57 protein-coding genes (2 of these 57 running past the window's edge) are annotated in these 56225 nt (G+C 45.6%); 39 read left to right on the forward strand and 18 right to left on the reverse strand.

Going from position 1 to position 56225, the window contains the following annotated elements:
• From SPIGRAPES_RS09860 to SPIGRAPES_RS09920, 13 genes are all read left to right on the forward strand, one after another.
• Positions 1–428: the 3' end of an ABC transporter permease gene (locus SPIGRAPES_RS09860; RefSeq protein WP_014270612.1), read on the forward strand. It extends 505 nt beyond the left edge of the window; only the last 428 of its 933 coding nucleotides appear in the window; the start codon falls outside the window, past its left edge; it ends in the stop codon at positions 426–428.
• A gap of 10 nt (positions 429–438) precedes the next feature.
• The gene (locus SPIGRAPES_RS09865) at positions 439–1374 is read left to right on the forward strand and encodes a carbohydrate ABC transporter permease (protein ID WP_014270613.1); all 936 of its coding nucleotides are present in this window, start codon (positions 439–441) and stop codon (positions 1372–1374) included.
• 78 nt (positions 1375–1452) lie between these two features.
• Entirely contained in the window at positions 1453–3030 is a 1578-nt protein-coding gene (locus SPIGRAPES_RS09870; protein WP_014270614.1) for an extracellular solute-binding protein, read from the forward strand.
• A gap of 80 nt (positions 3031–3110) precedes the next feature.
• Positions 3111–4223 (forward strand): glycoside hydrolase family 88/105 protein, encoded by a 1113-nt coding sequence (locus SPIGRAPES_RS09875; protein ID WP_014270615.1) that lies wholly within the window; start codon positions 3111–3113, stop codon positions 4221–4223.
• A 289-nt stretch (positions 4224–4512) separates the two neighbouring features.
• The gene (locus tag SPIGRAPES_RS09880) at positions 4513–5595 is read left to right on the forward strand and encodes a BMP family lipoprotein (RefSeq protein ID WP_014270616.1); all 1083 of its coding nucleotides are present in this window, start codon (positions 4513–4515) and stop codon (positions 5593–5595) included.
• A gap of 116 nt (positions 5596–5711) precedes the next feature.
• Positions 5712–7232 carry an ABC transporter ATP-binding protein gene (locus SPIGRAPES_RS09885; protein WP_014270617.1) on the forward strand — a complete coding sequence of 507 codons (1521 nt, stop codon included), beginning with the start codon at positions 5712–5714 and terminating at the stop codon, positions 7230–7232.
• A complete protein-coding gene (locus tag SPIGRAPES_RS09890) occupies positions 7229–8356 on the forward strand; it encodes an ABC transporter permease (protein WP_014270618.1) in 1128 nt (375 codons plus the stop codon). Before SPIGRAPES_RS09885 ends, SPIGRAPES_RS09890 begins: the two co-directional genes overlap by 4 nt.
• A gap of 1 nt (position 8357) precedes the next feature.
• Entirely contained in the window at positions 8358–9290 is a 933-nt protein-coding gene (locus SPIGRAPES_RS09895) for an ABC transporter permease (protein WP_014270619.1), read from the forward strand.
• A 124-nt stretch (positions 9291–9414) separates the two neighbouring features.
• The gene (locus SPIGRAPES_RS09900; RefSeq protein WP_014270620.1) at positions 9415–10245 is read left to right on the forward strand and encodes a purine-nucleoside phosphorylase; all 831 of its coding nucleotides are present in this window, start codon (positions 9415–9417) and stop codon (positions 10243–10245) included.
• The gene (locus tag SPIGRAPES_RS09905; RefSeq protein ID WP_014270621.1) at positions 10242–10715 is read left to right on the forward strand and encodes a cupin domain-containing protein; all 474 of its coding nucleotides are present in this window, start codon (positions 10242–10244) and stop codon (positions 10713–10715) included. The genes SPIGRAPES_RS09900 and SPIGRAPES_RS09905 overlap by 4 nt, the downstream gene beginning before the upstream one ends.
• Positions 10712–11419, forward strand: coding sequence for an SDR family NAD(P)-dependent oxidoreductase (locus SPIGRAPES_RS09910; protein WP_014270622.1), 708 nt, complete (start codon positions 10712–10714; stop codon positions 11417–11419). Before SPIGRAPES_RS09905 ends, SPIGRAPES_RS09910 begins: the two co-directional genes overlap by 4 nt.
• Positions 11420–11421: 2 nt before the next feature.
• Positions 11422–12120, forward strand: a complete 699-nt coding sequence (locus SPIGRAPES_RS09915) for a metallophosphoesterase family protein (protein WP_014270623.1) — start codon at positions 11422–11424, stop codon at positions 12118–12120.
• 1 nt (position 12121) lies between these two features.
• Positions 12122–13036 carry a transcriptional regulator gene (locus tag SPIGRAPES_RS09920; protein ID WP_014270624.1) on the forward strand — a complete coding sequence of 305 codons (915 nt, stop codon included), beginning with the start codon at positions 12122–12124 and terminating at the stop codon, positions 13034–13036.
• 60 nt (positions 13037–13096) lie between these two features.
• Here SPIGRAPES_RS09920 and SPIGRAPES_RS09925 read toward each other — a convergent pair whose 3' ends face one another.
• The 4 genes from SPIGRAPES_RS09925 to SPIGRAPES_RS09940 all read right to left on the reverse strand — a co-directional run bounded on the left by SPIGRAPES_RS09925 (position 13097) and on the right by SPIGRAPES_RS09940 (position 16367).
• Positions 13097–13687 carry a flavodoxin family protein gene (locus SPIGRAPES_RS09925; RefSeq protein ID WP_014270625.1) on the reverse strand — a complete coding sequence of 197 codons (591 nt, stop codon included), beginning with the start codon at positions 13685–13687 and terminating at the stop codon, positions 13097–13099.
• Between the two features lie 69 nt (positions 13688–13756).
• Positions 13757–14539, reverse strand: coding sequence for an ABC transporter ATP-binding protein (locus SPIGRAPES_RS09930; protein ID WP_014270626.1), 783 nt, complete (start codon positions 14537–14539; stop codon positions 13757–13759).
• A 60-nt stretch (positions 14540–14599) separates the two neighbouring features.
• Complete coding sequence (locus tag SPIGRAPES_RS09935) at positions 14600–15349, reverse strand: FadR/GntR family transcriptional regulator (RefSeq protein ID WP_014270627.1); 750 nt, start codon at positions 15347–15349, stop codon at positions 14600–14602.
• A 283-nt stretch (positions 15350–15632) separates the two neighbouring features.
• The gene (locus SPIGRAPES_RS09940; protein ID WP_014270628.1) at positions 15633–16367 is read right to left on the reverse strand and encodes a FadR/GntR family transcriptional regulator; all 735 of its coding nucleotides are present in this window, start codon (positions 16365–16367) and stop codon (positions 15633–15635) included.
• Positions 16368–17027: 660 nt separating this feature from the next.
• On the opposite strand from SPIGRAPES_RS09940, the gene SPIGRAPES_RS09945 reads away from it, so the two are divergent.
• The 3 genes from SPIGRAPES_RS09945 to SPIGRAPES_RS09955 all read left to right on the forward strand — a co-directional run bounded on the left by SPIGRAPES_RS09945 (position 17028) and on the right by SPIGRAPES_RS09955 (position 18896).
• Positions 17028–17444, forward strand: a complete 417-nt coding sequence (locus tag SPIGRAPES_RS09945) for a hypothetical protein (protein WP_041384597.1) — start codon at positions 17028–17030, stop codon at positions 17442–17444.
• Positions 17445–17723: 279 nt separating this feature from the next.
• The gene (locus SPIGRAPES_RS09950) at positions 17724–18245 is read left to right on the forward strand and encodes a hypothetical protein (protein ID WP_155816703.1); all 522 of its coding nucleotides are present in this window, start codon (positions 17724–17726) and stop codon (positions 18243–18245) included.
• A 132-nt stretch (positions 18246–18377) separates the two neighbouring features.
• Positions 18378–18896, forward strand: coding sequence for a hypothetical protein (locus SPIGRAPES_RS09955; RefSeq protein WP_014270631.1), 519 nt, complete (start codon positions 18378–18380; stop codon positions 18894–18896).
• A 213-nt stretch (positions 18897–19109) separates the two neighbouring features.
• Here the strand turns inward: SPIGRAPES_RS09955 and SPIGRAPES_RS09960 are convergent, their stop codons facing one another.
• On the reverse strand, positions 19110–20249 hold the full coding sequence (locus SPIGRAPES_RS09960) for an ROK family protein (protein WP_014270632.1): 1140 nt from the start codon (positions 20247–20249) through the stop codon (positions 19110–19112).
• Positions 20250–20352: 103 nt separating this feature from the next.
• Here SPIGRAPES_RS09960 and htpG point away from each other — a divergent pair, with 103 nt between their 5' ends.
• Together htpG and SPIGRAPES_RS09970 are read left to right on the forward strand one after the other, a co-directional pair.
• Complete coding sequence (gene htpG / locus SPIGRAPES_RS09965) at positions 20353–22233, forward strand: molecular chaperone HtpG (RefSeq protein ID WP_014270633.1); 1881 nt, start codon at positions 20353–20355, stop codon at positions 22231–22233.
• Between the two features lie 120 nt (positions 22234–22353).
• Entirely contained in the window at positions 22354–23280 is a 927-nt protein-coding gene (locus SPIGRAPES_RS09970; RefSeq protein ID WP_155816705.1) for a mechanosensitive ion channel family protein, read from the forward strand.
• 21 nt (positions 23281–23301) lie between these two features.
• Here the strand turns inward: SPIGRAPES_RS09970 and SPIGRAPES_RS09975 are convergent, their stop codons facing one another.
• Positions 23302–23811, reverse strand: a complete 510-nt coding sequence (locus tag SPIGRAPES_RS09975) for a hypothetical protein (protein WP_014270635.1) — start codon at positions 23809–23811, stop codon at positions 23302–23304.
• 89 nt (positions 23812–23900) lie between these two features.
• Here SPIGRAPES_RS09975 and SPIGRAPES_RS09980 point away from each other — a divergent pair, with 89 nt between their 5' ends.
• From SPIGRAPES_RS09980 to SPIGRAPES_RS10015, 8 genes are all read left to right on the forward strand, one after another.
• Positions 23901–25790, forward strand: a complete 1890-nt coding sequence (locus SPIGRAPES_RS09980; protein ID WP_014270636.1) for a sigma 54-interacting transcriptional regulator — start codon at positions 23901–23903, stop codon at positions 25788–25790.
• A gap of 262 nt (positions 25791–26052) precedes the next feature.
• Positions 26053–27060, forward strand: a complete 1008-nt coding sequence (locus tag SPIGRAPES_RS09985) for a PdxA family dehydrogenase (RefSeq protein WP_014270637.1) — start codon at positions 26053–26055, stop codon at positions 27058–27060.
• 13 nt (positions 27061–27073) lie between these two features.
• Positions 27074–27538, forward strand: coding sequence for a tripartite tricarboxylate transporter TctB family protein (locus SPIGRAPES_RS09990; protein WP_014270638.1), 465 nt, complete (start codon positions 27074–27076; stop codon positions 27536–27538).
• 12 nt (positions 27539–27550) lie between these two features.
• Positions 27551–29068: a tripartite tricarboxylate transporter permease gene (locus SPIGRAPES_RS09995; protein ID WP_014270639.1), complete on the forward strand. Its 1518-nt coding sequence runs from the start codon at positions 27551–27553 to the stop codon at positions 29066–29068.
• Positions 29069–29122: 54 nt separating this feature from the next.
• On the forward strand, positions 29123–30106 hold the full coding sequence (locus SPIGRAPES_RS10000) for a tripartite tricarboxylate transporter substrate-binding protein (RefSeq protein ID WP_014270640.1): 984 nt from the start codon (positions 29123–29125) through the stop codon (positions 30104–30106).
• Between the two features lie 56 nt (positions 30107–30162).
• Entirely contained in the window at positions 30163–30831 is a 669-nt protein-coding gene (locus tag SPIGRAPES_RS10005) for an aspartate/glutamate racemase family protein (RefSeq protein ID WP_014270641.1), read from the forward strand.
• A complete protein-coding gene (locus tag SPIGRAPES_RS10010) occupies positions 30821–31729 on the forward strand; it encodes a sugar phosphate isomerase/epimerase family protein (protein ID WP_014270642.1) in 909 nt (302 codons plus the stop codon). The genes SPIGRAPES_RS10005 and SPIGRAPES_RS10010 overlap by 11 nt, the downstream gene beginning before the upstream one ends.
• Positions 31729–32709, forward strand: coding sequence for an aldo/keto reductase (locus SPIGRAPES_RS10015; protein ID WP_014270643.1), 981 nt, complete (start codon positions 31729–31731; stop codon positions 32707–32709). The genes SPIGRAPES_RS10010 and SPIGRAPES_RS10015 overlap by 1 nt, the downstream gene beginning before the upstream one ends.
• On the opposite strand, the gene SPIGRAPES_RS10020 is transcribed toward SPIGRAPES_RS10015, so the two are convergent.
• Positions 32704–33795: a DUF362 domain-containing protein gene (locus SPIGRAPES_RS10020; protein ID WP_014270644.1), complete on the reverse strand. Its 1092-nt coding sequence runs from the start codon at positions 33793–33795 to the stop codon at positions 32704–32706. The genes SPIGRAPES_RS10015 and SPIGRAPES_RS10020 overlap by 6 nt on opposite strands.
• Positions 33795–34442 carry a GntR family transcriptional regulator gene (locus tag SPIGRAPES_RS10025; RefSeq protein WP_014270645.1) on the reverse strand — a complete coding sequence of 216 codons (648 nt, stop codon included), beginning with the start codon at positions 34440–34442 and terminating at the stop codon, positions 33795–33797. Before SPIGRAPES_RS10025 ends, SPIGRAPES_RS10020 begins: the two co-directional genes overlap by 1 nt.
• Before the next feature lie 328 nt (positions 34443–34770).
• Here SPIGRAPES_RS10025 and SPIGRAPES_RS10030 point away from each other — a divergent pair, with 328 nt between their 5' ends.
• From SPIGRAPES_RS10030 to SPIGRAPES_RS10040, 3 genes are all read left to right on the forward strand, one after another.
• Positions 34771–35661: a transketolase gene (locus SPIGRAPES_RS10030; RefSeq protein ID WP_014270646.1), complete on the forward strand. Its 891-nt coding sequence runs from the start codon at positions 34771–34773 to the stop codon at positions 35659–35661.
• A complete protein-coding gene (locus tag SPIGRAPES_RS10035; RefSeq protein WP_014270647.1) occupies positions 35658–36575 on the forward strand; it encodes a transketolase family protein in 918 nt (305 codons plus the stop codon). Before SPIGRAPES_RS10030 ends, SPIGRAPES_RS10035 begins: the two co-directional genes overlap by 4 nt.
• Before the next feature lie 81 nt (positions 36576–36656).
• Positions 36657–37475: a sugar phosphate isomerase/epimerase family protein gene (locus tag SPIGRAPES_RS10040; RefSeq protein WP_014270648.1), complete on the forward strand. Its 819-nt coding sequence runs from the start codon at positions 36657–36659 to the stop codon at positions 37473–37475.
• Between the two features lie 107 nt (positions 37476–37582).
• Here SPIGRAPES_RS10040 and SPIGRAPES_RS10045 read toward each other — a convergent pair whose 3' ends face one another.
• From SPIGRAPES_RS10045 to SPIGRAPES_RS10060, 4 genes are all read right to left on the reverse strand, one after another.
• Complete coding sequence (locus SPIGRAPES_RS10045) at positions 37583–38362, reverse strand: metal ABC transporter substrate-binding protein (RefSeq protein ID WP_014270649.1); 780 nt, start codon at positions 38360–38362, stop codon at positions 37583–37585.
• Entirely contained in the window at positions 38359–39174 is an 816-nt protein-coding gene (locus tag SPIGRAPES_RS10050; RefSeq protein ID WP_014270650.1) for a metal ABC transporter permease, read from the reverse strand. Before SPIGRAPES_RS10050 ends, SPIGRAPES_RS10045 begins: the two co-directional genes overlap by 4 nt.
• Positions 39167–40198, reverse strand: a complete 1032-nt coding sequence (locus SPIGRAPES_RS10055) for a DUF1893 domain-containing protein (protein ID WP_014270651.1) — start codon at positions 40196–40198, stop codon at positions 39167–39169. The genes SPIGRAPES_RS10050 and SPIGRAPES_RS10055 overlap by 8 nt, the downstream gene beginning before the upstream one ends.
• Before the next feature lie 193 nt (positions 40199–40391).
• On the reverse strand, positions 40392–40817 hold the full coding sequence (locus SPIGRAPES_RS10060) for a DUF3842 family protein (protein ID WP_014270652.1): 426 nt from the start codon (positions 40815–40817) through the stop codon (positions 40392–40394).
• A gap of 114 nt (positions 40818–40931) precedes the next feature.
• On the opposite strand from SPIGRAPES_RS10060, the gene SPIGRAPES_RS10065 reads away from it, so the two are divergent.
• The 4 genes from SPIGRAPES_RS10065 to SPIGRAPES_RS10080 all read left to right on the forward strand — a co-directional run bounded on the left by SPIGRAPES_RS10065 (position 40932) and on the right by SPIGRAPES_RS10080 (position 44631).
• The gene (locus SPIGRAPES_RS10065; protein WP_041384601.1) at positions 40932–41627 is read left to right on the forward strand and encodes a FadR/GntR family transcriptional regulator; all 696 of its coding nucleotides are present in this window, start codon (positions 40932–40934) and stop codon (positions 41625–41627) included.
• A gap of 96 nt (positions 41628–41723) precedes the next feature.
• Entirely contained in the window at positions 41724–42578 is an 855-nt protein-coding gene (locus tag SPIGRAPES_RS10070) for an MBL fold metallo-hydrolase (protein WP_014270654.1), read from the forward strand.
• An 18-nt stretch (positions 42579–42596) separates the two neighbouring features.
• Positions 42597–43940: a GntP family permease gene (locus SPIGRAPES_RS10075; protein ID WP_014270655.1), complete on the forward strand. Its 1344-nt coding sequence runs from the start codon at positions 42597–42599 to the stop codon at positions 43938–43940.
• 49 nt (positions 43941–43989) lie between these two features.
• Positions 43990–44631, forward strand: coding sequence for a tetratricopeptide repeat protein (locus tag SPIGRAPES_RS10080; RefSeq protein WP_014270656.1), 642 nt, complete (start codon positions 43990–43992; stop codon positions 44629–44631).
• 23 nt (positions 44632–44654) lie between these two features.
• Here the strand turns inward: SPIGRAPES_RS10080 and SPIGRAPES_RS10085 are convergent, their stop codons facing one another.
• A complete protein-coding gene (locus tag SPIGRAPES_RS10085; protein ID WP_014270657.1) occupies positions 44655–45260 on the reverse strand; it encodes an SAM-dependent methyltransferase in 606 nt (201 codons plus the stop codon).
• A 1475-nt stretch (positions 45261–46735) separates the two neighbouring features.
• On the opposite strand from SPIGRAPES_RS10085, the gene SPIGRAPES_RS10090 reads away from it, so the two are divergent.
• The gene (locus SPIGRAPES_RS10090; RefSeq protein ID WP_014270658.1) at positions 46736–47377 is read left to right on the forward strand and encodes a rhomboid family intramembrane serine protease; all 642 of its coding nucleotides are present in this window, start codon (positions 46736–46738) and stop codon (positions 47375–47377) included.
• A gap of 39 nt (positions 47378–47416) precedes the next feature.
• On the opposite strand, the gene SPIGRAPES_RS10095 is transcribed toward SPIGRAPES_RS10090, so the two are convergent.
• Positions 47417–48502 (reverse strand): adenosine deaminase, encoded by a 1086-nt coding sequence (locus SPIGRAPES_RS10095; RefSeq protein WP_245535426.1) that lies wholly within the window; start codon positions 48500–48502, stop codon positions 47417–47419.
• Positions 48503–48689: 187 nt separating this feature from the next.
• On the opposite strand from SPIGRAPES_RS10095, the gene SPIGRAPES_RS10100 reads away from it, so the two are divergent.
• A complete protein-coding gene (locus SPIGRAPES_RS10100; protein ID WP_014270660.1) occupies positions 48690–49202 on the forward strand; it encodes an ankyrin repeat domain-containing protein in 513 nt (170 codons plus the stop codon).
• Positions 49203–49314: 112 nt separating this feature from the next.
• Here the strand turns inward: SPIGRAPES_RS10100 and SPIGRAPES_RS10105 are convergent, their stop codons facing one another.
• Positions 49315–51081 (reverse strand): proline--tRNA ligase, encoded by a 1767-nt coding sequence (locus SPIGRAPES_RS10105; RefSeq protein ID WP_014270661.1) that lies wholly within the window; start codon positions 51079–51081, stop codon positions 49315–49317.
• 134 nt (positions 51082–51215) lie between these two features.
• On the opposite strand from SPIGRAPES_RS10105, the gene SPIGRAPES_RS10110 reads away from it, so the two are divergent.
• The 4 genes from SPIGRAPES_RS10110 (at position 51216) to SPIGRAPES_RS10125 (ending at position 54527) form a co-directional block, all read left to right on the forward strand.
• Entirely contained in the window at positions 51216–51881 is a 666-nt protein-coding gene (locus SPIGRAPES_RS10110; protein ID WP_041384603.1) for a class II aldolase/adducin family protein, read from the forward strand.
• An 11-nt stretch (positions 51882–51892) separates the two neighbouring features.
• Positions 51893–52726: a transketolase gene (locus SPIGRAPES_RS10115; protein ID WP_014270663.1), complete on the forward strand. Its 834-nt coding sequence runs from the start codon at positions 51893–51895 to the stop codon at positions 52724–52726.
• Complete coding sequence (locus SPIGRAPES_RS10120; protein WP_014270664.1) at positions 52723–53670, forward strand: transketolase family protein; 948 nt, start codon at positions 52723–52725, stop codon at positions 53668–53670. The genes SPIGRAPES_RS10115 and SPIGRAPES_RS10120 overlap by 4 nt, the downstream gene beginning before the upstream one ends.
• 125 nt (positions 53671–53795) lie before the next feature.
• Positions 53796–54527 carry a DUF6062 family protein gene (locus SPIGRAPES_RS10125; RefSeq protein ID WP_014270665.1) on the forward strand — a complete coding sequence of 244 codons (732 nt, stop codon included), beginning with the start codon at positions 53796–53798 and terminating at the stop codon, positions 54525–54527.
• Here the strand turns inward: SPIGRAPES_RS10125 and SPIGRAPES_RS10130 are convergent.
• The 3 genes in view from SPIGRAPES_RS10130 to SPIGRAPES_RS10140 are tightly spaced (at most 26 nt apart) and all read right to left on the reverse strand, a layout consistent with a single transcriptional unit that may run on beyond the window.
• Positions 54508–55116: a hypothetical protein gene (locus SPIGRAPES_RS10130; protein ID WP_014270666.1), complete on the reverse strand. Its 609-nt coding sequence runs from the start codon at positions 55114–55116 to the stop codon at positions 54508–54510. The two genes, SPIGRAPES_RS10125 and SPIGRAPES_RS10130, sit on opposite strands and share 20 nt — an antisense overlap.
• A gap of 1 nt (position 55117) precedes the next feature.
• On the reverse strand, positions 55118–55510 hold the full coding sequence (locus tag SPIGRAPES_RS10135) for an OsmC family protein (protein WP_014270667.1): 393 nt from the start codon (positions 55508–55510) through the stop codon (positions 55118–55120).
• A 26-nt stretch (positions 55511–55536) separates the two neighbouring features.
• Positions 55537–56225, reverse strand: partial view of a cation diffusion facilitator family transporter gene (locus SPIGRAPES_RS10140; protein WP_014270668.1) — the 3' portion only. It continues 223 nt past the right edge of the window; 689 of the gene's 912 nt are visible here — the last part of the coding sequence; its start codon lies beyond the right edge, outside the window; the stop codon is at positions 55537–55539.

Raw genomic sequence — 56225 nt, forward strand, 5'->3', positions numbered from 1 at the left:
CCTTTCCCTGGATTGTCATTTTCAGTGATGCTTGGAAGGAAATGGGCTGGACCGCAATCATTTTTATAGCCGCACTTATGGGGATCGATCCTTCGTTGTTCGAAGCAGCCTTGGTTGAGGGTGCAAATTCCTGGCAAAGGGTTCGCTATATAACCCTCCCTTCTATCAGGCCGGTCATAGTCATTGTCCTCCTGCTTCGGCTCGGAACGGTGCTTGACGCAGGCTTCAACCAGATTTTTATGCTCTATTCCACTCCGGTCCTCTCTGTTGCCGATATTATCGACACGTGGGTATACCGTCAGGGTTTATTGGAATTCCAGTTTGGCCTTGCTACAGCCGTAGGGTTGTTCAAAGGTGTAATCGGTATGTTTCTGATTCTCGGTTCAAATCGATTAGTCAGGCGTTTTGGCGGCTCTTCGCTATATTAAGGGGAAAAACATGTATAGTACCGAGCAGAAAATAAACCGGGGAATCCTGAAACCCGTAGCAAAGACCGTTGCACTCAGGCCTACAGCGGCAGACAAGTCCTTCAATATCATAGTGAATGTATTTTTAACAGTTCTGTTATTCGTAATTGCCATACCCCTTTGGAGTACCGTAACCCTTTCGTTTAGGCCGAACGACTATATTGGAAATAATTTGGAAGGAATGTTCCTGCTTCCCTGGAAATGGTCGACTTCTGCCTATAAGGCTTTATTGGGCAACAGGGGTTTTCTGCTTGCTTTTAAAAATAGTCTCTTGATTTTGGTTGGCGGCGTTGCATGTTCCTTGTTGCTTACAACCCCCCTTGCCTATGTGCTCTCGATCCATACTCTGCCTGGAAGGAAATTTTTCAATATCCTTATTGTCATTCCGTATGTTTTCAATGTAGGCATCATTCCCTCCTATCTTCTAGTTACCAGGATAGGGCTCATCGACCACCTTGCCGCTGTTTTCATTCCCGGTGCCATCAGTACCTATAACTGCTTGATAATGCGCTCGTTCTTTGAGGGGATTCCCAATGAATTGAAAGAATCGGCTCGTATCGATGGGGCTACCGAGATCCAGGTTCTCCTGAGGGTTATCCTCCCGCTTTCAAAGGCAATCATCATGACTATCGGTCTGTTCTATGGGGTTTCTTTCTGGAATGATTTCTTCCATGCCATGCTGTACCTGAACAGCAACGACTTACAGCCGTTACCTATCTTGCTTAGAAACATTCTTATGGCTAGTGGAATGAATGAATATGTTGAGGTGAATGCCTTTGGCGATGCCCCGATTGCGGCTATCAAGGCGGCCTCGGTGTTCCTTAGTGCAATCCCTATGGTTATTGCCTATCCGTTCATTCAGAAATACTTCACAAAGGGTACCTTGCTTGGAAGTGTGAAGGGTTGATGTCGTGAAATCTAAAATCGATACTACTGGTTTTTCAAAACTGATAAGTATTGTGATGCATAGTAAGGAGGATTGATTATGAAGAAAAACATGCTTTACCTGGTTGCTTTGGTTGCTTTATTTTCACTGGCAGTAGTTCCTGTGGTAGCACAAGGAACGACAGATACAGCAAAAGCATCCGCTCCTATGACCGTTGAATTGTGGTATGGTGCTGCAATTACAGAGGCTGGGCCGCCTCCGTCCGACTGGGTTGGTTTTTCCCTCATCAGGGATAAACTGAATATCGATTTGAAGCTTACAGCCCTTCCTTCCAATGAAAGCGACCAGGATGTAAAAATCCAGGCTGCCGCTGCTGCCAACAACTTACCTGATTTGTTCATGGTAAGGCGTGATGTGCTTGTTCGTCTGGTAGGTCAGGGGTTGGTAGCCCCGGTCGATGACCTGTATGCAAAAATGCCGGTCAGGACGGAGAATCACTATGATTCTGTCAGCAAGGCTATGGCTCGCTTCAATGGGAAAAGCTATGGGCTTTCCGATCCCGGTTCAATTGCCAGGAATGAAGGTTTGTTGATCCGGAAAGACTGGCTGGATAACCTTGGGCTTGCTGTCCCTACGACTCTGGACGAGCTGATGACGGTCCTCAAGGCCTTCACATTCAATGATCCGGACGGGAATGGGAAAAATGATACCTGGGGCTATGGAGCATTCCAGGAAATCAACAATTTCGAAGCTTGGCCCGGCAGAAGGCTCGAACCCCTCTTTGGTGCCTTTGGTGTCGATGGTACTTGGGATATGACCCTTTCGAGTGCAGGCCTGAATATTTTGAAGCCTGAATTCTATGATGCAATGGTTTATCTGAAGGAAATGGTTGATACCGGGGTTATTGACCCGAACTGGCTTGCTTACAAGAAAGATGATTTCCGTGCTGCCTGGAAACAGGGAAGATTCGGCATCATGCGTGAACAGAATGCAGCTTTTGCAGCCCAGTCGAACTATGCCCCGTTTGATAAGAATTTCCCGAACGGCCAGTGGGTTGTAATTGATCCGCCGAAGGGACCGCAAGGAAAATCTTCCATCGGACCCTACACGGCAAACTTCCGTATCTATGCAATAAGTGCAAAAGCGGCCAAGGAAGGGAAAGCGGATAAGATTGCCCAGTTGCTTGAATGGATGGCTTCCGATGAAGGTTATTTCCTTCTGGGTTGGGGTGTTGAAGGGGTGAACTATACCAAGGATGCCAACGGAATCCCAGTTGCCACCGGTCTTCCTGATGCCAATCTTGCATTCTCTGCCCCAGGTGGCCAGACAGTTACTCAGCTACGGAACATGGTCTTCTACAATGGTGATATTGAGCTGTACGCACGTTATCCTAAATATATGACCGAGGTCAGCAAAAAAGAAATGTCTGCCCTTACGGTATTGAGAGACATGCAAAGCCGGAAATGGACGCCTGCCATTGGTTCCGATACCCTGCCGATTCCCAATGCAGACCTCAAGAGGTTCTATGAGCAGGGACTCAGTGAGTTTATTACCGGTAAGAGAGTGCTTACCCCTAGCAACTGGACGAAGTGGATTGAAGAATTCAAGAAGCTTGGCGGACAGGATTGGAATGACAAGGGTGTTGCGTTTGCTAAGGAAAACAATCTTTTGAATTAGCTGGTAGATTTTGTTTTCAGCGGCCTTCTTGAAAGAGAAGGCCACTGAGGTTTTCTTATTTGTTACAGGAAGGAACGATCATGAAGTTTTCTGAACCCCTCTCTCTCTTGATGGCCAGAAGTGTCGTTTCCCGATATCACAAAGGTATGATGAGATGGCACTATGAACACGGTCTTGTCATACTTGGCTGCCTTCTGGCTGGGGATCTATCCGGTGATAAGGGTATGTATGACTGGGCCTATGGATTGTATGACCCCCTTATCGGAGAAAATGGAGAAATAGCTACCTACCGGCAAGGCGAGTACAATCTTGACCAGATCAATGCCGGCAGGAACCTTTTTACTTTTTATCGAAGATCCGGAGAAAAAAGGTTCTTCCTGGCTGCAAAAACCTTAAAAGAACAGCTGGACAACCAACCAAGGACCCTAAGTGGGGTGTATTGGCACAAGGAAATCTATCCCTGGCAGATTTGGTTGGATGGGGTGTATATGCAAGGACCCTTTTATGCCCAGTATTGTAAGGAATTCAATGAACCGGAAGGCTTTGATGATATTGCGGGGCAGATCCTTGTAGTATATAACACCCTGAGGGATAGTGAATCAGGCTTGCTTTACCATGCCTATGATGAATCCAGGGGGCAACGCTGGGCTGACAAGGATACAGGTCTTTCTCCCCATTTCTGGGGAAGAGCCATGGGTTGGTTCTGCATGGCTGTCATCGACACTCTCGATTACATTCCTGCCGACCATGGCGACAGGGAAGCGCTGTGTGGCATTGTGAAAACCTTGATTCCGGCGTTTCTCCGGATGCAGGATACAAGTGGCATGTGGTTCCAGGTTTTGGATATGGGCTCTATGGAAGGGAATTATCTTGAAACTTCCTGTTCAAGTATGTTTTCCTATACGCTCTATAAAGCAGTACGTGTCGGCATTGTGACTGAGCCTGAGTTGCGATCGAGATGCCTTTTTCAGGCAAATAAAGCGATGCGCTGCATCGAGGAAAAATATCTGCGGCAAGACAGTGAAGGTCAATTGCACTTGGGTGGAATCTGTTCTGTAGCCGGGCTTGGGGGCAACCCGTACCGCGACGGTTCTTTTCATTACTATATAAGGGAAAAAGTCGTAGAAGATGATTTTAAGGGAGTCGGGCCTTTCATTCTTGCCTGCATCGAAAAGGAACAAGTTCTTCCCTAGGGTGGGGCAATCACTGTAAGCGATTTCTTTTCTATACTACAGGGGTAGGTGTTTTGTATAATAAATTTTCCCATAGTTTGTATTCTTTTGATGTAATTCTTTATTGCGAGGGATCCATGCTATTTCTGTTTTGAAATTTCAATCAGTCTAACTGTCTGTATATCCACAATTTGAAGCTTAATTTTGAGGAATTTGAAAAAGATTTCTTTGTTTGACAATGAGAATGGCAGAATGTAGAATATACGGTATAAAGACTCTTTGTGTTCATCACAAAATAGGAGAGAACGTAATGAAGAAATTGACTGTTGTGCTTTGTGCCTTACTCATGCTCAGTTCTATGGCATTTGCCCAGGGAACTTCAGAAGCAGGTCCTGCAAAAAGCAACCTTCGGGTTGGTATGGTTACTGATAGTGGAACGATAGATGACAAATCCTTCAACCAGGGAACTTGGGAAGGTATTGTTCGCGCTGCTGCTGACTATGGCCTTACGACCAAATACCTCAAACCTTCAGGGACCACCGAAGCCGATTACCTGAAAGAAATCGGAAACCTTGTCGATGCCGGCTATAATTTGATTATTTGCCCCGGATTCAAGTTCGAGACTTCCCTGTATGAAGCTCAGGACAAATATCCCAAAGTAAAGTTTGTCATCCTTGACGGCGAACCCCATACCGCAGATTACCAGACTTTCCGCATTGAAAAGAATGTTGTTGCAGTATACTGGGCAGAACAGGAATCAGGATTCCTCGCCGGGGTTGCAGCAGCTTTGCAGATGAAAGACGCAGAGTTTGGTTTTGTTGGCGGAATGGAAATCCCCGCTGTACAGAAATTCAACTGGGGCTTCCAGCAGGGCATCAAGTATGCCAACGCAACCCATGGTACCAAGATTGTTCTCAAGCAGGAAAACGATCTCTATCAGGGTTCATTCGATAACATCAGTGCTGGACAGCAGATTGCTGCTTCCATGTACGACAAGGGTGTTGACGTAATTTTCGCAGCCGCTGGTGGAGTTGGCGTAGGCGTTATCAACGAAGCAAAGAACAGAGCAGCAGCTGGACAGAAAGTATGGGTCATCGGTGTTGATGTAGACCAATACAGCGAAGGCGTGATGCCCAATGGGAAATCTATCATCCTGACTTCTGCCATGAAGTATCTTGATCGTGCTTCCTATGATATGATTACCAACGAATTGAACGGTACCTTCCCTGGTGGACAGGTCCTCCGCCTCAATGCAACCAACGACGGTATCGGAATCCCTGTAGAGAATCCGAACCTCTCCAAAACAGTTTCTGACGAAGTTGCCAAGGTGTATGCAATGATGAAGAGTGGCGAGATTGTAGTTGCAGCTTCTGCTGATGGACTGTACAAATAAGCCCAAGGAAACGTTTTTTTAAGTAGCAAGGGCCACCAAACAACGGTGGCCTTTGTGTACTTTCATTTATAAAATCCAAATAACACGCTTGGCGTGTCCTCATAGGGAGTCTACCGATGAGTCATGTTATTGAAATGCTGAACATTCGCAAGGAGTTTCCAGGGATCGTTGCAAATGACGATATTACCTTGCAAGTGGAGCAAGGGGAAATTCACGCAATACTAGGCGAGAACGGTGCCGGAAAATCTACGTTGATGAGTATTTTGTTTGGATTGTACCATGCTGACGAGGGTCATATCAAAGTCAGGGGAAAACAAGTCTCTATCAATAGCCCAAACGATGCAAGCAACCTTGGCATCGGAATGGTTCACCAGCACTTCCAGCTTGTCCATAATTTTACTGTCACGGAAAATATTATCCTAGGAAGGGAAGGACATTTTTTCTTGGATCGGAAAACAGCCTCCAAGAAAATCAAAACCCTGTCTGAAAAGTACGGTCTGAATATAGACCCCGATATGATTATCGAAAATATAACCGTAGGAATGCAACAGCGCGTAGAGATTTTGAAAATGCTCTACCGCGATGCCGATATTTTGATTTTTGACGAACCTACCGCAGTACTTACCCCCCAGGAGATAGATGACTTGATGCAAATCATGCGCAATCTTATCTCAGAGGGAAAATCTGTCATTCTTATTACCCATAAACTCAATGAGATCAAAGCGGTAGCCGACCGTTGTACGATAATCCGTCGAGGCAAGGTAATCGGGGTCGTCGATGTGAAAACCACCTCCCAGGCGAAGATGGCTTCGATGATGGTGGGGCGCCCGGTAAGTTTTAAGGTAGATAAGAAGCCAGCCCAAGTGGGAAGGGTCATTTTGGATATCCATGACCTGAATGTCATGAACAATAAAAAAGTACTCGGCGTAAAAAGCTTCAACCTGTGTGTCAAAGCCGGAGAAATTGTTGGTATTGCCGGTGTCGATGGCAATGGCCAGACTGAGTTGATTGAAGCTATCACCGGGTTGCGTGGGGTTGAAAGTGGTACCATTAGCCTCGATGGGAATGATATTACCAATGCCCAGATTCGGAAGCGGAATGAAATCGGTATCGGGCATATTCCCGAGGATCGCCAGAAACGTGGACTTGTCATGACCGAGACGCTTAGTGATAATGTTGCGATCAAGGAATTTTACAAGGCCCCATTCAGTAAGAACGGGATTCTCAAGGAAGAATATCTGCAGCAATATGCACAAAAGGTCATTACTCAGTTTGATGTCCGTAGCGGAGAAGGGATCCATTCCTTGGCTGGCAAATTATCGGGAGGGAACCAGCAGAAGCTGATTGTAGGAAGGGAAGTTGTTTCCGACCCTGAGCTTCTTATCGCTGTGCAGCCCACTCGAGGGCTCGATGTCGGGGCAATTGAATATATCCATTCGCAACTGGTTGCCCATCGGGATAAAGGCCATGCTGTCTTGCTCGTTTCTTTTGAACTGGATGAGATTTTCAATCTTTCCGATCGGATAGCGGTTATGAACTCCGGAGAACTTATCGATATTGTAAAAACCAGCGAAACCGATGAACAAGAAGTTGGCTTGATGATGGCTGGCGTCAAGCATAAGGAAGGTGCCCAATGAAAGAACGAAAAACCAGAGAATTGAAGAGCAACGCCTTCCTTGTTGCCATCAGTGCCGTGGTGCTTGGCTTGATTGCAGGTGCCATATTAATGGCTTCTATCGGAAGTAATCCCTTTGAAGGGTTTTTGTACCTGAGCAAAGGCGCTTTGATGAATATCGAGAGGATTGGCAATACCCTTGCCACCTCGACAACGCTGATGCTTGTGGGCCTTTCTGTTGCCTTTGCTTTCAAGACCGGGTTGTTCAACATTGGGGCTGCAGGACAAATGCTAATAGGGGGTCTGTGTGCGACACTGGTTGCCCATCATGTATTCCTTCCGAGGCCGTTGTTTTTGGCAGTTCTTATACTGTCAGCCTTGCTCGGGGGGGCTCTGTGGGGCGTTATCCCAGGGTTTCTCAAGGCAAAATTCAACGTGCATGAGGTTGTTGCAACCATCATGATGAACTGGATTGCCTATTGGTCTATTTATTACTTTGTACCTGCTTATCTCAAAGGACCTTCTTTGGAAACAGAGTCTGCCAGTATTGCAATTTCACAGTCATTGAGAGCCCCTTGGCTAACCAAGCTATTCAACGGTTCCTACATGAACCTAGGGTTATTGGTGGCAATCGTATCGGTACTTATCATTAAGTTTATCCTTGACAAAACAACCCTTGGCTTTGAATTGAAAGCAGTCGGTTCGAATAGATTCTGTGCAGAATATGCAGGTATCAAGGTAAACCGGAACGTAATTATTTCCATGATGATCGCGGGAGGCCTTGCAGGTCTTGCAGGTCTGACCTATTACACAGGGTATTCGAGGAACATGCAGATCGGCGTTATGCCTTCACAGGGGTTTGATGGAATTGCCGTCGCCTTGCTTGGGGCAAGCAATCCGATCGGGGTCGTGTTCAGCTCGGTGTTCTTTGGAATTCTGCAGTCGGGAAAGGGTTTTATGAATGCCATGACCAGTGTACCTCCCGAAATTGCAGATACCATTATTGCAGTAATCATTTACTTCACAGCTACCAGTGTATTGTTCAAGAGAATGTGGGATGGTTTGTTCCATAGAATCCAAATGAAGAATGAAAAGAAAGGGCTGGATTTGAAGGAAAACGAAAAAAAACCAGAGGAGGTGAAGTAACATGTGGATAACACTCACCAGAATTTTTCCCTATGCAATTGCTTATACGATTCCCTTGCTAGTCACTTCGTTAGGTGGCTTGTATAGCGAACGAAGCGGTGTTACAAACCTTGGGCTGGAAGGCTTGATGCTCATCGGATATTTTTCTTCTGCCCTTACCATCAAATTGGTACAGGTCTATAGCATTACCTTGGCTCTTCCCCTGGGATTGCTGGCTGCTGTTATTGCCGGTGGGCTTTTTTCCTTGTTGCATGCTTTTGCATCAATCAATTTGAAAGCTGACCAGATTATCAGTGGAACCGCAATCAATATGTTGGCCGGTGCTTTGACGGTCTATCTTGCAAGAACCATTAGCGGAAGCGGAAACATCAGGATTCTGATGGGCATAATCCGAAAGGATGTTCCTTTCCTATCCAAGATTCCTGTTATCGGGCCTTTGCTTTTCAGCCAAAGCTATTGGACAACCTGGCTATGTCTGTTGATCTGGGGCCTTTCCTGGGTTCTCCTCTATAAGACCTCGTTTGGCTTGCGCTTACGCGCCTGTGGAGAACATCCGTCAGCCGTAGCTTCTGCAGGTATAAACGTACATAGAATGAGATATTTCGGGGTAGTCATGAGCGGAGCCCTTGCAGGGCTTGGTGGCGGCGTAATTTTGGTCACCTATAGTGGTGAATTTAATGGAACCGTCGCAGGTCTAGGCTTTTTGGCAATCGCCGCCTTGATTTTTGGGCAATGGAAACCCCTTGGGATTCTCGGTGCCACATTCTTTTTCGGCATAGCAACCACAATTGCAAATGTTTCCCAGGTTATTCCTTCTTTGGATGTTGTACCTCCTGCCATATTCAAAATATTTCCATACGTGGCGACCTTGCTGGCTTTGGTCCTTTTCTCAAAACATTCTGCGGCTCCAAAAGCTTCAGGAGAACCTTTCTAGTCAAAAAATGCTTTTTTTATATGCAAGAAACAGCCTTTCGGGGCTGTTTCTTTGTTCTGTCGCTATGTAGCATCGCTTTCCCGAAACCATAAAATATAGTACGCTTGGATTGTTGGAGGACCTGATGGATAAACTCTTGGAAAAATTGCAGGAAGCTGCACAGTATATTGAATCGAAAATCGGAACAGACCCTGTAGAGATCGGCATGGTTTTGGGTAGTGGGCTTGGCGATCTTGCAGAGGTGATAGAAAACCCCATATATGTTGCTTACAGTGAAATCCCTTACTTTCCGGTTTCTACCGTTTCCGGACATAAAGGAAGGCTGGTTATCGGAATGCTGGAAGGCAAAAAGGTTTTGTGTATGCAAGGCCGTTTTCATTACTATGAAGGATATGGAATGGATGAAGTGGTATTCCCTATCCAGGTAATGCATACCTTGGGTATCGATAATTTGCTTTTGACAAATGCCGCCGGGTGTGTGAACAAGGAATGGAAACCAGGGGATTTAATGCTTATCAGCGATCATATCAAGATAATGGGTGACAACCCTCTCCGTGGCCCCAATTATGAGGAACTGGGAGATAGGTTCTTTGACATGTCCAATGCCTATGACAAGGATCTTCGCCAGGTTGCCAGAGGTTGCGCCAAGGCTATGGGGCTTGAGCTCAGGGAAGGTGTCTACCAGTTGTTTGCAGGTCCTTCTTTTGAAACACCCTCCGAAGTAAAGTTTGCCCGTCTTTGTGGGGCAGATGCAGTTGGTATGTCTACGGTACCCGAGGCAATAGTTGCAAGTCATATGAGAATGAAGGTGATGGGTATCAGTTGTCTTACCAATATGGCAGCCGGGATACTTGAACAACCTTTGAACCATAAGGAAGTCCTGGAAACGGGCGAGAAGGTTAAAGAATCCTTTTCTTTGTTGGTCCGTTCCATTACAAAGGCTTGGCCACTTTGATTGACGATGCACAGTCTCTTATAGAGAAACTTGGACTTCAAAGACTTGAAGGGGAAGGTGGGTTCTACCGGAAAATAATTACCCATCGCAAAGGGTCCGAGATCTTGGGTGGTACTATCTATTATTTGATTACTCCCCAGAGTTTCTCTTCCCTCCATTGGCTTCCTACCGAAGAGCTCTGGTATTTTCTCCAGGGCTCTCCCTTGCAGCAGTTGATACTCTACCCGGATGGCCGCCATTCCCTTGCTCTCTTGGGTCCGGTTGATCACCAGCAGAGTCCTGTGACCATTGTGCCTGGGGGATGCTTCCAAGGAACGAAGTTGCTGGGAAATGAAGGGTATGCACTCTGTGCGACAACTATGTGTCCTCCGTATGACCCAAAGAGTTATATACAAGGAACCAAGGACCTCTTGGCAGACTATCCTGCCTGTAAGGTCTTAAAAGATTTTCTTAGTGAGGATATGCAATGAAGACCATTTTGGTAACCGGTGGCGCCAGTAACTTGGGCAGTGCCCTGTGTCGCGCCTTTGTGAAAAGGGGGGATCGAGTCATCTGTACCTATAGCCATAACCGTTTTGGTGCAGAGAACCTGCAATCAGAGCTTGGGGATCATTTGGTTATCGCCGAGATGGATGTGCTCTCGCAAGAAAGCGTAACGAACCTTTTCCAAAGTCTTTCCTCTCTTGATGTATTGGTGAATAACAGTGGGGTGTTTACGGTAGCTGAGCAAGAAAAGCTTCCCGTGGAAGACTGGGACAAAGTATTCGATACAAATGTCAAAGGTATGTTTCTGGTAACCCAGAAGGCAATCCCTCTGCTCAGAAAGAGCGGTGAAGGTGCGATAATCAATATTGCATCGATAAATGCCTTCCATCCGGGTTTTGGAGGAACCGCCCATTACGATGCCTCCAAAGGGGCTGTGGTTTCCTATACCAAGAGCCTTGCTGCCGAGCTTGGCCCCTATATACGGGTAAACGCGGTAGCCCCTGGATTACTTGACGCCCCCTCGCTTCACGATGATACTAATCCCATAAAGACGGTTTTTGAGAATCGGGCAAGTCTCAAGAGACTGGTTCAGGCTCATGAGGTTGCCGATTGCGTTCTGTTTCTCTCATCTGCAACAGCGATTACCGCTGAGACCGTGGTCGTGGATTGCGGATATAGTGTGGGGTGAATATGAAGATCCTCTGTATTGCAGATGAAACCGATCCTTTGATCTACTCAAAGAATCTTGCATCCCGCTATGGTTATGTAGACCTTGTGGTTTCTGCAGGTGATCTTCCGTTGAAATATTATGAATATGTCATTTCAGTCCTGAATAAGCCGCTGTATTTTGTATTTGGTAACCATAATCTGGAATTCCTCACCCAGTTTACATCCCATGCAAATACGATCAACCAATATGGGTATGCCGATGGGAAAGGCATGATGCAGTTCCTCCCTGCTTTTGGGGGGGATTATACCGATGGAAAGGTCGTGTATGATAAAAAACGCAATCTCATCATTGCAGGCCTAGGTGGTTCTATGCAATACAACAAAGGTCGCCACCAATTTACCGAGAAGGAAATGTTCTGGAGAATGTGTAAGATGATCCCCCATCTTCTGTGGAATAAGGTTTTTCATGGGCGGTATGTCGACATCCTTCTTACCCATGCCCCTCCTTTGGGGATCAATGATGATGTAGACCGGTGCCATCGTGGGTTTTCTACTTTCTTGGCTTTCATGGATTGGTTTAAACCAAAATATCTTTTACATGGGCATGTGCATCTGATAGATTCGAATGCCAACCGTTATGGTGTCTATAAACAGACCAAGGTTATTAATGTTTTTCAGAGTTTTATACTCGATGACCCTTCGCTCGGAAAGGATTTGTGAAATGGGAACCAATTTTTTCTCTCAAGCCAATGAAGATTTTGAAAAGGCACGTAGCCGTGGAAGGATGCAGTCTTTGATGAGCAGCCTCGCTTGGAAAAACTCTGACCTGCTTTCTTTGTACGCGGTAACTGAACTGATAAAGCCAAAGAATGAAACCTATCTTGGTATGAGAACCATTCCGATTGCAAAAATTATCGGAAGTGAGGGGCGGTACCATGATTTTTCCTTGGCTTTCTACCCAAAAAAAGAGCTCTTGCGTTCTCGGTGGCAAAGTATCGACAGGGCCTCAAAGCAATATATAATCCTTCCCCCTATTTCAGTGTACAAGTTAGGTGATTGGTATTTTGTCCGGGACGGAAACCATCGGGTTTCTGTAGCCAAGACCCAGGGAGTGGAATTTATCGATGCAGAAGTTGTCGAACTTGACACAGAAATCCCTCTGGAACCCGGTTTGACAATGCGGCAACTGAGAAAGCGAGTGGTAGAATATGAGCGAAAACGATTTATTGATCAGTATGAACCAACCTATCTACCGATGGAACAGATTGTTTTTTCGGGACCAGGATCATACCCAGAGCTCGTAAATCATATTCTGGTTCATAAATATTATATAAACCAAGAAAAGACTGAAGAGATAAGCTTCAAGGAAGCTGCCGTCTCCTGGTACACCAATGTGTTTCAGCCAATAGTTGATGAGATTCGTAGGGAAAAAATACTATCTGCGTTTAGGGGAAAAACCGAGGCTGACCTCTATATGTGGATAGTCCGGCATTGGGATAACCTGAAATATACCAGTGGGAGTGAAGAGGTTTCCATTGCCAGTGCCGCAAGTGACTACAAATTACGGTATGGAAAATCTTTCCTCACGCATATCTCAGAGAAATTCCTGCAACTATTCTCAAGAAAACGGCACTAGCGAAGAAACAGAGAGCAGCCTTTTGGCTGCTCTCTTGCTATTACATTTGCTATTGCCTGGCTATTCCTGAATATAGGCACTGAGTATATCGGCATACACTTCCATCTCCTGGCCGAGTTGCTCGCTTGGCCTGATGGAATCCTCTTTCCCCGCAAGGTGAACAATGCCCGCAACCGGTTGGTCCAAGTTCTCGATCTCTTCGTGGACTCCATAAGGGATATGCAGCATTCCCATATTCTGGGACCAGTAAATCAAGGCGTTGAGGGTATGGGCACCCTCGCAGGTTGAGTGGGAACAGCTAGTAAAGCAGGCAAAGAACTTGGTTTCCAGACTTCTCTCCTTGCTCAGTGGCAAGGTAGTGTCGAGAAAGGTTTTCATCTCTGCTGTAATGTTTCCGAACCTTGTTGGGCTTCCGAGGATTACCATATCACTTTTAAGTAGGGTGGAAAGGCTTGCTACAGGCAAGGCTAGAATATCTTCGTAGAAATCATTTGTAGTTTCCTGTTTGTTTGCCCAGATATGCAAATCAGGGTCTTCAACGCGGTAAAGCCGGGCGTCAACACTCCTTTGCTCCATCAATTCTTTCAAGTAAGAACCAATGATAAAACAGTTGCCGCTTACACTGTGGATAATTATCGAACACCGTTTCATGGGTACACCTCGCTTGTATCGTTCTTTGTTTGAGTATACTACAAAAAAAGTAGGGCGTGGAAAAAAAGGCTAGCACCAAGCAGTGAAAAGGCCTTCACGCTGGTCGACGAAAACCTTTGCTCCATAAATATCGCTGAGGATATCTTCTCTGATAATCTCTGTTTTTGGCCCATCCTGAATAATCTTTCCTTGTTTCATGACAATTACCCGTTCAATTTCTGGAATAATCTCACTCAATTCATGGGTGGCAAGAATAATGGTTTTTCCTTTCTTATCCAGTAATTGAAGTTCTTTCCTGTATTGGTGCCTTGAAGGGAAATCAAGATTTGCGACTGCTTCATCAAGGAGCATGACCTTGGGGTCGTGGACGCAGGCTCTCGATAAAAGGATCCTTCTTGCCTCCCCGGAGGAAAGCCTATTTATTTGTTTGTCCCTGAGCTTCCAGGCATCAAAAAAACGCAAGGATTCTTCTATTTTGGTAGCCTGTTCTGTCGTTATCCGGTGGTGGAAGTCCAGACCGATGGAACTGAAGAACCCCGATGCCGTTATTTCCCACCCGCTATAGGAACTGTTGCAGAGGAATTGGAGTGATTGCGAGACAATTCCCAGATTTTTCCTGAGCTCCAGCACTTCCCAGTGGTCTTTGCCAAAAAGAAGCCTCTTTGAGAGAGGGTTGTATAAGGGATGTATTTCTTCGCTGATTACCTGCACCAAGGTGCTTTTCCCAGCTCCATTTGGGCCTATTATCGCAACATGTTCCCCTTCGTTCACCGAAAAGGAGATATCATCGAGGATATTGGTTCCCAATCTTCGTACCGTTGCATGTGCAAGTTCAATGATTTGTTTCCCCATAAAAAAGGCCTCCGGGCTGGACTATACCATGACCGGAGGCTTTTAGACAAACTGAATCCTTTATGCGTAGGCAACAGCCGATTCATCGGGGAACTTGTCATTCACCTTGTTCTGCAAGGTCGTGAGAGTTACCAGGACCAAGGCAACGGCAAGGTCAGGCTGTCCGTTCTGCAAGGCTTCGCAGAGATAAGAATAATTCTTAGCACGCTTTTCAAGCTGCGAAGCAGAAAAATGAAGCGACAACAGAGCAGAATCGAGAAGCGGGGCAAGGTTTTCATAGATGGAGGAAAGTATCTGATTGTCGTTTGCAGATATGAGGGTACGGTTGAATTCATTTTCAGCATCTTGGAACTGTTTGAGGCCCTGTGCATCTTTTTGGTAGATTAAAGGAAGTGCACTTTCCATTTGGTTTGCAGATCTCCAAAGCTTGGCAAGATGCAAGTCCTTGGTCTCAATACGAGAAAAATCACGTGTAGCGCTCGTTGCAATCGTTATTCGAACCTGCATAAGATTGCGAAGCAATTTCCCGGGATTTGTTTGTTTGTTGATTATCGTTGTCGAAATCGATTCAACATATTGGTTGAGGCTGTTGCTTTTAATCTGAGCCCTTCGGCCTTGGGTAATGGTGACCAGTCCTTTTGCTTCCAATAGTTTGAGTGCTTCCCGGATAGGACGGCTTGATGTCTTGAATTGATCGGCAAGCACTTGTTGGGAAGGGAGGAATGCTCCGCTTTTAAGTCTATTATCTAGAATCATTTCTTCAAGGGTTGATGCGATTCTTGAAGCTTTTGTTTCAGAAATATAATTCATTTGTATTATCCTTATTGTGAAAGCAATCATTAATATATGATGTCATAAGTCTACACTTATTTAACTATTACAGAATATTGAAAATCGTAACTTTATGCAATAAAAACATATCAAAAATTTATTTATGTCATCTGTTTAGAAAAATGTCTATAAGATATATACATATATCCTACTTGTGACATTAAAAACTGCACAATCAAAGGTGTGTCTTCAGGGTTTTTGGGTTTGCTAGGGCATAAAAAAAGGAGCCTGCAGGCTCCTTTTTAACCAAGGACCTTAACATTTAGATATCGAGAGTCTCGAACTTGTCCTTTATGTTGGTCAGGTTGACCAAGGTCAGGGCGACGGCAAGGTCTGTCTGTCCATTTTCCAAGGCTTCGACCAGATAGCGGTATTCATTGACTTTCTTTTTCTGTTCGTTGTAGGTCTCGGGAAGTCTATCGAGGGCAGTGTACAGCTGCGGGGAAAGATTCTCATAGATACTGTTCAAGATGACATTGTCATTTGATCTGATCAGGGCTGTATGGAATTCAAACTCAACTTGTTTGAACTGTTTGATGGATTCTGTATCCTTGGTATTTTCCATGGTTGGCAAAAGCTGTTCCATTTTCGAACAACACCTATCGAGCGACCTTACGATCAACATTCTGTTCGGGTCGCGGGACAACTCCCTGGTTGCCGAAACCTCTACGGTGGTCCGTACCTGCATGAGATCGGAAAGGAGTTTCCTGTCAGGGGCCTGTTTGCTGATCATGGACATGGACAGCGATTCAACGAATTGGTCAAGGTTGTTGCTTTTGACCATTGCTTTTTTTCCCTGTTGGACTTGGATGAGTCCTTTTGCCTCAAGGTTCTTGAAAGCCTCACGAACGCTCCTGCTGCTTGCAGAGAATTGTTGTGCAAGCTTATGCTGGCTTGGAAGGGATTCCCCTGCTTTAAATTTTTTAGACAGGATCATCTCTTCGAGCTGGTTGGCAATCATGGTAGATTTCGTTTCCGATGCGATTGGCATTATCATTGGTTTTATATCCTCTCGTAAACAGGTGTAGGGCTAGATAGAATATAGCATGAAACTTATTACATTGCTACCTAATATATTGCATATGTAGCTCTAATTGAAGCAAAAAGCAATAGTTTTTTCAAAAAATGTAAGAAGTGTTAGCAGTGAAAAATAACAAATGACACATGCAAATCGTAAATAAAAAATTTATAATATATTGTATTATATGAAAATAAGACATTTTTTAGGCATATTAATGCAGTTTTTTACACTTTTTACTTCTTCCGAAGTGACATAAGGGAATATCTTTGGCTAATAGGCAGGATTCCTACACCCTTCCTACGTCTCCAGGTCCATGGGATAAATCTTTTTTGAATGCAAAACTTTTACTGAAATATACTGCATGACAGAGTAATCGTGTCATAAGAGAGAAATGTTTAAAACACTATAAATAAAATATTTAAAAATATATTGAATTTAAGATTAATAATTATTTATGGATTAAACCTGTTGCATTGACATAAGTTTACCCTTGGCATTATATTTTGATTGGACAAAGAAGGTGCTTGCACGCCTTTTTTGGAGGGAACCCAGTCAATGAAAAGATGTATCTTAATAACTAGTATATTACTTACAGTACCTTTCCTCTTTGCATCGATATCGCCACAAAAGGTTACTTTGTCGATTACTACAGCGGTACCTGAATATCTGGTTCACGGTTTTCTAATCGATTCGGCAGCGGCAACGATTGTAAGTGAAGCCTCTGTTGATGATGCTTTCAGCCAAGATGGGGTAAATCTTACCTATGCGATCAGGACGAACACGACAAGCAATCTAGTGGTGAGTGCCACGTTGACTCCCTTTATCAAACTGGGGGATGATACTTCAACTGTAGGCATAGCATCGCTTAGCGTTGAATCGATTGAGAAAGTCCCTGTGTCGGGGTCGTATAAGCTGCTGGATGTGCTCCCTTCTTTTCAGGGAATGAGAATGTATTCCTATACGTTGAGAGTAAAGGCTAACCAGGCCGATGTTGCCTCTGCAACTGCCGGTGCCTATGAATCGACTCTATCGATAGATATTGCCTCGAACTAAAACCCAACAGAGACTGTTGGCCATTGTTTTTGTTGTAGAGGATGCTTTTCCAGTATGTGGTAGGCTAAAATGTAGATTAAATAAGCTGTTGTTTACTACATACGTAACAAGTCAAGAAAACATAAAATCATATTAAATAAAGAAATAAGAAATAAAACATAAATTAATAATAATTATGCTACAAATCGATGTAGTATTCTTGACATATGTTATTAGTGGAGGTATCCTAAGTACAGAAATCTATCTAATAGTTGATAAAGGGAGAGCCTTAATATGAATATGAAGCGAAGTTTAATAGTCTTGGTACTTCTTTCTGTCGTTTTAACTGGGGTCTTTGCTGTTTCGCTAGGCAATCCAGCGACCGCAACCTTGAATGCCACCATCGGTGAGTATTTTGAGCATGGGTTTCATACAGTCGAAGGATTGTACCAGGCATCAGTAACGAAGAACAATGCATTTACAACCGATCCCGAATTTGTGTATGGCTATCGTACAAACGGCACTGGCAGTTTCACGTTTAATATGGTTGTCGGGGATTTTGTCTCTGGAGAGAATAGCGTGAAAATTGCTGCTGTATCGGCTTCTTCTCCGCTTACCCCTGCTTCTGGCGGGTATACCGTTTTCTCGTTTACTGGTTCTGGGTCTGATAAGATAGCTGAGACAACCATTACCATCTCGCCTGCCCAAACCACCGGAGGAGATGATCATACGGGAGCTGCCATTGAAGAAGGTCATTCTGTGGATTCAGCTCCAGCTGGAGATTATGTGTCAACCATAACCTTCTCAGTGATCTCTGGTTAATACGCTTCCTTACCTTTTTGTACTGTCTGGGCTGTCCGGGAAACCGTACAGCCTTTTTTGTACAAGTCTTTCTCGTTCTTTGCTATACTGTAGGAACCTGTAAAGTTTGTTTTGCTGATGATGGAGGAGCCTATGAAACGATATATAGTGGTTTTCGGTTTGCTTGTATTTTCTTTTTCCTTGGTTGCTGCAAGCCTTCCCTCCGAGGCTGTTGTCTTTTTGAATGGGACGATTTCTGTCAAAGACATTACCATAGAAATGTATTATGAAAATGGGACCAAAGAAGAGGGAAATGTGGCATCCTTGGAGTTTCTGTTTCCTTCTGGCGATGCCTGGCAAGTCGAACAGTCGGTGTATTTCAAGTACTCCTCAAACCTTCCAGTTGCAGGGAGAGGGGCCTTGAGCTTTACTGCCACTCCTTTGCAGAAGAATGAAACTAATATTCTCAATACCTCCCTTGTTTTGGAATCTACGAATGTAATGACTTCCGTACGGGAAGGGGATACCTTTAATATTGGCTTTCTCTCAGGAGTGCAACAAGATATTGCCATTGGTAAGCTTACGGTCGTGGTAACCAAGACTGCCACTGATATATTTGCCGCTGGGGTGTATAACGGTTCCCTAACGATTACCTATACCAACGAGGCTTGATGACTGATTTTCAAGCAAGCTTCTTCCTGGCAAAAAGCAATAAATAATTATAAAAATGTTTTACACGGACATAAAACCATGTAATAATCATTAGTGTCGTGTCACATGTTCAGTCCGATTTTCCAGCGGGTGAACACACCCCAGGGGAGGGATCCTGGGGCTTTCAAGGAGGTTGCCGCTACTCGGTTTCGGGTAGCGGTATTTTTATGCCTATCAGTGTATTTCGTTTTGGTCCAATGTCCTGATAAGGGCACGTTGGAAGACCCAGGTATCCAAAGCAGTCGCCACGCTGCCAAGCAGACCAGCCTTGTCTCCGAGCTGTGAACGGTTGATCTGTACCTCTGTTTGCCTGGAATGTGCCTGCCTGGCATATTCTTGGCTTAGAAACTGGAGGTAGTTGTCACCGATGTTGCTAATCCCCCCTCCCAGGATGATCTTCTGACAACCGGTAATGGTACAAGCCTGGACCAAAGCCTTTGCCATGGCAGTGCAAGCTGCCAGTAAGTCGTTTGATCCATGGTCAGAGGGTTCGGAGCATAGCTGCTTTACTGTTTTGTTTTCATTCTTTTCGCTAAGGGCCCATCCTGCGGCTACTGTCTCAAGGCACCCGATATTGCCACACCTGCATAAACCGGTAGATGCCACAGACAGGTGTCCGAACCGAGCGTGCTGAGCGCTTATGTTATTGTCTGTTACCCAGGCGCTGCCAATGTGTTCGGCCCAGTTGATATACAGGAAATTTTGCCCTTCCTCTTTGGCAAACCATCTTTCTGCATTGACCATGGCTTCTACGTTATGCACCAGTATTGTGGGTATATGGGTATTAGCCTCTATAGCCTGCGCCAATGGTACATCTTTCCATTCCCAGAGATCATTTGAAACCAAGGTTTTCCTGTCTTCGCCGATTATTCCGTTTACTGCCACGGTGAGGCCGACGATAGGACTTGTCGCAAGCCGGGTCATGCGCAGGCAGGATTTGATAACCGAATAGCAGAGCTCCTGGGCTTTTGGTCGTTGCCCGGTGGGAAATCGTTCGAACCTGAGAAGGTTTCCGTCCAAGTCAGCTAGCGCTACGGAGGTGTTTTTGCTTCCCATATCCACGGCAAGGACGAGAAGTGCATCCTTTTTCAAGACAAGAGTAGTGGGACGTCTTCCGTTTGACGTTTCTTTTTTCCCCCGCTCCTCAAGGAGCCCTTCAAGAAGAAGGTTGTCGACAATTTCACTTGTCGAGGGTTTGTTCAGGTTCAGGATTCTGGCAATGTCGGCCCTGCTGCATGTCTTTTGCAGGGAAAGAACATTAAGGACTCTAAGCCGGTTATAGGTGCGTGCAGTTGATGGTTGCGAAAACTTCATGCAAGAAGCATACCTTAAGGTTGTTTTTTTGTTAAGGAGCCGTTGCCGATTGAGGAAAAAATCATTATGTTTGCCAATATCCCTTTGGAGGTATGTATCTAGAATGGAACAGAAAAAATTCAAGACTGAAGTTTCAGAGCTACTTCAGCTCATTATCCACTCGCTCTACTCAAACAAGGAAATCTTTCTCCGTGAACTGGTTTCAAATGCGTCCGATGCTTTGGACAAGTTGAAATACCTCTCTCTTACAGACGAGAAGCTCAAAGGTATTTCCTTTGAACCCAGGATTGACATTTCCTTTACTGAGGGCGAGAAGCGCACCCTGACTATCAGCGATAACGGTCTGGGCATGAATCATGACGATCTGACCGACAACCTCGGAACGATTGCCTCGAGCGGAACCAAGAAATTTCTCTCTTCCCTTACTGAGGAACAGAAGAAAGACAGCAACCTTATCGGGCAGTTTGGCGTAGGTTTTTACAGCGCCTTCATGGTTTCGAGCAAAGTTGAAGTCATCAGCCGAAAAGCAGGTGAAGAAGTAGCTTACAAATGGACCAGTACCGGTAAAGGCTCGTACACCCTGGAAGAGACCACCCGCGAAGAGCAGGGGTCTACCATTACCCTTTATTTGAATGATGAGGGGACAGAATATGCAAACCGTTGGGAAATCCAGCAGTTGGTCAAAAAGTACAGCGACCATGTTGCCTATCCCATTTTCTTATCCTATGACCAAGAGCATGTCGATGATAAGCAAAAGGATAAGGATGGCAACCCTGTAAAGACCCTGGAACACAAGGTTGAACAGATTAATAGCAGCTCAGCCCTTTGGAGAAGAAGCAAAAGCGAACTGAAACCTGAAGATTATAACGAATTCTACAAGAATACGTCTTACGACAGTGAAGATCCGCTTTTCTACATCCATACCAGGGCAGAAGGTGCTACAGAATACACCACCCTGTTCTTTGTCCCTGCCAAGGCTCCCTTCGACATGAATAATGCCGATTATCGCCCTGGGGTTAAGCTCTTTGTGAAAAGGGTCTATATTACCGATGATGAGAAAGAACTTCTCCCTACCTATCTGAGGTTTGTGAGGGGAATCATTGATAGTGAAGACCTTCCTCTCAATGTAAGCCGCGAAATCCTCCAGCAAAACCGTGTCATGTCCACTATCCGTAATGCATCGGTCAAGAAATTGCTTGGGGAATTCCAGAGAATCGCCGAACAGAACCCGGAAATGTATACCAAATTCATTACCCAATACAATCGCCCTCTGAAAGAAGGTCTGTACGGGGACTATGCAAACCGTGATGCTTTGCTTGAGTTGGTCAGGTTCAAATCCTCGAGCCAGGAGGGTTATGTAAGCCTAGCTTCCTACAAGGAAAGAATGGCTGCAGACCAAAAGAGTATCTATTACATTACCGGAGGCAAGGAAAGCACCCTGAAATCAAGTCCATTGCTTGATGCCTATCGGAAGAAAGGCTATGAAGTCCTGTTGATGGATGATGATATCGACGATATCGTCGTAGGGTCACTTGGCACCTATAAAGAGCTATCCCTGAAGGCAATCAATAAAAGTGGTGCCGTTGACGATTTGAAAGAAGAGAATCCTAAAGAGGCAACCAAGGAATCGGAATCGATTGTCAAGAAAATCAAGGAAGCACTGGGCGATAAAGTCAAGGATGTCGTAATTTCCTCGAGGCTTGTCGATTCTCCGGCTGTTGTGGTTGTTGATGAGAACGATCCTTCGGTACAGATGCAGCAGATTCTCAAGAGCATGGGGCAAGGGGACTTTGAAGAGGCAAAACCGATTCTGGAAGTCAACGTTGAAGACCCGATGGTCAAAAAAATCGAGCTGAGCGAAGATAAGGAATATGTAAGTGATCTTTGTTCAGTGCTTCTGGACCAAGCTCTTCTTGCAGAAGGTGTCATGCCCAAGGATCCTGTTTCTTTCACTAAAAAATTGCATACCTTGCTTGCCAGATAAAAGCCAGGACATGTTGAATTGGAGCAGGGGGAGAATTTTCTTCCCTTGCTTTTTTATTTGCCCGATGGTAGGGTTTTATATCAACTTCCAAAGGATGTATGAACTATGCTTTCATTCTTCATGGCTTTTGCAAACGAAGTGACAGAGACTGCCACCGGAGAAACAGCCCCCCTGGTAAATGATGCTGGAAATGCAAGTTTTTTTACCCAGTTGTCCGATTCTTTGCAGTCTTGGGTCCAAAAGGGCCCCGTGGCATATATGGTAACCCTGATTACCGGTCTTTTGCTGATTCTTGTCGGCAAATTGTTGATTTTCTGGTTTTGCAGGTTTTTGAAAAAAGTGTTTTCCAAGTCAAAGAAAATCAATGACCTGATGGCACGTTTTGTTATACAGGTAGTGAATATCTTTGGTTGGATCATCCTTGTTATTCTTTTCTTGCAACATATGGGTATTAATATGGCCCCGGTTCTCACCGGTTTGGGAATCACTGGGGTTATCCTTGGTTTGGCTTTCCAGGAAACCATCGGAAACCTGCTCAGCGGTGTCATGATTGTCATCATCTCGCCCTTTAGGATCGGGGATTACATCGATTCAGGGTCTTTCTCCGGGACAGTGACCGATATGGACCTAATCTGCATTACCCTCTCGACCCCTGACAATAAGAAAATAACCATTTCGAACAAACTGGTGTGGGGCAATCCCATCGTAAACTATTCCGATATGGAGAAGCGAAGGGTCGATTTGATACTGAGTGTAGCCTATGGCTCAGATGTACAGACGGTTAAGGAAGTGGTCAATTCCATACTTGCTACCTATCCCGAGATACTTCCCGATCCCGCCCCCATGGTCGAAGTCCATAAACTCAATGCTTCCTCAGTCGACTATATTGTTCGTCCTTGGACGAAGCCGGAAGACTATTGGAAAGTCTATTGGAGATTCCATGGGGAGATATGCAAGAAAATGGAAGATGCGGGAATTGTCATCCCCTTCAATCAGCTTGACATCCATCTGGTCCCTGACAGCATAACGGTAGTAAACGGCAAATAATAGGCAGCCTTGTATTATGTGTTATTGGCTTGCAGAGTGGGAATTGACGAAATCACAGAATTCCTGGGCGTCTGAAAGAAGAAAGGCGCCCCAGTGCGATTTGGTTTTCCACTTTTTTGTACCAAAGACAAAAACCAGAAGGTCTTCTTTTGTCTCTAGCTCAACGCGGACATTTGTGACCAGCCCTCTCTGAAGGGGGTCGCTCTTTACCCCACAGGAAACAACCTCGTCATACCCAAGGAGAAAAAATTCATCGTTGGTTGCAATTCCCATTTTCCTGTTCTTGGAATCGAAAGCCAGGAAGAACCCTTGGTTTGTATCATTTATATAGCCATGTTTTTCATCAAAGGAAATATGGTTTTTTTTCATTTCTGAAAAAACCCTGTTCTCCAGGTCCCTTAAAATCTTTTTGAAGGTCTCTTCTCCTTTGAGCTTCTTTTTCCTACCGGTAGTAAGGGCATAGAAGTTGAAAACGGTCAAAAGGACGAGTGCTACAAAAAGGATGTATTGTATAATTTTGGAAAATGACATAATTTGCCTCCGCTGGCACAATACCAAGAGTCCTCTTGGTTTGTAAAGCCTCACATTACGTGATACACTGCCCGAAACGGAGATAGTCCTTGATTAAGATTTTGGTTGTCGTTCCCTATCTAGAGCTTCAGGAACAGTTTGATAAAGTAATATCTCAGTACGATTTAGATGGTTTTTCCATCTCAACCACCCATTTTGTAGGTACCGATTCAAAGTTAATCGAAAGCCTTGATGCCGATATTGCCGTAGCCAGGGGTATTACCGCTTCTGCGATTGCCTCACAGAAACCATCCATCCATGTAGTTCCCATAATTATGGATAGCGGGGACCTCTTCGAGGCGCTGGCAAAAGTGAAGCAACGGTTTGATACCTGCCGTATCGGCATCGTCATTAATGAAGAACTATGCGGTGAGGACATCATATCTTCACTTATCGAATATCCTGTTTCTGTTTGCAGGGTACATGACCAAGATGATGTACAGCGGGCTGTCTTTGAGCTGAAAGCCAAAGGTTGCAAGGTCTTCGTAGGGGGACTTACCCTATGCAGGATCTGCCAAAACAATGGCCTGGAATATGAACACGTAAAGACAGGAAACCAAGCTATCATCCACTCCGTGGAAGATGCCGTTGCTGCAGCACGCTCGTTGGACCGTGTGAAGACGAGGGGAAACCTCCTGCTTACCCTTTTGAACAATGCAAAGGATGCAATGCTTGCAGTAAATAGCTCAGGCGTTGTCATTGCCGGAAACCGTCAGGCTGCATCCTTGTTTGCCTGTACTCCGCTTGAAGGAAAACCAATCGAAGCCGTATACAAGGGAATCAAATGGTCTCAGTCTCTTGCCTCAGTATCTAGCCGGGAGGAATTGCAGGCAATCGGGGGCCAGCAGATTCTTGTCAGCCAGCAGCCTATCCAGGTAGATTCCCAACCCTTTGGGGTACTCTTTACATTCCAGAATGCAGAAGCTATCCGCAAATCCGAACACAAGATCAGAACTGAATTGCACCGTAAGGGACTTGTAGCCAGGTATCGGTTTGAGAATATTGTCACCCAAAACGCCCATATGCTCCAGCTGGTAGAGAAAGCAAAGCGTTTCAGCCTTGTCGATAGTCCTATCTTATTACTCGGTGAGACGGGGACCGGAAAGGAGCTTTTTGCACAAAGTATCCATAATGCATCCCCACGTTCGCATGAACCTTTTGTTGCCGTGAACTGTGCTGCTTTGCCCGAACAGCTTCTTGAAAGTGAGTTGTTTGGGTATTCGGAAGGAGCCTTCACAGGGGCGAGCAAGGGAGGGAAAAGCGGGTTGTTCGAACTGGCCCATAAGGGAACCCTTTTCCTCGACGAGATTGGGGAGATCCCGTTGGTCCTTCAGGCCAAACTGTTACGGGTGCTCCAGGAGAAGGAAGTGAGAAAGATCGGGGCAGATATGGTAGTCCCCGTTGATGTCAGGGTTATCAGTGCCGCAAATAGCAATATCATAGAGAAGGTCAAGACCGGCAGGTTTCGCCTTGATCTTTTCTATCGTATCAGTCTGTTGAATATTCAACTTATCCCTCTTCGTGAAAGGAAAGATGATATCGGCCTGCTGTTCACGCATTTTGTCAGGCAATATTCCTTGAAAAACAACCACCGTGTTCCTGCAGTCAATGAAGAGGCCTTTGGTGAGCTCAAGCGGTTTTTCTGGCCGGGAAATGTCCGTGAATTGAGGAATGCAGCAGAACGACTTGCAATTCTCAACAGCGTGGAATTTGTTGGGAGGGAAGAAATTGAGCAACTTGATATAGGGGCTACAAGCCTCTATGCAGAAGATGTTGTTCCCCTTCAGAAAAGGAAGAAGGTTGAAGAGAACGTTTCTTCGCCCGAAGACCAGTACCGAGCTTTTATTGCGAGCGGTTTAAGCAGGGATGCCTTTGCACGAAAGATTGGGGTAAGCCGTACAACGCTTTGGAGGCGTTTTTCCCAATTTGAACTAGAGTAGCAGTATGTTTCATAGATGTTTCAAATGAAACATGGAACAAAATATGAAACATTGAAACATTTTTCTTCGATGCATCAGAAAAATTTGAAAAATCAATGACCTATGTTTCTATTTATTGGTTTCTCCAACAATTAACTGTACACAAAAATGATTAAAATCGAAGATTGTATACAATTTTTAAAAGTTGGCACGTTACTTGCTTTGTATAATGCATCGGGCAACGAAGAAAGTTGCCGGATGACTGAATCAAAGGGAGTTTCTGATGAATGAGAAACCAGTAATGGGAATCTTGCTCGGTGATGCGGCAGGTGTTGGTCCTGAAATTGTAGCAAAGCTCGCAGTGGAGAATTTTTTCACTGCATATTGCAATCCAATTATAATCGGTGATGTGCGGATTCTTAATCGTGCTTTTTCCTATATTGGCTCATATACGGACATTCAGGTCGTAGAGAGTGTGGATGCCATTGACTGGGACAAAGGCCTGCCTGTTTTGGACCAAAAAAATATAGACCCTGCTTTGGTCCCTGTGGGGCAATTGAACAAGATAGCCGGAAAGGCCTGTCTTGAAATGCTTGAAAAAGCGGTTGATCTTTACAAAAACAAGAAAATCGAGGGCTTCTGTTTTACACCTCTGAACAAGGCAGGAATGAAGGAAGCCGGATGCAAGTTTGAAAGCGAGCACCATTATATGGCTGACCTGTTCCAATTCACTGAACCTTTCGGTGAGATAAATGTAGTCGGTAACCTCTGGACCACTCGGACTACCAGTCATATACCCATAAGTGAAGTGAGCAGGAACCTTACCAAGGAGAGCATTCTCCGTGCAGTCAGACTGGCCAATTCATCGCTGAAAACCAGTGGGATTGAGAAACCAAGGCTGGCCCTTGCTGCGCTTAACCCCCATTGTGGAGAAAGCGGTCTCTGCGGAAGAGAAGAAATTGACGTAATTCAACCAGCAATCCAGGATGCACAAGCTCTGGGAATCGATGCAACAGGTCCATATCCGAGCGACATAACCTTTATCAAGGCCTTTCGTGGGGATTTTGACGGCGTGGTTACCATGTACCATGACCAAGGCCAAATTGCCTTGAAGCTGAAAGGTTTCGATGAAGGCATTACCATTGCAGGAGGGTTGCCTGCCCCGATAGTAACCTGTGCCCATGGGACTGCCTATGATATTGCAGGAAAAGGTATCGTAAAAACCCAAGCCTTTGAAAATGCTGTAAAAATGGCAAGTAAAATGGCCAATCATTTATCTGGACGAAAATAAGAGGGATCGAAACGTGGAAAGAAAAAAATTCAAGGTGCCCGCAAATAGGATTATTCCTGTTTTTACTGCACTTGTTGCGATTGTCTTCATGTATTACGGATTAACCAAATATGGATTCTGGGATGCAATGAAAGGACCAAGGCCTGGTTTTGTTCCAACCCTGATTTCTGTTTTGCTTCTTGCCTTGAGCCTGATTTCTTTTATCAGCTCCTTTAAGGAAGAGGCTCCGGTATTTCCAATGGATGGGTGGTTATGTGCACTTGGCATGGTCTCCATCATTGTAAGTACCTTTATCATTGGGTTGGTTCCCAGCGTTGCCCTCTATATGGTTCTCTGGCTCAGGGTTTTTGAGAAATCAAGCTGGAAAACGACGTTGATAGCCCTCGTTGTGATTATGGCAATCGTTATTGGGGTTTTTTCCCTTTGGCTCGGGATTGATTTTCCTAAGGGAATCATCCTGGATGCAATTTTTAGGTAAGGGGTACCGGAAATGAATAACTTACAAATGCTCGTAGAGGGTTTTGGTGTCGTCTTGACCTTCCAGAACATTCTCGCTTGTCTTTTCGGTGCGGTTCTTGGCCTTATAGTCGGGGCTATGCCTGGAATAGGGTCACTGGCCGGAGTTGCCTTATTGCTTCCCCTGACGTACAAGTTCAACCCGAATACCGCAATCATAATGCTGGGTGCCTTATATTACTCGAATATGTATGGCGGTTCTTTCAGTGCAATCCTGCTCAATATTCCGGGAGACAGTCCCGCTATCATGACCACCCTTGATGGGTATCCGATGGCTACCAAGAGAAACAGGCCGGGGCAAGCCCTTTTGACCTCGAATGTCTCTTCCTTTGTCGGTGGGACTATCGGGATGTTGATTCTTACCTTCATGGGACCAGCCTTGGCTGATGTAGGCCTGAAATTTGGTCCTGCCGAGATGACAGCCCTTCTGCTTGTCGCTATGACAAGTATTGGTTGGCTCGTTGGCGACAACCCCGTAAAAGGTCTCATCCTTACTGCCTTCGGCATACTCGTCGCTGCAATGGGAATGGATACGCTCAGCGGGGTACCTCGATATGAATTCGGCAACATGTATCTGCTCGGAGGTATCCCTTTCACTCCCTTCGTTATAGGAATGGTCGGGTTTGCACAGGTTATGCGCCTCATGGAAGATCGAAACAAGGTAACAGAAAGTACCATCAAGGAGAAGTTGACTATCAAGGGAAGTCTGTTGACGTTCCATGATATCAAGCGTCTGCTTCCTCCTGCCATTCGCAGTGGAGTGCTCGGGACGTTTGTTGGGGTTCTTCCAGGGGCTGGTGCGACAACCGGTGCTTTTTTGGGCTATGCAACGCAAAAGGCTTTCAAGAGTGAAGAGCCTCTCGGAACCGGTGCCGTCGAAGGAATCGCCGCCTGTGAGTCTGCAAACAATGCAGCTGCAGCTGGTGCCTTCGCTCCCTTGCTTGCCCTGGGTATCCCTGGGTCAGGGACCGGTGCAGTCTTGCTTGGCGGCCTTATGATGTGGGGTTTGAATCCCGGGCCCTTGCTGTTTTCGACCAATCCGGATTTTGCCTGGGGGCTTATTGCCAGTCTGTTCTTGGCAAACCTGCTCACCCTTTTCATTGCCTTGGGAATTATCCCCTTCCTTATAAAGATTCTTTCGGTTCCTGTTAAGGTCATGATTCCCTGTATTTCGATTGTCTGCCTTGTTGGTTCCTATAGCACCACCTATTCGATGTATGGGGTGTTTGTAATGCTGATATCTGGGGTTTTGGGCTATGTATTTGAGAAAAGCGGTTACAGTACGGCACCTATGCTTCTGGCCTTTGTCTTGGCTCCCCTGCTGGAATCGAATATGCGGAAAGCCTTCATCATTAGCCAGGGAAGCCTCAATATTTTCTTCGATAAGCCAATTGCCCGTGCTTTTGTAATTGTACTCTTTATCCTGATTCTGTTTCCTATAGTACGTGCCCTGCTCACGAAGTTTGGTGTTCTGAAAAAGAAAGTTGCCTGATCATAATGGTTTGAGACAGGTGTTTGACCTGTTATAAATAAAGAAGGAGATTGTATGAAAAAGTTTGCTATCGTTTCTTTGATGGTAGTGTTGGCACTGCCTTTGTTTGCCCAGGGTGGAACCGAAGCTAAGAGTGATATCTTTTCCGCCTCACGTGACATTGAATGGACTGTAACTTCAAAGCCAGGTGGTGGTTCCGATATCTATACCAGGCAGATTTCAGATATCGCAACCAAAGCCGGCTTGGTTGATAAGTCATTTCTTATCAGCTATAAGACTGATGGTGGTGGAGAAATCGGTCGTTTGGCTGTTTCCCGCACGAAAGGTGACCTTGCAAACCACACTCTTTTGACTTTCAATAGCGGTGATTTGATGCCAATGGTCAAGAACACCGAAAATAGACTTGAGAACTTTACCCCCATTGCCGTGATGGCCGTAGACAAACAGCTTCTGTATATTGGTGAACAATCCAAGTATTCCAGCTTTGCCGAGGTTATCGATGCAATCAATGGTGGAGCCTCTGTGGTCATCTCCGGTTCGAAGGGTGACGATATTGCAACCTATGAAGCCTTGATCGAAGAACTTGGTTTTGACCAGAACCAGCTTGCTTTTATTACCAACGATTCAACCAGTAGCGCCATCACTGAAATTCTCGGTGGACATGTAGACCTTTGTATGTCAAAGCCTGCAGCTGCAGCCCAGTATGTACTTGCCGGAAAACTGAAGCCGATCCTTGCTCTTTCAACCACCAGATTCTCCGGTGACCTCAAGGATGCCCCACTTCTCAGTGAAGTTGGCAACTACAAGAATGTTGAAGTACCCGTCTGGCGTGGGCTTGTCGGTCCTAAGGATATGACTGCTGAAGCCGTCAAGTACTATAGTGATATGGCCAAAAAGGTCAGCGAGTCAGAAGACTGGCAGAAAGGGTATATCGAAAAGAATGGCTTGATCAGCCAGTTCATGGATAGCACCCAGGCTGCTGCCTTCATGGCAGACTATGAGGCAAAGTACCTCAAGAAGATCGGAAAAGCCAAATAACAATGATTCTGAGGGCAGGGGAGTTTTCCCCTGCCTATTGAATCATGAGGTGTTACATGAAACGAATCGTATTGGTCCATACCGTAAAGAGTGTATATGACTCCTTTGAAACAGAATTAAGAAAGGTACTCGGCCCAGGTGTCAAGATCAACAATATACTTGATGACTTTCTGGCAACTGATCCTGCAGATACAGGACTCTTTTCACAAAACAATACCGAGCGTTTGATGCATGACCTTAAAAGTGCACAGATGACCGGAGCTGATTTGCTCGTGGTTACCTGTTCGACCTTGACTCCCCACGTTGTGAAACTCAGGCAATTCTTTTCTGTTCCAATTGTCGCGATCGATGATGCAATGTGCAAAGCGGCTGTAAGGAATTCCTCCCGTATTACCGTGTTGGCCACTGCTGAGTCAACAGTGAATCCAACATTGGAGAAACTGCTGGCAGAAGCTACCATACAGAACAAGAAAATTGAACTTTCCAGTTACTGTTGCCCACAAGCTATCGTTGCCTTGAAAGAGGGTAACAAAGAAAAACATGATGAGCTGGTATTGCACATGGCGATGCAGGTATCTGGATCAGAATGCATAGTATTGGCTCAGGCTTCCATGGCCCATATGCAGGATACAGTCCAACAAAGGACAGGGGTTCAAACCTTCTCGTCCCCCAGACTCTGCATGCAGGAGATAGCCTCACGATTGGAGGATAGCAATGGATTGTGATATCAAGCGGTACCTCAAGGTAGGCATTATCCACCATATGGCTTATCCTGAAGCTTTTTCAAGTGAGAAAACCTTTGAAGATACTTTTTTGCGGGTGCTTGAAGACCCCTATTTTGATGTGGTAGAAACTGCCAGCACCCCCTGGCCCTCTATGAAAGAGAAAATTCGTTCCTGGGTTGATCAAGCCCATATGGAAGTTGCTTTTGGCGCTCAGGGGAAAACCCTTTCAAAGAACCTTAATCTTAATGACCTTGATCCGGCAGAAAGAAAAAAAGCAGTGGCTGCTGTGAAGGAGGGGATTGACGAGGCAGCTGAAATCGGAGCTTTTGGGTTGTCCTTTCTCAGTGGTCATTATGAAGATAAGACCATTTTTCAATCCATGGAAGTGTTGATTGAGAGTTGCCAGATTCTCTGTGAATATGCAAAACAGTATTCACTCCCCATTTGTCTTGAAGCCTTTGACTACTCAATCGATAAGAAGGCCTTAATCGGCCCTTCTTTGCGGGCCAAGGCATTATTTGACACTGTCTGCCTACAATACCCGTCTTTCGGGTTGCTGGTTGACTGCAGCCATATCCCGATGATCGGGGAAAACCTGGACGATAACCTTGACCCTGTCGTAAGGTATGTCAGGCATGCCCATATGGGAAATACCTATATCAAGGATCCTTCGAATCCTGCATATGGGGATAACCACCCCCGTTTTGGATTTCCCCAAAGCGAAAATGATGCTGATTACCTTGCCTCTTACCTGAAAAAACTCATTGCCATAGGATATCTGCAAAAAGATAAGCCGATGACGGTGAGTTTCGAAGTCAAACCCCAGAAGGGAGAACTCTCCTCATTGGTTATTGCCAATGCAAAGAGAACACTCGCCGATGCTTGGCGGAAGGTGTAATGATGCACTATATGAAACTTGGTAAAACCGGAATCCTTATCCCTGCCCTGACCCTCGGGACTTGGGCAATGGGTGGGGGCGATAGCTGGGGTGACAGTGATGACCGGCTCTGTGAGAAGACGATTGAGAAGTCGCTGGAACTAGGTATCAACTATCTCGATACCGCACCTGCCTATGGAAACGGGAAATCCGAGGAAATCGTGGGCAGGGTCATCAAACGGAAACGGGAAAAATTTGTACTTGCCACCAAATGTGGCCTTGTCTGGGGAAACCATGATGAAGGATCCGTACACAAGAGTCGTGATGGTGTCACCATTCGCAGGAACCTATCGGAGAAAAGTATCAGGGTACAGGTCGAGCAGAGTCTGTCACGCCTCCAAACCGACTATATCGATGTGCTGCTTACTCACTGGCCTGCCATGGAACCCTTTGATACCCCGATTGAAGAGACTGTATTTGCGTTTGAACAGTTGAAGAGAGAGGGAAAAATTCGTTGTTATGGCGCTTGCAACGTCAACCAACGGGAGATAGAGGAATATCAGAAATATGGGTCCCCTTCGATCATCCAGAAACGGTTCAGCCTGCTCAACCGGGAAAACGAAGACCTTGCTCTGTATTGCAACCAAAATGATATAACCTTTCAGGCCTACAGCCCTTTGGAACGAGGGTTGCTGACCGGGAATGTAAAACAAGAATCCAACGTGGTTGGGACTGCAAAAGAAAGCATCCCCTGGTTCAAGATTGAAAAGAGGATGCAGGTACTTGCTATGCTGGAAGAACTCAAGGATATGTGTACTGCCTACCAATGTACGGTCGGAAATCTTGTACTTGCATGGACAATGGCCTATATCCCAAGAATGAATGTGCTTTGTGGTGCCAGGAAGCCTGAACAGGTACTCGAAAATAGTCTTTGCGGATCCATAACCCTGAAAGAGGAAGATATCAGGTGTATCGACAGCCTGGCAAGGAAGCTCCTATAGTTCTTTCATGAACTGAATCATGTCAATTGCCTTGGGAGGACAGCCTCCAAGACTTTTGCCCAAGCCTCTGGTACAAACCCCTACACCTATCCTGGTCTTGTCTGTTTCACCTCTGTAGCCTTGGCCAATGCAGATTTTGGTTTCAAGGTTACCCAGACGGTCGACTTCGTCCAGCCGTTTAAGGGCGTGGATCAGATTTCCGTAACAGGCTGAGCAGGCATTCTTGGGCAGTGTGTATCTTGCCAGATTCGCGACTTCGCCGCTTGGATGTGCCACTTTGTCATTTGTAGGCTCGTTTAGCTGGATAACCCTGGCTTTGGATAGATCTGTAAAACCAACCCCCATACTCTCTGCAAGCTGGATGTAGGGGATGTCCTCAAGTTCAAACCCCAGAAGCTGAGAGCCAAAGCTGTCACAGAGAACGCTGTCCCTTGCTGCAAACATCCTGTCTGTCCTCACAGGATTGCCACCTTCTTCGAAATCGAGGTCGCCGTTGAGGCTGTCTACGATAACCAGGTCGGCACATCTGATAGCATTGAGTGCAGCTATGGGTTTGTGGAGGCCAAGGTTGTGGAACATTCTTTTTGACCTGTCGGAAAGGCATCCTTTCATGTTTTTCAAGGCACAGGTCATTGCTGTCTGGCAATGTCCTTTCAAAACAGGAAGGCTGATCAAAAAATCGGTATCGAGGATTGTCTTGCTGACTTCCATGGTTATTCCGTTAGAGGTCAATTTCTCGTAATCGTCATCTTTGACATCGACGAGAGGCACTTTGAAGGTTTTGCTTATTGCCTCATACCCGTTTACCCTGAAACCTTCCTTGGTGCTGTCTCCTACCCAGGCACTCTCGACTATCTTGATCCTGGAATAACCTCTCTCCTGTAGAAAAGAAATGATTTCACGTACAATTGACGGATGAGTGGTCGCCCCACTTTCTGCAGTTGCGGCTACTACCAGGTTCGGCTTCAAGGCAATCGAAGAATTCTTATCCAAAATGAGCGATTCGATATCGATTGCTTCAAGCAATGCCCTTGTCATTGCAACGGGGTCCGATCCATAGGTCAGGATGATATCGTTTTTATCCATTATTCAGAATCCTTTACATGACTGGTCAAATCATGGGTTATATGCTCATAGATCAATTTCTTGCAGGCTTCTTTTTCTCCGTTTTTCAAGAGGCTCATAATCTGTGAATGCTGATTGAGGTAGTAGGTCAATTCATCTTCGGGAAGATCCTGGGCAATGCGGAGTTGTTGGATTTTTGCATCAAGGCGTTCGCAGATGTTGAACAAGGCCAAATTGTTGGACGCTTTTATCAAAGCGAGATGGAAGAGGCTGTCTTGTTCAAAAACGGTGGCTCTGTCACCGATTCCCAGCGCATATTGACAATCAGCAGCGTATCGGGAGAATTCTTTTACATTCGCTGCATAGGCATTCTCGTCAATGCTTTCGATTGCAAGCTGTTCAAGGGAAACCCTTACCCGTGCTATGTCAACGGCTTCCTTTTGGGTAATAATGGAGACAATGGCATGGCTTCTTGGCTTGATGGTTACCAGACCGTACTCACTGAGGCGTCTGATAGCTTCCCTGATAGGAGTGCGGGATACCCCGAACTGTTCTGCAAGCTGTTCCTCAGGGATTTTCATGCCGCCCTTCAATTGTCCTGAAAGAATTTGCTCTTTGAGCATCGTGTAAACTTGGTCGGCAAGGCTGTTCTGTACACATTTAGGCATTATGTATCTCCTACAATCAGTAATACTGTATTGCGTATTAATTATTTCGTCAATTAAAAATGGTTGAATAGAGGAGTAAGGTTTCAATATTCATGAATTGTATACAAAAATGAAATATTATTTAATTTATAACATATAATAAAATAAAATCTGTTATTTATATTTTTCTAGAAAAATTTATTTAATTGTATAAGTAATACAGTTTTTCATTTGACAAACGAAGCCAAGAGTGGTATCTGTATTGTATACAGTATGCAATTCTGACTTTGGGGAATTTCCCCTTACTTGATACAGAAAACCCAACTGGAATAACAAGGAGTCTCCTACCATGAAAAAGAATGTCATGGATTTGCTTTCCGAGAAGGAGCGCACATTCAATGAAAAGGAACTTGCAGCCTTGGCCGCCTATTTTCGGATGGTCATGTTTGATACCCTCCATGAACGGGGGACAGGGCACTGGGGCGGATCAGCATCCAGCGCAGAGTTGACGACCAGTCTCTATTTCAACCGTATGCATATCAAATCCGACGAGCCTACCTGGGAAGACCGGGACCGGTTCATCCTATCCAAGGGGCATGCCTCGGTTAATCTTTATACAGTATTGGCAAACCGTGGCTATTTCCCTCCCTCCGAGATTGCCTCATTCAGGGTTATGGGTTCCCGCCTTCAAGGCCATCCCTGCATGCATAAGCTACCGGGCATAGACATGTCGACAGGAGCCCTAGGCCATGGACTCTCCATCGGGCTGGGAATGGCCCTGGCGGCAAAGCTTTCCAAGAAAACCTACTGGACGTATGTATTGACCGGGGAAGGTTGTCTTAATGAAGGCCAGAGCTGGGAGGCTTTGATGTCCGCTGCAAAATTCAAACCCGAACATTTCGTCCTTATGGTTGACTACAACAAGGTACAACTTGATGGAACCGAGGACCAGATTATGCCAATGGATTCCCTCACCGAAAAGCTTTCCGCCTTTGGTTGGAATGTCTGTAAGCAGAAACTGGACGGAAACGATACAGAAGATATCCTCAAATCCTTTGCCTGGATGGATAGCGATGACGTTTGGCCCAAGGCTGTTGTCTATGACACGGTCAAGGGAAAAGGTGTCTCCTTTACCGAGGGGAAGAATACCTGGCATGGGGCGGTTATCGATGATGACTCCTATGCAAAGGGTATTGTAGAGCTGAGAAAAGATCTTGAAGAAAAGGAGGCCGCATTATGAGCCTTGCAATGCGAGATGCCTTTGGCAGGAAACTTGTCGAGCTTGGAGAAACCCACCCTGAGCTGGTGGTGTTGGATGCCGATGTGTCTTCATCGACAAAGAGTGCGCTTTTTGGGAAAGCCTACCCAGATCGGTTTTTCAATTGTGGTGTAGCTGAAGGAAATATGGTCGATATCGCTGCAGGTCTTGCTACTTGCGGCTATCATCCGGTAGTAAATGCCTTCTCAATCTTTTTGGCTTTGAAAGGTACCGACCAGATTAGGAACGTTCTTTGCTATAATAACCTGCCGGTTGTCATTGCAGGTGCCTACGGTGGTTTGTCTGACTCCTTTGATGGTGCAAGCCACCAGGCAATCTGTGATATTGCTATCATGAGGGCACTTCCTAACATGCAGGTGATCGTGCCAGCTGATGCTGCCCAGGCTGAAAAAGCCCTGGAGTATGCCCTGGGCCAAAAAGGTCCTGTATTTATTCGGCTCAACCGAAATGCAATGCCTGACCTGCCTTCCTTTGAAAAGCTTGGAACCGTGTGTTCCCATGAAGGGAAGGATATTACGATAGCAGCCAATGGCATTACCGCGTCCTTTGCCAATGAAGCGGCCCAGTTGCTTAGCAAGGAAGGTATCAAAGCGGAAGTCCTCAGTGTTCCTTTTGTCAAACCCTTGGATCTGGAAACCTTGGAAGCGAGTGTACACAAGACAGGCAGGCTACTGTGTGTTGAAGAGCATGTCTTGATGGGTGGTTTTGCCTCTGCCATAAGCGAAGTGTTTATGAAGAGAGGCATTTCGTGCAAATTCGATGCCATCGGTCTGGATGATACCTATGGGGAAACCGGACCCTATGAAGAACTATTGGCCAAATATGGGATAAGTTCAGAGAATATTGCCCTTCGTGCCAGACAGTTGTGTAAGTAAAGAATGCAGGGCAGGGGCTGCAAAGCCCTTGCCTCATGTTGAAGGCGAACGAAAAACTATTTGTCCAGGAGAAACACCAGTATGAAATTATCTGTTGCCATTGCGGGAGCAGAGGCTATGCCCAATGCCTTTGTGGTTTTCAGGGGGCTTCCCCAGTCAATAAGGCTTGCCCATGAAATCGGGTACGATGGAGTTGAGCTTGCACTCAAACGTCCAGACGAGATCACCCGTTCCGAATTGAAAGGCCTGTTGAAAGAGAATCATATGCAGGTCAGTGCCGTATCCTCGGGACAGGTTTTTGCAGCACGCAACCTTTTTTTCACCGAGGAAGACAAGGAAAAACGGGCTGAATTATATTCTACCTTCTGCGGTTTCATTGACCTGGCAGGCGATTTTGGTCAGTTGGTAAACATAGGGCGGACCCGTGGCTCTATATCCGGGCGAGATCCCATGCTGTGTGAACAATTGTTTCTCGACATGGCAGGAAGCCTTTCGGAGTATGCCCAGACGAAAGGGGTTGAATTGATACTCGAACCGGTCAACCGGTATGAAATTGACTTTATCAACAACCTTGATGCATGTGTATCATTGGTCAAGAAGGTCAATAAAAACAATTTCACTATGATGCCTGATGTTTTCCATATGAATATCGAGGATGACCATATCGGCAAGAGTCTCATCAGGAACAGTGAATTTGTACGCTACATTCACTTTGCCGATTCGAACCGACATGCCCCCGGCGATGGGCATATGCCTTGGGACGAGATATTCGATGCGCTCAGTTCCATTGGTTATGATGGCTGGACGACGGTTGAGATTCTTCCTTTCCCCGATCCTGAGACCGCAGCGAGGCGATCCGTAGCATTTCTGAGAGAAAACTATGGAAGCTATTACTGCTAGGGTAGTTTTTATAATCGAATATAATAGGGCTATCGTTTCAACCAAAACGATAGCCCTTAATTACATGTTAAATAGATTTTAGCTAATACTATTTGCAAATTAGGGCATCATTCATCCAGAAGTGCCTTCAGATTTTCGCTGACCATTTCTTCCAGGCTTCCTCTTTTCACGCTCTCGGGGAAGTTTCTCCAGACGACTAGTCTGCTTGCAGGCGAGACTTCAACAAGAGGGGCTGCCACAGGGTTGTGTATGTTGTCAATGATGATGTCATACTGATTGGCTGCCGCGTCTGCTATTTGCTTTGCAGTGATGGGCCCCGGCCCGAAGGTACCTGCTATTTGCAATCCAAGCTCCTCTGCAAGGTAGACCTGCATTGAATGGCAAAGGACTTTCTTGGTTTGCAATCCAGCCTCAGCGACCGCTTTCTTCCCATTAGCAAGGGTTTCTGCATAGTGGGCTACCCTTTGCAGGCTTTCTTCTTCCGTGCCGAATACAGATGCGATTATCTTTGCCTGGGCTTTAACAGTAGCAAGGCTAGTATCTGTTTTTATCGGAATCATCTGTACAGAATCACCCTTGATGGATTCCCCCATGGTTTTCATCATCCGCTCATATCCTGCATATATGAAGTAATCGGCCTTGCTGATGTTCTGGACATCTTTGACAGTTATTTCATACTCAGGGGGATGTACCAGAGAAGGGGGGGCAATGACTGTGACATAATCTACTCCCCCAAGATCCGCAAAAGAAGCGGTCCAGGAGGTTGATGCAACAACCTTAGGTTTTAAAGATGTAGCCGATAATTGCAATTCAGGTGCTCCTTCCGCATAAAGAGCAGAAGTAAGCAGAAAAATTGCCAAAAGGAGGGTGAGAATTCTTTTTTTCATAGGTGTTTCCTTGTTTTGGTTTTTGAGACAATAAGAAAGAGAAGTGCTGAGAGCAAGGCTATCGAACCACTGGGTGGCAGATCCGTTGCAACCGCTGCCAAAAAGCCGATTATCGAAACAAATAGGCCTGTCAGGCAGGATAAAACATATAATTGTTTCAAGCTCTGGGAACGAATCGCAGCAATGAGTACTGGAAGGACAAGCAAAGCATCGATGAGCAAAGCCCCAAGGAGTTTCATTGCCAGTGCGATTACCAGCGAGATGAGCATAACCATCACGGTGTAATGGAATTTGACATGGATTCCCAGCGACTGGGCAATTTCTTGGTCAAAGAACATGGCGCTGATAGTCTTGAACTTGATGCAAATATAGAGGATGAGCGTCAGGGCAGTACAGAAAAGCAAAAGCAGATCGATTTTATTGAGGGCGAAGGGACTGCCCCAGAGCAACTGCAGGGTATCTTTTGCCGGGACATCAAAAACCTGCATTACCAATGAAGCGATTGCCATGGTGAACACCATAGCTGCCGCACTGCTGACCCCGAAACCCTTTGAGGTGTCACCAGCCATTTTTAGCATGGCAAAGACGAGCAGGACGTTGATCAAGATGGTGATGGGAAGAAGAGGAAGGGAAAACGCCAAGGCGATTGCTCCTCCCAAAATTACCCCATGCATCAACATATAGCGCATGGGAATCAAATCAAGGCGAAGAACCATGACCCCCGCGGCAGGGAAACATAGCCCCGCTATTGCCATTGCGGCCAGTCCTTTGGCAACAGGGGGCAGCGTTAGCAGGAAAAGGAAATCAGTCATGCTCTTCTCCCAGTACCAACGTGGACCAACCAAGGTCGAGGCCGATTTCCCGGTCATGGGTTACCAGTATCATGGTAGGCATTTCCCCTACACTCAAAGAGCGTATCATGTCCAGGAGCGCCCTTCGGCTCTCTGCATCGAGAAAGGAGGTGGGTTCATCGAGAAGCAGAAGCCTTGCTTTCTGGCAAAGGCAACGGGCCAGGGAAACTTTCTGCTGTTCCCCTCCGCTTAGTGTATAGAAGTTTTGGTTCCTTAGTTCAAAAACTCCCGTACGGCGCAGGCTTGTATCAATTTCCCACCTTTGCCTCTCTGGGGATAGCGAAGTATCGACCGCCATGCTGACAACCTCATAGGCAGATACGGGGAATTGCTGTTGGTGTGCCTGTTGTTGTTTGATATACCCGATTGTTCTTCCTGGCAATTGGGAAGGGTGTTTCCCCTCGATGAGGACTGTTCCCTTTGTGAGGTCCAGTTTCCCCATCAGGGCTTTGAGAAGGGTTGTCTTTCCATTCCCGTTGCTTCCTTTGACCAGGAGTTGTCCACCCTGGGGGACTGAAAAGCTCAGATTTTCAAACAGTGTTTTCTGGCCATAGGAAAAACATGCGTCCGTTACCTCTACAGAGACACCATCGACAAGGTGTGCCCTCATCCTGAGCAAGCGGTACATCTTGTCGCTGTCTTCCATGGTCTCGAGCAACGACTCAGTCATACAGGCTAGTTTTTCGACCTTTTTCTCCCATGTCACATCTACCCCTGCTCTCTGATAATAGGCTACGGCCAAATCGCTGATAAGGTTGATATGAGCCTTCTTTACCCCGAAGCGGACCATCAGTACTGCAGCTGCTTTGCCTGCGGCAGTGTCATGTACATACAAATGATCTTTACTGCCCTGGTAGGTGTCAAGGAAGGTTTCAAGGGCAAAGAGAGGGTTGAGCCAACGCCCCTTGTCCGAGAAAATGAGCGTTTCATTATCGAAGACGCAGAGGGTTCTGTTGTCCACTAGGCTTTGTTTGTAAGCTTCCACGGAATCTCCATATAAAAAGCCACGACTGCAAAAAAGAAAAATTCTTTTTGCCTTCATGGCTTCTGTATTCGTTTTGGGTGAATTTGTTCAAAGCTAGCTTCTTCATGAAGCTTGATGCATGCAATCCTATAAGGATAGGGAAAAATTGTCAACAATCCAAATGATAGCTTCTAGTCGCACTTTGCCTTCAGATCTATAGCGTTTCCAGTAATTCAGCAAGATTTTCAATTGCCTTATCTACCAAGTCCCCGAGTGGGAAGTCCTGTTTTCCTACGATGGTTATGTTGCATTTGCTGATAGGGATAAGAATCTTGTGGGCAGTGCTCTGGGAAATGGCAAGGGCCATTTTCGGGGTTATCTCCCCATGGAGGGAATCGGCGGCAATGATACCGAGGGGGCCTATGATGATATCGGCAGTACGGCAAGCCACTATAACTGGGTTTTCCCCCGTAGCTGTTGCATCGGCCCCACTGCGAAGCATCGCGCTAGCTGCCATGCTGTTGGTACCGATTGCCAGGACTTCCAGGTTTGGAAAACGGGTTTTGATGGATGTTACGAGGGCCTTCCCAAGACTTCCCCCCTGACCGTCAATGATAACTGTTTTCACTGTTTTTTTCATGCTAGCAAGTATAGGCTATAGTAATGAAAATGAAAACCATGTGTGCTCCAGGTTTTACCAGTAACGAGACCTGGTTACTTGCAGAATTACATCGTTGCTTGTACCATTGGAACAATGGAATCCCTCAAGAAAGAACGGTTGTCAGTCATGGTTACCGACGCCATCAAAGAAATAATACGAAATGAGAACCTGAAAAGCGGTGATCGTCTATATAGCGAGAAACAGCTGTCCGAAAGGCTCGAGGTCAGCAGGTCTTCGATCAGGGAAGCCCTGCGCATGCTTGAGGTTTCTGGAATCGTGAAGGTCTACCAGGGTAAGGGTGTTTTTATAAATGACCAAGACGCTATGGTCCATCCTGTACATAGCTGGGTTGTAGAAAATGCTGAGTCCCTGCGAGAACATTTCGAGGTTCGTCTCCTCATTGAGCCCCATGCGGCCTCAGTTGCCTCCCAGCGGGCAAGTGCAAAGGATCTGGAGACTCTGAGAAAAACATACGATGAATTCGTCGGTTTTGTAAGGGATGGAAATGTATCAAAGGCGATTTCCTCTGACGGAGCCTTCCACCTTGCTGTGGCAAAAGCTACGAGAAACAGGACCTTGATCGGCCTTATGAGAACAATGGAGCAGACTCTTAATGAAGGCTGGTATGCCAGTCTGCATGTCCCCGGGCGGCTTGAATCTTCTATAGATGAACATAATGACCTTCTAAAAGCAATAGAAGCCAAGGATGCCGAAGCGTCAGCATCTGCCATGGCGAAGCATTTGAACAATGCGCTTTCCGATATCCAGCGGTTCTTCGGAAATATTTAAAGAAATAATTTGACAGGATTCAAAAAGGTGGTTTAGTATAAAGCCAACTTGTCAGACAACTGACAAGTTGGCTTTATATATGCAAAGGTATTGGTAATGGAAATAAACATAACGACCCTCATAGAGAATTCCTTGGGTGAACACACAGGGCTTGCCGTCGAGCATGGTCTTTCATTCCTTGTAGAGAGTGGGCCCCATTCTGTTCTGTTTGATACAGGACAGAGTGACAGGTATATAAGAAACGCCGAAAAACTAGGAAAAGAGCTTTCTTCGGTAAGAAATGTAGTTCTTAGTCATGGGCATTATGACCATAGCGGAGGATTCCGTTCCTTTGTTGAGAAAAGGGGAAAGGGAACGCTTACCTTATGGACAGGGAAGGGTTTCTTTGATCAGAAATATGGAAAGTCGGGACCTTCCCTCCAGTACCTTGGAAATGATTTTGATGAAGATTTCCTGAATAGTCATGCTGTAGAACATCGAACGGTTGCTTCTGGTAAAACAGAGGTTGTCCCAGGGATCTGGATTGTAAGCGGATATTCTCGGATTCACCCTGAAGAACCGGTTAATCCGCGGTTTTGTAAACGTATTGCCCTTGATGGTTCTTTTCAAGAAGACACCTTCGAGGATGAAATACTTCTGGTCGTTGAATCAAAGAGAGGGTTGGTCGTAATTGTCGGATGCGCGCATCCTGGAATTCTGAATATGCTCGATACAGTCGCAACGCTATTCAACCAAAAAGTGTATGCATTGCTTGGGGGGACTCATCTTGTCGAGGCGGACCAAAAAAGAATTGGGGACACGCTCAAGATTTTTCAGGAAATGGATATTTCGGTACTTGGAATTTCCCATTGCTCCGGATCCGCTGCCATAGAGCAATCGATTTCAATGATGGATTTGAGTTTTCACAATAATACTGGAACATCAATTATCCTTCGGGATGATGAAATATAAAAAGTTTGGGGGAAGAAAATGGCAGGATGGTATCTGTTTCTCGTGATTATCGTCGCTATTGTAGGTATGGTGTTATTGATTTCAAAATTCAAATGGCACCCATTTATTGTGTTGTTGCTCTCCGGTTATTTTGTCGGGGTACTGTGCGGAATGCCTGTTGATAAGTTGATCACTACCCTTACCTCAGGATTCGGTTCAATTTTGGGAAGTATCGGCATAGTCATTATTGCCGGGACCATCATTGGCACCATCCTGGAGAAAACAGGGGCGGCCCTGACAATGGCCAATGCCATTCTCAAGGTTGTCGGAAAGAAACATGCTCCCTTGACCATGAGTCTTACAGGATACATTGTGAGTATCCCTGTATTCTGTGATTCTGGATTCGTTATTCTTTCACCCATAAACAGGGCCTTAGCCGCAAAATCCGGGGTATCCCTGGCTGTGATGGCAACTTGTTTAAGTTCAGGGCTCTATGCAACCCACTGCTTGGTTCCTCCCACTCCCGGACCCATTATCATGGCGGGTACGTTGAATGCCGATCTGGGTTTGGTAATTCTCGTTGGGCTGCTTGTGTCGATTCCTGTTATGCTGGTTGGTTACTTCTATGCATTGAAAATCTCCAGCAAATTCGATATTCCCGCAAATCCTGAGGTTTCCTTGGAAGAACTGGTAGATAAATACGGGAAATTGCCTAGTGCATGTAAATCGTTTGCCCCTATTCTTCTTCCTATTATCTTGATTGCTTTCAAGTCGATTGCCGATTTCCCGTCAACTCCGTTTGGCTCTGGCGCTGCAAAAGCTTTCTTTGATTTTATCGGAAATCCTGTAACAGCCTTGATCCTTGGTGTAGGCCTTGCTATTACCCTCATTCCCAAATCCGAAAAGAAAGGAACTTCCTTCAATTGGATCAGTGAAGGCATTCACAGCTCTGCCAGCATCCTTGCCATTACCGGTGCCGGTGGTGCCTTTGGTGCAGTCTTGAAATCGCTTCCTATCGCTGATGTGCTTTCAGGTAGTCTGGTACAGATGAATGCAGGGCTTTTGATTCCGTTTATCATTGCTGCCCTGTTGAAGACTGCCATGGGAGCTTCTACAGTCTCCATGATTGTCACTTCAGCAATGATGGCTCCTTTGATGGTACAGCTGGGCTGGACCTCGGAGATGGCCAAGGTCCTTACGCTTCTTGCAATCGGGGCTGGTTCTATGACAGTATCACATGCAAATGATAGCTATTTCTGGGTTGTCTCACAGTTCTCCGATATGGATACTGCCACTGCCTATAAAACGCAGACCGGTGTAACGCTGGTACAGGGCTTAACTACCCTGGTCATTGTCATGGTACTTGGGGTGTTTTTCCTCTGATCATATGCAGTGCCGGTAGGATTTCCTTCCGGCATACAGGAGGCCTGTTGTGAATGTTTTAGGTTGGTATCATCAACGAAGGATGCTTAATGCCATGGTTCAGAACCAATGGACCGAAGCAGAAACCCATATCAGAAAATTGCTTGTCCTACAGGGAAAATCGATGGGGTTGGAATACAATCTGGCTGTTGTGCTTCTTGGCCTTGAACAAAACGAGGAGGCTTTCCAGATGTTGCTTTCCTGTGTCGAGCGGTATGGCGAAAGCTTACGCCTTTGCCGCTTGCTCGGGGACATCCAGTATGGGAGGGGAAACAGAGAGGATTCGATTCACTGGTATTCCCTCGCTCTGAGTGATAATCCTACAGAAAAGGAAAAACGACTGCTCTCATTGCGTTTGGAGCTTCTTTTTGATAGCAAAAGGTTCTTCATGATACAAGAAAAGCTTGCAAGCCTTCCTGAAGCCCGTACTTGCCTTGAGACCGACCCTCAAAAGGCATTTTCCCTGTATAAGGAAATCGCTGAAGCTGACCCTACCCATGTAGAGTCTTTGAATAATCTAGGTACTCTGTTTCTCAATGAATACAAGGATCCTCTTGCCGCTGAAGAGAAGTTCTCACAGGTTTTGGAGTTGGTCGATAACAGCGGGGCGGCAAGAAATCTTGCGAAGGCAAAAAAAGAACGTCAAAGCTGACGTTCTTTTTTCCCTCTGGCGTCTTAGGATTCTTTTTTATCCAGACCTACCAGGTATATCTCAAAAGAATCGTCCCTGCAGGCCTTTGGCTTGAAGGGCTTTACTTTTGCAAACATGCTCCGCATTGTCTGAATCAGTTCAACTTGTCCCCCGCCCTGAAAAACCTTCACCACCAGGTTGCCATGCACTTTGAGATGTTCGCTTGCAAGGTATATCACTTGCGATGCCAGGTATTCGCTACGGGAAGTGTCGACGGAACGATTACCCATTGTCATGGGTGCTACATCGCTGATTATCACATCATAAGGACCGTTCTCAACCAGTTTCGACCGAATATCCTTGCTGAAAGCATCCCCGACAAAGGCTGTCACCGTATGAGGGATGGGATTGAGGTTTAACGGGTTCAAATCGACTGCGATTATTTTGCCTTGCTCTTTGAGCAGGACTCTGTGGGTGAAAAGGGTCCAGGAACCAGGTGCGGCTCCGACATCAAGGACGGAATCACCTGGTTTGACCAATTTGAAAGTGTTCTGGATTTCTTCCAGCTTATATACCGAACGGGCTGGGTAGCCCTCTTTGTGAGCTCTTTTTGTATAGGAGTCTGCACGATCTCTTCTGCTTGTTGCCATATATTCCACTATATCAAAAATACGAAGATGCCGAAAGGGCAAAGAGAAAGTGCCAGCGAATATTTGGTGGGGTGGGGAGAGAATCGCTGGCACCTTGGAAATCACACTTTAAGGAGGTTTGAAAAAAACTGTTGCTCTGTTGATAACTATGATGCAAAACCCGTGCCAACTTTGAAAATCTTACTGTAGGACATTATTAATTACTTTAGGAACAATATAACAGCTACATCAGTGAAAAGCTGCTGTGAAAAAAAGTAACAGTACACAAGACTGTTACACGTATGGCCTTCACTATGGAAAATAAGCATGTTTCTGGAGAACGCACACGAGAGAAAGCTGCGATCTAGTGGGAAAGGGGCTTATTGTTGTTTGTTTTAAAAATAGATAGGTCTTGGAACAAAAGGAAGGTGCCAGCGAATATTTGGTGGGGTGGAGAGAATCGCTGGCACCTTGAAAATCACACTTTAAGGAGGTTTGAAAAAAACTGTTGCTCTGTTCATTTATAATGTTGCAATTGCCGTGCCAATTTCCTTGAAATTGACCTATGGTTATAAAAAATCACTATAAGAATACTATTATGCTTTAGCCTATGCTTGTCTGCTGTGAAAAAAAGTAACAGCATACAAAGAGTTTACACTTCGGCTGATCATAAGGTTTATTTGGTTGAAGTGTTTCTATAGGTATGTTCTGATGCTTAAGAGAATACGGGGACTGCTGTGGAAGGACTTCTTTTCCCCAGGTAGGAATACCACTCTTTGGGCAAAAAGAAGGTGCCAGCGAATATTGGGTGGGGAGAGAAGCGCTGGCACCTAAGAAATCACATTTTAAGGAGGTTTGAAAAAACTGTTGCTCTGTTCAATAATAATGCAATTGCCGTGCCAACTTCCTTTATATGAACAAAGGGAATGTAAAAAACAACTATAGGCATGTTATTTGAGAGAAATCTTGAATCATGTACTGTGAAAAAAAGTAACAGTCTTCAAGTATGTTACACTTTCTGTAGCTAAGGGAGATAGGTTTCGAGGTTATCGGGGGAACCAAAACAGCTATGCAAAAGAAAAATACATGTTTCTCCATACTGTAGCGAAAGTAAGCCGATTCTCTTTGGTTGGATTGTTTTGGACAAAATGAAGGTGCCAGCGAATATTTGGTGGGGAGAGAATCGCTGGCACCTAAGAAATCACATTTTAAAAGGAGGTTTGAAAAAAACTGTTGCTCTGTTCAATAAGTATAGTGCAGGAGCCGTGCCAACTTTAAAATACATTCTAAAAGAAATAAAAAATCACTAAAAGTAATTCTTGCAAAGGTGTTTTGTTGGGTAATGCTGTGAAAAAAAGTAACAGCATGGCATTTTTTCACACTTGTAAAGAATCTGTTTCCGTAGGTTGCTTTAGGTGCTGGGGGCAATATGCCAAGATTAATAGCTAAATCTTTTCTGATTGACGAATTGCCCCTACATCGATACTTTATTGTGTATGAATACAGGCAAAAGCATAATCAACCGGAGATTCCGGAACAATACGTATACGAATATCACACTCAAACTGATAATCATCAATGCAGTGGTTTTCCTTCTTACCACATACATAGCTCCTAGGAGCGCCTATTATCTGGCAATGATTCCTTCGTTCGTCCTGCATGGATATATCTGGCAGTTCTTTACCTATATGTTCGTACACGGCGGTTTTTCCCATATATTCTTCAATATGCTCAGTCTCTTTATTTTTGGGACAATGGTGGAACAAAGGGTTGGGAGTAAAGAGTTTCTGCTCTTTTACCTATTAACAGGAATCGTAAGTGGTATTATTAGCTTCCTGTGTTATCTGGCAGCAGGGACGAATGTAATTCTCGTGGGAGCTTCCGGCGCAATTTATGGGGTTTTGTTGATGTTTGCGGTTTTTTATCCCTATGCCCGGGTTTTTGTTTTTGGTCTCATCCCTATAAGGGCACCTGTGCTTGTGGTCCTCTATGCGTTCATTGAACTTTCCAGCCAGGTTTTCGGCGCAGGCGGCAATGTTGCACACCTTACCCATCTCAGTGGGCTTCTCTTTGCCTACCTCTATTGTAGGATACGGATGAAAATAAACCCAATCGATGTATGGAAACGGACCATGTGATACGGTCCGTTTCAAGTTAATTGTCCCGTATTTCAGAAATCAATCCATTATTCCATATTTGTTTCTGATTTCGGCATACTGTTTCTTGATTACATCATAGATAATCTGAATTTTGATGTCATGGTGTGCAAATGCCGATTTCATGGCATTGATAGTCAATTTCTCAAGATCCCTGATGTTCAGGTTATAGTATTGGACAGCGATTTCCATTTCTTTGCTAAGGTCGGTGTCGCTCATAAGCCTGTTGTCCGTACAGAGAAATACCCTGAAGTTATTCCTGAACAGGATAGGGAAGGGATGGTGTGCATAATCAGAGGTTGCTCCCGTTCCTACATTGCTGGTGAGACACATTTCCATTGGAATTCGACGATCAAGGATGAAGTTTGCCAGCGATCCCATTTCTTCAATATGGGAACTTTCGATTGACATATCCTCGATCAGTCTGGTTCCATGCCCTATTCGGTGAGCTCCGCAAACCTGGATTGCCTGCCATATTGATTCAACCCCAAAGGCTTCCCCTGCATGGATTGTGATATTAAAATTCTTGTTTCGGATATATTGGAAAGCATCCAAGTGTTTCTTTGGGGGGTAGCCACTTTCGTCGCCTGCAAGGTCGAATCCTACGACTCCACGGTCACAGAAAGCTACTGCAAGTTCTGCAATATCCAGGGATACCGAAGGTTTTTGGTTGCGCATCGCACAAAGGATGAGTCCCGATGGCATGCCAGTTTTCTTTTTCCCACGCTGCAACCCGTCAAGGACCGCTTGGACAGCCTGTTCTGATGTTAGTTCTTTTGCAGTGTGAAGAATCGGGGCAAAACGAATTTCTGCATAACAGACATGCTGTGCAGCAAGATCTTCAACGGCTTCGAAAGCTACTCGTTCAAGGGCCTCTTTTGTCTGCATGACTGCAGTAGTGACAGAAAATGTTTCCAGATACAGAGCAAGGCTTTTTTGTTTACAACCCCTGATAAACCACTCTCTCAAGAGTTTTGGGTTATTTGAAGGAAGGTCCACGTTGTTTTCACGTGCCAATTCCAGGATAGTTTCTATCCTGAGTCCTCCATCCAGATGGTCGTGCAATTCTACTTTCGGTACTTGTTGGATAATTTCTTTTGTCAACATGAGAATATCATACATCATTATTCAGACAATACGCAAATCCAAAGGAATAAATCCAGAGTAAAATAAAATTGTCTTGGTGTGACTTTTTCGGTAAAAGAATAAGAAACTCTGTACAAAAATAGAAAAACTTGAAATACTGTGTAAGAGTAATTCTAAATAAAATAATGAGTAAGGAGTTTTTACAACTATGTCCAGAAATGTAGAAAGTCTTAACAAAAAGCTACTCGCCGCTGCAGTATCTTCAACCAAGGCCAAAGAAATTAAAACGCTTCTGAGCCAAGGTGCCGATATTCACGCCCAAAACGAATGGGGCCTAACCCCTGTCATGCTAGCTGCCCAGTACAATCCTTCAGTCAGTGTACTAAAAGCTTTGCTTGAAGCTGGAGCTGATATCCAAGAGGCTGAACCAAAGTATCGTTCAAATGCTTTGCATCTTGCCGCAAATAAAAGCTCGAGCCCGAAAATCATTGCAGAATTACTCAAGGCTGGCGCTGATCTCAATGCACGCAACTATCTTGGGGAAACCGCCTTGATTTTAGCGGTAAACACCAACAATGAAACCAGGATTGTTTCTGAACTCCTGAAATCCGGTGCCGATATCAACGCCAGGGATTATCAGGGACATTCTGTACTGGAATATGCAAAGGCTGCCAAACGCACCTATATTATCAATCAATTGAAGAAAATGGGTGCAAACTGAGAGAATGTGAAAGGGTTTATACCGTCTAAGTAGTAGAGTATCAAAAAACAAACAAGGCCATGGTTTCCTGTAGGATCCCATGGCCTTTTACTTGTATTGATGAGAGACTTGCTTAGGCTTTTACCCAATCCTTTTCCACTACATTGTTGTTGATATCAGAAGTAAGCTTTTCGATTAGCTCCTTGATTTCCCCAACGATATTCTCAAGGTCATAGGAAAGGGTTTCTTCGAGGTTGCTCCGCAATTTGACTTCAACCTTTCCTTCCTTGAGCGAGCGGTTGCCCACGGTAATGCGGATAGGAAGACCGATGAGGTCGGCATCGGCGAATTTTACTCCTGCCGATTCCTTCCTGTCGTCAAAGAGGACCTCGATACCACTGTCTGACAGATCTTTGTAGATTTTCTCCCCGACTTCGATATCTTTGACCAAACTTACCAGATGGACCTGATAAGGGGCAACGGTAATGGGAAGTGCCAAGCCTTTGTCGTCGTTGAAGTTTTCGGCAAGGCAGGCAAGCATTCTTCCGACCCCGATTCCATAGGATCCCATAATGACAGGGCGCCTTACCCCGTCCACATCCTGGAAATAACAGTTCATTGATTCGCTATACCGAGTTCCCAGCTGGAAAATATTTCCAACTTCAACGCCTTTTGAGGAAACCAGTGAGCCTTTGCAGGTTGGGCAGGTATAGCCGGAAGTTGCACTGGCAATGTCAGCGACCATTCCAGAGTAGTCCCGCTCAAAATTGGTATTCAGAAGATGGTAACCTTCTTCATTCGCACCGGCTACAAGGTTGTTGCTTTTAGCCACGGAATCATCAACAATTACCAGTACATCCTTATGGGCCCCGATGGGAGACCCAAAGCCGGGAACCATTCCCCCTGCCAGGATTTCCTCGACATGGGCAGGGCGGAGAGAATTGGCCTTTGCTGCATTCTGCAGTTTGTTTTCCTCTACATCCATGTCGCCACGGATAACCCCAACGATGAGCTTTTCCTGCTCTTCACCGTTTTCCGCATTGATGAAGGTTCCTACCATGAACACTGCTTTTGCCGTTTGTCTCTTTTCAATCTTGAGAAATGCACAGAGGTCTTCAATGGTTTTACAATCGGGGGTAAGGACCTTCTCGGTTGGCTTCATTTCTTCGGTATAGTATTCTTTGCTGAAGGTTGCAACTTGACGGTTTGCCGTATATCCACATTCCGGACAGGTGATAATCGTATCTTCCCCGATGGGGGAGAGGTACATGTACTCATGGGAAATTTTCCCACCCATCATGCCACTATCGGCACCAACGACGATAACAGGGAGTCCGCAACGACTGAAAATCCTGAAATAAGCCTTGTAATGGTCAGCATACACAGCATCGAGACCTTCTTGGTCGCGGTCGAAAGAATAGCTGTCTTTCATGGTAAATTCGCGTACCCGGATAAGGCCGGCGCGGGGACGGGGGTCGTCACGCCATTTTGTCTGGATTTGATAGACAAGCTGGGGAAGACGCTTGTAGCTGTCGATTTCGCCCCTTGCAACGTCGGTTACGCACTCTTCGTGGGTCATGGCAAGGACCATATCCCTTCCCCCCCGGTCCTGGAAGCGACTCATTTCCTTGTCGATGCTGTAAAACCTTCCGGTTTCTTTCCAGATATCGGCTGGGTTTACCAGTGGCATGAGAATTTCCTGACCGCCGATGGCGTTCATCTCTTCGCGGATAACCTTTTCGATTTTCCTGGTTGCATTGAACCCGAATGGAAGCAGAGAGAAAATACCGGCACCCATCTGACGGATAAATCCTGCACGCAGCAGATATTCATATCCCTTGCAGTCGGCACCGTTTGGGGCTTCCCTGAGGGTTCTGGAAAACAACGTGGACATTCTCATGATAATACGTCTCCTCTAATTACTGGAACATCGCCCATTGTAGCAAAACAACCTTCCCTTCTCAAGCTATAAACATCCTTACATCAGGAATGAACAACTTTAACAGGAAGGGGGATGCATGCTATACTCCGCCCATGGATATACATCAGTACGATGAACAAAGACGACAGGTAGCCGCCTTTATGACGCGATTATATAATCGACAGCTTACTACCGCTTCCGGTGGCAATATCAGTTTTCGCATCAACGATGATTTGTTTTGCATCACCCCTTCGGCACTTGATAAGGCTTCGTTGAACTATGAACAGATTGCCATAGTAACTCTGGAAGGAAAAAACCTGACAGAGAATCTCAAGCTGAGCATAGAGACAGAAATGCACAGGCTCATTCTTGTAAACCGAAAAGACTGCCAGGCTGTTGTGCATGCCCATCCTACCTACGCCTCAGCCTTTACGGCAATTACCGATAATGGCAAGTGTGCAATCAATACAAAGATGATCGCCGAGTCCTATTATATTCTGGAAGAACCTGAAATGGTCGATTACCGGTTGATGGGGACAGTGTCCCTTGCCCAGCAAGTGGCAAGCAAAGCAATCGATCATGATGTCCTGCTCATGGAAAACCATGGCGCCTTGACTATCGGGAAATCCTTGCTCGAGGCTTTTGACAAAATGGAACTTTTGGAGAGAGCAGCCCAAATGACCGTAATTGCTGCAACAATGGAACGGAAGGGATATACCCTCTCCGATTTGAATGCTAATCGGTGTCAGGAATTGATGCAAATGAAAAACAAAAAATAGAGGAGAACACAATGCTTGATGTTAAGGAACTAAAGCTGAAGGCTTTGGAAATCCGGAAGTTGACAATCGAAGAGATTGGTCATTTCGGATCAGGGCATATCGGTGGCAGCATGTCTATCACTGATTTGTTGACCTATCTGTATTACCATGAAATGAGGGTCGACCCTGCCGATCCCAAGAAGATTGACCGTGACCGTCTCGTTTGTTCAAAAGGCCACGCCGGTCCTGCAGTCTATGCAACCCTGGCCAGTAAAGGATATTTCCCAATTGAAATGCTCATGACCCTCAACCAGGGGGGGACAAAACTCCCCAGTCATTGTGACATGACAAAAACCCCCGGCGTCGATTTTACCGGTGGTTCTCTCGGACAGGGCTTCAGTGCTGCAGTAGGCATCGCCCTTGGCCAGAGAATCCAGAAAATCGAAGCTAATACGTTTGCCATCATCGGTGATGGTGAGAGCCAGGAAGGCCAAATCTGGGAAGCAGCAGAGACTGCAGCCCAATGGAAGCTTGGAAACCTGATTGCCTTTACCGATTTCAATAAGCTCCAGCTGGACGGGCCTACCTCTGATATTGTCAATATGGATAATATCGATACCCGTTGGCTTGGTTTCAACTGGCATGTCCAGAGAATCAACGGACATGATTTCAACCAAATCGACCATGCCGTCCAGGTTGCAAAAACCGTGACCGACAGGCCTAGCATGATTATCATGGATACCATTAAATCCTATGGGTTCATCCCAGGCGAAGGCATCACTGGGAACCATAGCATGGCATTCGATACTGCTACTGCCGAGAAGGCAGTACACGACCTCTATGCACGTGAGGGGGTACAGGAATGAGAGATACAAGTACAATTTCCAATATGCGCGATGCCGTAATGGCTGCTATCAATGATTTGGCTACCGAAAACCAAAAAGTGGTTATGCTTGACGCTGACCTTTCGAGTTGCATTGGCTCAGGTTCTTTTTGTAAGGTTTTCCCCAACAGATTCTATAACTGTGGAATTGCCGAGGCCAATATGATCGGGGTTGCCGCCGGTCTTGCCTCTACAGGCCTGATTCCTTTTGCCCATACCTTCGGCTGTTTTGCCAGTCGCAGGGCCTATGATCAGTTCTTCATTTCCGTAGGGTATACCCATCAGGTAATCCACCTTGTTGGAAGTGACCCCGGTATCACGGCCCAGCTCAATGGTGGCACCCATATGCCCTTCGAGGACATTGCCCTTATGCGACAGGTCCCCGGTGTAACAATCATTGACCCGAGCGATACCCAGAGCTGTTATGAGTTGATGAGACAAGCCTATGACCTAAACAAGACTTCCTATACCCGGGCTGCCCGTAAGGGTGCTTCCCATCGGTATCCAGTCGGAACCAAGATTGAACTTGGTAAGGGTATTGTTCTCAATGAAGGTGATGATGTTGGCATCTTTGCAACCGGTGAGGTTCTGGTAGCTGCTGCAGAGAAAGCCCTGCCCTTGCTGAAGGAAAAGGGAATCAATGCAACATTGGTTGATCTTCACACCATTCGCCCGCTTGACTATGCTTTGGTCGATCAGGTAGCAAAGCGTTGCAAACGCATCCTAGTCTGTGAAAACGGACGGTATGCCGGTGGTGTTGGCGAGGAAATCGCCGGATATCTGGTCAAGACCAATCCTGTTTTGATGGATTTTGTCAATGTTGGCGAGCAGTTCGGTGAGGTTGGCAAACTCGATTATCTTGCAAAGGTTTTTGGCTTTACAGCCGAGAATATTGCCAAGAAAGCAGAGGACCTCGTCAGAAGGTAGATCTAACTTATAGTTTTATAGGGCGAAGCCAGGTTGTCTAAACGATAATCTGGCTTTTCCTTTATTTCCATAAAATACAGGAAAACCAATTTGAAGAAACCTGAAACATGCTACAATCGGGGACTATGAAGATAGAACTAGAAACAATCCCTGTCTGGGATGGGGTAAAAAGCGGAAGCGAATGTTTTGTATGTGACTTGATGGAAGAGTCAGAAAAATATGCAATCTCCTTTTATCTTGGGAATTCAGTCATGAATCCCGAGACACGGGTAAAAGTCAATGAACATGGGTTTTGCCCGACCCATTACCAGATGCTTCTCTCGGCGAACAAGCCGCAGGGCCTTGCCTTGATGACCGATACCTATCTTTCCACCACTGTAGAGAAGTTCGAAAAAAGCTTTGAGGCCTTGCTCGGGGCCAAGCCTGGCAGGAAAATGCAGGCAGCCATTGCAGATTTTTCAATCCAACTGGAAAAAAGGGAGCAAGGATGCCTTGTCTGTACTTCCATGCAAGACCGGCTTACCCGGTATTGCTTTACCATTGCCTATCTATGGAACCAAGATCCTGAGTTTAAAGAGGCTTTGGCAAAGGGGAAAGGATTTTGCCTGCATCATTTCCAGAAATTATTGGAAATCTCCCCAAAGGTCTTGTCAGGTTCTTCCCATGCCGAATTTGTAAAAGCAATAACTGAATTGGAACTTGCCAACATCGACCGGATTAAAAAAGACGTATGGTGGATGACCCAGAAGTATAAATCTGAGAATTATGAGGAAAGCTGGAAAGGCTGCGAGGATGCACACAGAAGGGGAGTAAACAAGATTACAGGGAAAAGCCGGGTTATTGATCCGTTGAAATAGTATGGTTTTTCTTTTTCCTGGATTTCCGGGTTTTTATTCCCAGCGAAAGCTGGAGATCTCCAGAATCATGATCCATTTCCTTCTGCATGAAGAGGGAGCTCATCCCTTCCTGTTTGTTAAAATGGTAGTAGTCAATCCTAGGGCCATTGGAACGATAGATTAGTATATAGTCTTTCTGAGGAAGAAATGCTACGGCCAAAACGAGGCTGCATCCCAGTCCTTGCAGTTTTCTCAGCCTGTCCATTTGGCTTTTGTTAAGGTAATCATTATAGAACACCACTGCCAAAGGCCGGCTCTCTTTGCGGTCATGAACCAACAGGTCGACTGGAACTGTTCCCACAATCGGGTAAATATCAACTTTCATGTTTTGCGGCAATGCAAGAGAGGATTTGGAACTGGGGTCAAGGGAAAGGCCAAGAACTTTTCTCAGCTCTCGCTGCAAATGTGAGGCAAAACAATGGGCGATGCTTATCTTTGCCTTATGCCACTCAAAAAGCTCGCTGTCTTCTGTCAACAAATAACTCAGGGCACTTTCAAATGCATCGAAAAGCAAAATATTTGAATATCGCCCCTTGTTTTCTGTTTCCACCTTATCGCTCCTGGGAGAAATCGACTGTCCAATGCATTTCTGCGACTTTGGAGAGGGTCTGGTATATGGAACAATACCGTGTAGCTGTCTCGAACGCCTTCAAAAATTTCTCTTGGTTGTCGCACCCGGTTGCCGTAACGTTGATAGTGCATTCCTTGAGTGTGGTTGGAGAGGTTTCCCTCTTTGTTCCGAGCACTTCAAATCCTACATGTTCCCAGGCAACCTGCATTTTGACCGAAAGGGCCTCAAACGTGCTGAACAGACACCCGCTCAGAGCACCCAGCAAATAATCATAGGGACCTGTAGACCCCAGCTCATATACCGATCCATCAGAGGTGTTGAATTGGTAGTGTCCATGGACAAAATCGGCACGTATATGTTTTGATTCACTCATTGTCTAACTCCATGCCCAATAGTAACTCATTTGTCTGCGGTAATGCTAGTATAATTCTTTTTGAAAGGATTTACATGGACCATACAGTGTTTTACCTCAGGGAAATTAAGTTCAATTGCATGGTGAACCCGCTCAGCAATTGCATGGGCTTCTACCAGACTCAGTTTTCCGTCTGCAGAGATCTCTACATCGACATAGGCTCTAGAGCTGAACTGCCGGGTATTAAGCACATCAAGGGACAGTACCCCTTTCTGGTCTAGTACGACTCCCGTGATAGCTTCTACAGTTTCCTGTGGACATGCCTGGTCGACCATTTTATTCATACCATCCATAAAAATCTGGATTCCTACCTTGAGGATGAAACCGGCGATGATAATTGCAGCAAAAGAATCTGCAATGGGGAATCCGAATCTCGAACCGGCAATGCCGATCAAGCCCCCGGTCGTGGCCAAAACATCACTTTGTGAATCCCATGCCGAAGCCATCAGGGCTGATGATTTAAGTTTCTTTGCCCCCCATCTGGTATAGATAAACATAATTTCCTTTATGATTATCGAGGCTCCAGCAGCAATCAATGCCAAAATCCCTGGCATCGGGAGATTTTTGTAGGTACCTTTGAATATTTTTTGAATACCATCGACGCCGAGGCCGAACCCGACAGCCATGACAATCCCTGAAAGCAGAATGGATGCAACACATTCAAGCCTTTCGTGTC

The organism is Sphaerochaeta pleomorpha str. Grapes, assembly GCF_000236685.1.
GTDB classification, from domain to species: domain Bacteria; phylum Spirochaetota; class Spirochaetia; order Sphaerochaetales; family Sphaerochaetaceae; genus Sphaerochaeta; species Sphaerochaeta pleomorpha.

What these genes read in the sequence shown, in the direction of transcription:
- SPIGRAPES_RS10095 (WP_245535426.1), bottom strand. Translation starts at nt 48,502, where the DNA reads ATGTTGACAAAAGAAATTATCCAACAAGTACCGAAAGTAGAATTGCAC.
- SPIGRAPES_RS09935 (WP_014270627.1), bottom strand. Translation starts at nt 15,349, where the DNA reads ATGAATTATATTTCTGAAACAAAAGCTTCAAGAATCGCATCAACCCTT.
- SPIGRAPES_RS10075 (WP_014270655.1), top strand. Translation starts at nt 42,597, where the DNA reads ATGGCAGGATGGTATCTGTTTCTCGTGATTATCGTCGCTATTGTAGGT.
- SPIGRAPES_RS09995 (WP_014270639.1), top strand. Translation starts at nt 27,551, where the DNA reads ATGAATAACTTACAAATGCTCGTAGAGGGTTTTGGTGTCGTCTTGACC.
- SPIGRAPES_RS09890 (WP_014270618.1), top strand. Translation starts at nt 7,229, where the DNA reads ATGAAAGAACGAAAAACCAGAGAATTGAAGAGCAACGCCTTCCTTGTT.
- SPIGRAPES_RS10025 (WP_014270645.1), bottom strand. Translation starts at nt 34,442, where the DNA reads ATGCCTAAATGTGTACAGAACAGCCTTGCCGACCAAGTTTACACGATG.
- SPIGRAPES_RS09900 (WP_014270620.1), top strand. Translation starts at nt 9,415, where the DNA reads ATGGATAAACTCTTGGAAAAATTGCAGGAAGCTGCACAGTATATTGAA.
- SPIGRAPES_RS09885 (WP_014270617.1), top strand. Translation starts at nt 5,712, where the DNA reads ATGAGTCATGTTATTGAAATGCTGAACATTCGCAAGGAGTTTCCAGGG.
- SPIGRAPES_RS10045 (WP_014270649.1), bottom strand. Translation starts at nt 38,362, where the DNA reads ATGAAAAAAAGAATTCTCACCCTCCTTTTGGCAATTTTTCTGCTTACT.
- SPIGRAPES_RS09940 (WP_014270628.1), bottom strand. Translation starts at nt 16,367, where the DNA reads ATGATAATGCCAATCGCATCGGAAACGAAATCTACCATGATTGCCAAC.
- SPIGRAPES_RS09875 (WP_014270615.1), top strand. Translation starts at nt 3,111, where the DNA reads ATGAAGTTTTCTGAACCCCTCTCTCTCTTGATGGCCAGAAGTGTCGTT.
- SPIGRAPES_RS09985 (WP_014270637.1), top strand. Translation starts at nt 26,053, where the DNA reads ATGAATGAGAAACCAGTAATGGGAATCTTGCTCGGTGATGCGGCAGGT.
- SPIGRAPES_RS09925 (WP_014270625.1), bottom strand. Translation starts at nt 13,687, where the DNA reads ATGAAACGGTGTTCGATAATTATCCACAGTGTAAGCGGCAACTGTTTT.
- SPIGRAPES_RS09880 (WP_014270616.1), top strand. Translation starts at nt 4,513, where the DNA reads ATGAAGAAATTGACTGTTGTGCTTTGTGCCTTACTCATGCTCAGTTCT.
- SPIGRAPES_RS10035 (WP_014270647.1), top strand. Translation starts at nt 35,658, where the DNA reads ATGAGCCTTGCAATGCGAGATGCCTTTGGCAGGAAACTTGTCGAGCTT.
- SPIGRAPES_RS10115 (WP_014270663.1), top strand. Translation starts at nt 51,893, where the DNA reads ATGCTTGATGTTAAGGAACTAAAGCTGAAGGCTTTGGAAATCCGGAAG.
- SPIGRAPES_RS09865 (WP_014270613.1), top strand. Translation starts at nt 439, where the DNA reads ATGTATAGTACCGAGCAGAAAATAAACCGGGGAATCCTGAAACCCGTA.
- SPIGRAPES_RS10040 (WP_014270648.1), top strand. Translation starts at nt 36,657, where the DNA reads ATGAAATTATCTGTTGCCATTGCGGGAGCAGAGGCTATGCCCAATGCC.
- SPIGRAPES_RS10020 (WP_014270644.1), bottom strand. Translation starts at nt 33,795, where the DNA reads ATGGATAAAAACGATATCATCCTGACCTATGGATCGGACCCCGTTGCA.
- SPIGRAPES_RS09910 (WP_014270622.1), top strand. Translation starts at nt 10,712, where the DNA reads ATGAAGACCATTTTGGTAACCGGTGGCGCCAGTAACTTGGGCAGTGCC.
- SPIGRAPES_RS10030 (WP_014270646.1), top strand. Translation starts at nt 34,771, where the DNA reads ATGAAAAAGAATGTCATGGATTTGCTTTCCGAGAAGGAGCGCACATTC.
- SPIGRAPES_RS09915 (WP_014270623.1), top strand. Translation starts at nt 11,422, where the DNA reads ATGAAGATCCTCTGTATTGCAGATGAAACCGATCCTTTGATCTACTCA.
- SPIGRAPES_RS10070 (WP_014270654.1), top strand. Translation starts at nt 41,724, where the DNA reads ATGGAAATAAACATAACGACCCTCATAGAGAATTCCTTGGGTGAACAC.
- SPIGRAPES_RS09950 (WP_155816703.1), top strand. Translation starts at nt 17,724, where the DNA reads ATGAAGCGAAGTTTAATAGTCTTGGTACTTCTTTCTGTCGTTTTAACT.
- SPIGRAPES_RS09970 (WP_155816705.1), top strand. Translation starts at nt 22,354, where the DNA reads ATGGCTTTTGCAAACGAAGTGACAGAGACTGCCACCGGAGAAACAGCC.
- SPIGRAPES_RS09955 (WP_014270631.1), top strand. Translation starts at nt 18,378, where the DNA reads ATGAAACGATATATAGTGGTTTTCGGTTTGCTTGTATTTTCTTTTTCC.
- SPIGRAPES_RS10010 (WP_014270642.1), top strand. Translation starts at nt 30,821, where the DNA reads ATGGATTGTGATATCAAGCGGTACCTCAAGGTAGGCATTATCCACCAT.
- SPIGRAPES_RS10120 (WP_014270664.1), top strand. Translation starts at nt 52,723, where the DNA reads ATGAGAGATACAAGTACAATTTCCAATATGCGCGATGCCGTAATGGCT.
- SPIGRAPES_RS10135 (WP_014270667.1), bottom strand. Translation starts at nt 55,510, where the DNA reads ATGAGTGAATCAAAACATATACGTGCCGATTTTGTCCATGGACACTAC.
- SPIGRAPES_RS10000 (WP_014270640.1), top strand. Translation starts at nt 29,123, where the DNA reads ATGAAAAAGTTTGCTATCGTTTCTTTGATGGTAGTGTTGGCACTGCCT.
- SPIGRAPES_RS10050 (WP_014270650.1), bottom strand. Translation starts at nt 39,174, where the DNA reads ATGACTGATTTCCTTTTCCTGCTAACGCTGCCCCCTGTTGCCAAAGGA.
- SPIGRAPES_RS10125 (WP_014270665.1), top strand. Translation starts at nt 53,796, where the DNA reads ATGAAGATAGAACTAGAAACAATCCCTGTCTGGGATGGGGTAAAAAGC.
- SPIGRAPES_RS09895 (WP_014270619.1), top strand. Translation starts at nt 8,358, where the DNA reads ATGTGGATAACACTCACCAGAATTTTTCCCTATGCAATTGCTTATACG.
- SPIGRAPES_RS10005 (WP_014270641.1), top strand. Translation starts at nt 30,163, where the DNA reads ATGAAACGAATCGTATTGGTCCATACCGTAAAGAGTGTATATGACTCC.
- SPIGRAPES_RS09975 (WP_014270635.1), bottom strand. Translation starts at nt 23,811, where the DNA reads ATGTCATTTTCCAAAATTATACAATACATCCTTTTTGTAGCACTCGTC.
- SPIGRAPES_RS10065 (WP_041384601.1), top strand. Translation starts at nt 40,932, where the DNA reads ATGGAATCCCTCAAGAAAGAACGGTTGTCAGTCATGGTTACCGACGCC.
- SPIGRAPES_RS09930 (WP_014270626.1), bottom strand. Translation starts at nt 14,539, where the DNA reads ATGGGGAAACAAATCATTGAACTTGCACATGCAACGGTACGAAGATTG.
- SPIGRAPES_RS10085 (WP_014270657.1), bottom strand. Translation starts at nt 45,260, where the DNA reads ATGGCAACAAGCAGAAGAGATCGTGCAGACTCCTATACAAAAAGAGCT.
- SPIGRAPES_RS09920 (WP_014270624.1), top strand. Translation starts at nt 12,122, where the DNA reads ATGGGAACCAATTTTTTCTCTCAAGCCAATGAAGATTTTGAAAAGGCA.
- SPIGRAPES_RS10090 (WP_014270658.1), top strand. Translation starts at nt 46,736, where the DNA reads ATGAATACAGGCAAAAGCATAATCAACCGGAGATTCCGGAACAATACG.
- SPIGRAPES_RS10110 (WP_041384603.1), top strand. Translation starts at nt 51,216, where the DNA reads ATGGATATACATCAGTACGATGAACAAAGACGACAGGTAGCCGCCTTT.
- SPIGRAPES_RS10105 (WP_014270661.1), bottom strand. Translation starts at nt 51,081, where the DNA reads ATGAGAATGTCCACGTTGTTTTCCAGAACCCTCAGGGAAGCCCCAAAC.
- SPIGRAPES_RS10100 (WP_014270660.1), top strand. Translation starts at nt 48,690, where the DNA reads ATGTCCAGAAATGTAGAAAGTCTTAACAAAAAGCTACTCGCCGCTGCA.
- SPIGRAPES_RS10015 (WP_014270643.1), top strand. Translation starts at nt 31,729, where the DNA reads ATGATGCACTATATGAAACTTGGTAAAACCGGAATCCTTATCCCTGCC.
- SPIGRAPES_RS10060 (WP_014270652.1), bottom strand. Translation starts at nt 40,817, where the DNA reads ATGAAAAAAACAGTGAAAACAGTTATCATTGACGGTCAGGGGGGAAGT.
- htpG (WP_014270633.1), top strand. Translation starts at nt 20,353, where the DNA reads ATGGAACAGAAAAAATTCAAGACTGAAGTTTCAGAGCTACTTCAGCTC.
- SPIGRAPES_RS09870 (WP_014270614.1), top strand. Translation starts at nt 1,453, where the DNA reads ATGAAGAAAAACATGCTTTACCTGGTTGCTTTGGTTGCTTTATTTTCA.
- SPIGRAPES_RS09960 (WP_014270632.1), bottom strand. Translation starts at nt 20,249, where the DNA reads ATGAAGTTTTCGCAACCATCAACTGCACGCACCTATAACCGGCTTAGA.